Below are 54,882 nucleotides of genomic sequence, written 5' to 3'. Positions count from 1 at the left end.
AATCGGCGTGAAGAATTTTTCGATGATCGACCACGTGGCGAGCGCGGCTTAGCCCTTGATCGTGCACATCGTGGCGATGATCGGCCTAAAAATACCTTCGGTGGTGGCCGGCGCTCAAATAATCAAGGCTCGTTCGAACGCCGTGGCTTCGATAATCGTGGCCGCGATGATCGCCGTGGCTTTGATAACCGTGGCCGTGATGACCGCCGTGGCTTCGATGATCGCTCGGCACCTCGCCGCGATCAAGCACCACGTCGCGATCAAGCGCCACGCGAAAATATCGCTGATCGTGGGCCAATTACTGCGCGAAATAACCCAGCACCTACGCCAGCGCCAAGCACTGAACAATCGGCTCAACCAGCACGCCGCATGCGCGTCGTTCGGCGTTTGAAAAAGGCAGGCGGTGATGAACAAGCTTAAACAGGCCTATCTGCAATTAGCAGTTGAGCGCGATCGCACACGGCGACAAGCACAGCGCTACGCCGCTGAATCGCAACGTTGGCTTGAACGAATTGCGCTCGCAAAACGCTGTGATGAGCCAGAATTGGCCCGTCAAGCCCGCGAACGCGCATTGCAAACCGCCCAAGCCGAAATTCAACTGCGAACTGAATTAGCACGCCAAGACGTGCTATTCGATCAATTGGCAGCCAGTCTCCAAGCTTAATTCATCAGTAGCCCACAACCCCAAACACTGCTTGAGCTTCAAGCAGTGTTTGGCATTTAATAAACTATGCTAAAATTCAGCCAGCATTCAGCATCCTTAGAGGAAGGAGCAACCTATCCGACGCATATCTTGGTCTTCAGCTTATTGGTGGCCATTGCTCTTTTTCGCTCTAGCGATGGCTGGCGGCAGTTTATGGCTAGTCAATCCAGAAGATTTCTGGTGGCATCTCAAAATTGGCGATCTCATTCGTGAAACAGGCACGATTCCCGAGGTTGGGCTTTTTTCTGCAACCCAAGCCAACACACCATTTTTCTATCAAAGCTGGTTGGCTGAAGTTATGTTCTCGTGGACATATCAGCTTGGTGGATTGGTGGCAATTTTACAATTGCGCAATATGTTATTAATTGCGACCTACGGATTATTACTCTGGCACAGCCTGCGCCGAGCAAAAGGCAATGGTCGCGCCGCCATGCTTGGCTTGGTATTTATGGTGATCGTCGCATTCAATAATTGGAATGTTCGGCCCCAGATGTTTTCTTGGTTGCTTTTTGCCGCAACATTTGTGATTGTCAGCGAAGTTGCCACCGAACGCTGGTCGACCAAAGCCTTATGGCTCCTGCCAATCATTGAAGTAGCATGGGTCAACCTGCATGGCGCTTTTACGCTTGGGCCGATTCTTGTTGGCGCAGCAGCAGTTGGCGCAATCATCGATCGGCGGCGCGATCATCCTGAAGCGCCAATTTACGCGACAATGCGGGCACTTTGGCTGGCCTTTGCAGCAATGATTGCAGCAACCCTGATCAATCCGCAAGGCTGGGGCGTTTTAGTCTATGTCTGGAAACTGCTAACCGATCCATCGAGCCAAGAACTTATCAGCGAATGGGCTTCGCCTTTAGCCACCCTGAGCAACCCTGTTTCTCAGCTCTTGCTTTTAGTAGTCTTTATTGCTGTGATCATGATCTTGGTGGTTTGGAAAAAAATGCGGAGCGCTGATCTGTTGATCATCGGCACAATGATTGGATTAACCTTGACTGGCATTCGCTATCAACTGTGGTTTGGCATGGTAGCAGGCCCAATTATTGCCGAAGCCTTGGTCCAGCGCGGACGCTTGAAATTGATCAAGCGCAATCCTCCTGCACCCAAAGCTATTGCCTTGTTAACTATGGCGCTTGCTGTCGTTGGCTTGCTGGTTCAGCCAATCATTCGGATTTGGCTGCCAATGCCTGCTGCATTAAATGGCGCAAGCGGCGATTTGCCTCATGCCGAATTAGCCACCGCAGCAACGCCAATTGAAGCAGTAGCCTTTCTCCAAACGAACCCGCCAAGCCAAGCCTATTATCATGAAATGCGCTATAGCAGCTATTTAATTTGGAAGGCTGGCGAACAATTGCCGGTGTTTGTTGATACACGGGTTGAGTTATACCCAATTGCCCAATGGAATGAATATAAATGCATTATGGCAGGTGATGATTGGGAACGCCTTTTAGCCAAATATGCGATGGATACAATTATGGTTGATCGCGAAATCGGCAAAGATCTGGTGAGTGCTGTGCAAGCTAACGCCGCTTGGCAAGAGGTTTACGCCGATCAACAAAGCTTAATTTTCAAGCGCACAACCCAAGCTGCCCAACCATCCAATCAGCCAGTGAGCTGTCCTGCAACCAATTAGTATAAGGAAATCGCATGCAATCGTCTGATCAGCAGCCACGTTCGCTAAATCGTGCCAACTTAACTCCCGAAGAGCGCAAATTGCGCCGTTCGATTGCTTTGGCAATGCTTTTTTCGCCAACAATGTGTGTTTTGCCATTATTGGCTTTTACCGCAGGCCAAAGTAATTATGGTTTGGTGATTTGGGCCATCTGGTTGCTGATCACAATTGCTTTATTGGCGGTTATTTGGCGGGCAGCAAGCGGGCTGCGCAAAATCGCCGAACAACGGCTGCAAAACGAATCACCATCCAATAACTAAGCGCAAAACTGCATCTGCCTTGCTGCGTTTCAACGAATAGAGGTCGATGCAGTTTTCTTTTTAGCAAGAATTGGGTGGCTTATGCTAGGACAACAGGTCGGGCGCAGTTTGTTGGTCGTTGATGAAACTGATCAGCAGGTAGATTTGCTGCAACACTATCAGAACCGTTCAATTTTGTTAATGCTGATGCGCCATCTTGGCTGTGGCCTCTGCCGCCAACAGCTCTATCGTTTGCGCGACTATCAACAACGCTTTGCTCAAGCAGATTGCGAGATTGCGATTATTACAATGGGCGATGCAGCAATGGCCAAAGGCTTTCGCCAACTCAACCAACTGCCATTTGCCGTCTATTCCGATCCGAAGCAACAGGTCTACGAGGCGTTTGAAATTGGCCAAGGCTCGCTCTGGACGGTCGCCGGGCCACATGTTTTAGCGCGCCAAATGCTGCTGGCCTTCAAAGGCATTCCTTCATCAGTCAATCTCGCCGCTGAATCAATTCGCCGCCTTGGCGGAATCGTGCTGCTCAATCCACAAGCAGAAATTGCCTTTCATCACGTTGCCAACCCAATTCACCGCTACCCGCCTTGGGAAGACGTTTTGCACCTGTTGGAACAACCACAACAACGGGCTGCTTAAGCTGCATACATCCTTTTACAGCTCGCTACACGTAGAACAAGATAGTGAATATGTGGAGCACTAGGATTCGATTATGACAGCAATAGCAACAAATTCAATCGTCGATTTATGGATTTTAAATGAAGCAGGCGAACGGGTAGAGTTCGAAACGCTCTGGCACGAAAAGCCGGTTTTGGTCTTTTTTATGCGCAATATTGGCTGTGGCATTTGCCGCCAAACCTTATTAAAACTGCGTGATCATGCTGAAGCCTTCGAAAAGGCTGGTTGGCAAATTGCGGTGCTGATGATGGGCAACGCCGAATTAGTTTCGCGTTTCCGTTCGATGTATAACATTCCCTTCCCAATTTATATCGACCAAAGCTTGCAGGTGTACGATTATTTCGATATTGGCGAAGGTTCGTGGTTTGAAGTGCTCTCGCCACAAGTGCTGATTCGGCAAGCTCGGCTGTTAGTTGGCGGCATGGAGTTGTTGAATGGCTCTGGCTCAATGCGTCGACTCGGCGGCACAGTCGCGATCAATCGGGCAGGCGAAGTCGTCTATCACCATGTCGCCAACCCAATTTATCGCTACCCAGAATGGTCAAGCGTCTTGCAGGCTTTGCCAAAGGCTAGCTAAAGCCAAACCAAGCCATAGCTAATTAAGCCAGGTTGTTGCTGCAAACCAAGCTTTTGGGCTAGGCGATACGAAGCAAGATTTTTGCTCGAACATTCCCAATGGGCTTGCAGCCCACGCTCACGGCAGGCAGCAAGCATGGCGGTTGCCAAATGAAAGCCCAAGCCTTGTTTTTGGTAGGCTTCCAAGGTTTCGATGCCTAAACCACAGCGGTTAGCGCTCAGATATTCGGCAGTACACCAAGCAACAATTGTTTGGTCAACGCAAATTGCCAAGCCCAAGCCATGGCTCAGAAAACGCTCAAGGCTCGGCCACATCCAGCTAATTTCTTGGATAATTGGCTGAGCACTTGGCAGTTGCAAGAGTTCAGCATCAAGCTGGCGCAGCACAAATTGGCTCGCCAAAGGATTAGTGGCAAGTGCTTGCGCGTGATCGCTAAAGAAATAGCTGCTGCTTGGCTGGGCTTGGTAGGGGCTCAGCAAATCGCTCAATTCAAGCTGGCTATTGCGCAGCAAACGCAGCTTAATCACATGGCGAGCTGGCATGGCTGGGACAACTGTTTGCAGCCAGTGTTGCTTGAATTCAGCGTGATCGAGCGAACGATCGCCAGCCAAATACAGCACATTGTTAGCTTGATCCCAACAACTGCTCCACGTTGCGGAATGCCAATAGCTGCCTTGCGAATTGCCAGCAGCAAGCGCGGCATACACCAAGCCAAATTGGGGATCAGGCGGAAAACGACGATCGTTGGCAAGTTCGGCTAAGGGTCGTTGTTCAATCATCGCAACCTCATCTCGATTGATTAACCCTTAGCTTACCACCATTATGTCTTTGCGATTGAACTTTGCTCTTTGTTTCAGCAGAAGCAGCTAAATGGATTGCTACATCAACCCATGCTTGCCTGTTGGTTATTGGGCAACCGCTTGCTGAACCAAGGCTTTGGTTTCAACCCAATCGAGCGCATAATCGGCGACTTCTTGCCAGTTTGGCTGGCCCACAATGTAGTGGTTGCGCCCAGCAAATTGCTTAAAATCGGTCAAACTTGGGCTGTGGCGATATTTGCGATAATTACTGTAATTCAGCGAGGCTGGAATAATATGGTCGATTTCGCCAGCAATCAACAGCAGCGGCGCATGGTCGGCATTAAAATCAACCTTGCTCACGCTGGTCAACGATTGACGCAAATTCTTCAGCGATTCGGGCACAACTTGGCTTTGATAAATTGCTTGTTGTTCGGCCAAGGGCATGCCATTAACAAAAGTGTATTGAAAATGCGCGAATGGCATCGAGTAGGGCTTGCTTGCTGAACGCAATGGGTTGATCATCGGCAAGGCCGATTTGATAAACGACCATTTGGTGCTAATCACGCCCTGCGGCGGTGCAGAATCGATCGCCACGCCAGCCCTAATTAATTGGCGATTGGCCAAAATTTGGGTAATCAAGCCGCCCATCGAATGGCCGATGACAATTGGTTTTTCGGACAGATTTTGCACAAATTGCGCATGAAAATCAATACTTTCGCGCAAATCGTGCTTTGCCAAGCTAGGGTCGTTGGCGCGTTGCTGCAATTCTGCCACGCTCTGATCGCGGCCTGGCCAAGCAGGCGTTAAGACCGTATAGCCCTTGGCTTGGTAGTGGTCGACCCATGGTTGCCATGAGTGCTTGCTAACAAATAAACCGTGAATCAACACAATCGTTGGCTTTGCCATAAATATCCATCCATTTCGATAGGCGACATTGGTCGCAGCGCGATAACTGAATGGATTCTAGCTGAGCCTCAAGGGACAAAATGTCCTTTGCGCCTATGTTAAAGAACATAGAACAGAGAGCATAAAACATAAGCGCTTTGAGGTATTTGGCGATTGGCTATTGACTTCATCCCTCATCCCTCATACTTTCGCTGCGCCGCTGTGTTAATGAATTGATCCACGAAGGGCACGAAGGATCGGAACCGCGAAGCACACGAAGGCTATTGGCTATATGTACTGGTTAATTGGATTGGCAACGAGGAACATGCCCTCACCCCCAGCCCCTCTCCCACTAGACGCGGGCGAGGGGAGTCGACTCTTTTTTTGCATACATTGCGGCAGAACCACACGGTGAAAGCCCCTCGCCCGCGCACGGGAGAGGGGTTGGGGGTGAGGGGATCAGACACTGGTTAACGTGATGAACCAGTACAGCTATAGGCTATTGGCTATTGCCTTCTGACTTTTGACGTTACGCTGCCCCCTTGCCCCTAACCCCTGATCCCTCGGCTTCATCCCTCATCCTTCATCCCTCATCCTTTACAGTTAGTTACTGTGGTTGAGGCCAAGTGGCACGCCAATTTCTGCATAAATTGCTTGGCTCTCGGCGTTGGCTGGCAAAAAGGCCACAATCTGCGGAAAATCAAATTGAAAATAGCCCGCTGACATCAATAAGGGTCGCAACCATGCCCGCTTGGGCGTTGGCTGGGTATGCGGAATCAGCGCCTCAAGCACAATCGTTGGCGATTCAAAGCCGCCGCTTGGGGGCACAATTGGTTTATCAAGGCTGACTGTTGACCAGTGGCTGGCAAATTCGGGCAATTGCAACAACCGCGCAACCAATTGTTGATACCATGGCTCATATTGGCACAACAGATTGGCCTGTTTAAAGCCGTAGATCGTTTTGCGCAGCATATGCTGCCACGAAGGCCGATTCTGAATCAACTGCTGGTAGAGCGGCAAGGTGGGGTCGCATAACAGGCCCAAAACATTCAACTGGGTTGGATCAATCGCCGCCAGCATTGCGGGAGTTATGCCAAATAAATTGAGTAAATGCTGATTGAAATAGTGCATCTGCCAATCGCGATTGATCACAAACGCTGGCATGCTCAGCTGCTGCACAATTTCAATCGTAATTTCAAGAATTGGGCTGAGATCAGCGCCGGTCAGATAGGGCATAATTGGCGAGCTATCGGCGGCAATCAATAAGCGATTGCGCTCCTCGATTGTACAATTCAGATAATCGCCAATATCCATCACCACCTCGCGACGAGGCGGGCGAGTAATGCGGCCTTTGCGCATCTGTTTGTAGCTGCTATAAACCATATCTTCGAGTTCGGTGCGATTCCAGCTGCGCGGCCCCCATGGATCGTCGTGTTGCCAATGATTGTGCGGCACGTTGCCTTGCTGACGACGCACTAACAATTCTTCAACGACCCCAACAAACGCCAGACAATCGGGATGCACCAGTTGTTGCCCAAGCGCCATAGACACTCCCTGATTAAGCAAACTTGTCAAGCTCAAACAAGTACAGTATACTTCATTTAAACGTTTAAATAGATGAGGCCAACGATGGCAACGATTAAGGATGTTGCGCAATTAGCAGGGGTTTCATTTGCCACGGTATCGTATGTCTTGAACGACAGCATGCCGGTCAGCGAAGCCACGCGCAACAAAGTGCTAGCCGCAGTCACAAAGCTCGGCTATCAACCTCATCGTCAAGGCCGCAATCTACAACGTCAACGCACCTTAACCATCGGTGTGCTCCTACCACAAGCCAATCTTTTATGTGAAGTTGATTTAGCGACGTGGCTGCTCGAAGCAACCAATGCTGCGACGAGCGCCGGCTATAGTCTGCTACTGCAACCAGCAGATAGTCAAGCCCGCGGAGATTTGGCTGATGGTTGGATTAGCTTTGGTACGCCGCTCGACCCACAATTGCCCCAAGTATGGGCACTCGCGCCGCCGTTTGATCAACCAGCCGTCTTGTGTGATGCAGCCTTTGCAGCGCAGCGCGCGGTCGAAACCCTAACCCATTCGGGCATGCGGCGCATTGGCCTGATTACGCTACCGCGTAGCATTCCAGGCTCTGCACGTTGGTATCTTGGCTATCGGCGAGCGTTACGGCGAGCTGGCCTTGGCTTTGACCCAGGTTTAGTGGTTGAGCCAGCAGCGAATCGTTTTCACGATGGCGTAGCGGCCTACGAAACCCTTGCCGCCAGCGAAAACGACTACGATGGCTTGATTGTCTGTGGTCACCAATTAGCAACCGGGGTTGTGATGGTTGATCACGCCAAAGTGCCAGTGATTGTAAGCCATAGCAGCAGCCAACGCGGCATCTCTGGCTTTCGCTGGCCAACTGAGCTCTGGGCGCACACCTTGGTTCGCAAACTCCTACAACAGCTTGATGGAGCAGCCATTGCTCACCGCACATGGCTTAACCCAAGCTTGGTCATTGGTTCATTAGGTTTCAAGGAGGATCTCGATGGCTTCAATTACGTTTGATCACGTTGATAAAGTCTTTGGCGACGTGCATGTGCTCAAAGATCTCAACATTGATATTCCCGACCAAGAATTTTTGGTGCTGGTTGGCCCTTCAGGCTGTGGTAAATCAACCGCGTTGCGCTGTTTGGCTGGCCTCGAAGAAATTACCGGCGGCCAAATTATGATCGGGGATCGCGTGGTCAACAATGTTGCGCCCAAAGATCGCGATATTGCGATGGTGTTCCAAAGCTATGCGTTGTATCCCCACATGACCGTGTTTGATAACATGGCCTTTGGTTTGAAGCTGCGCAAAGTGCCCAAACCCGAAATTAAGCGCCGCGTCGAAGAAGCTGCCGAAATGATGGCGATCGGCCACTTGCTTGATCGCAAGCCACGCCAACTTTCTGGTGGTCAACGCCAGCGGGTTGCCTTGGGCCGTGCCATCGTCCGCGACCCAGCCGTCTTCTTGATGGACGAACCACTCTCGAACTTGGATGCTAAGTTGCGGGTGCAAACGCGGGCTGAAATCAGCAAGCTGCACCAACGGCTCAAAACCACCTTCATCTACGTGACCCACGACCAAACCGAAGCCATGACCATGGGTTCGCGGATTGCGGTGATGCGTGATGGCTTGTTGCAACAACTCGATAGCCCGCAAACCTTGTACGATCATCCAGTGAACAAATTTGTGGCAGGCTTCATTGGTTCGCCTTCGATGAACTTCATCAAAGGTACCTTGACCAAAGGCGATGGCCGCTTGTTCTTCGATGGTGGCAGCTTCGCAGTGCCAATTCCCAACAGCCGCCGCGCCCACATCGAATCGTATGTTGGCAAAGAAGTTGAGCTTGGCGTGCGCCCAGAAGACGTGCACGATGCAGCGCTCTTGCCACCAGGCATTAATGGCGATGCAGTCGTCGAAACCACCGTCGATGTGACCGAACCGATGGGGAGCGAAATCTACGCCTACCTGCAAAGCGGCCAACACTCGATCATTGGGCGTTTCGACCCACGGACTTCAGCCCGCCCAGGCCAGCCAATTCGCGCAGTCTACGATATGGAAAAAATGCATATCTTCGACATCGCCACCGAAAAAGCTTTAATCTAAACCTAGGCTTTGGCAAAGCCTAAAACATCAGCGCAGCATGCAGCATGCTGCGCTGATTTGCGTTTAAATTCACCCTTGACAAGCATTTTTCTGTTTACTATGATGGACTCAGCCAATTAATAGAGATGAATTAATTAGCTAGAGATTTATCGAGAGCATTTTCTCCCCACAGAATGAGGTAGAACAGAATGACCGCACCACTTGTAGAAGTGCAGTACGACGTACTGGCACAGGTTGCGCAACGCTTCCAAAAACAGGCCCAAGCAGTCCAAACCATGCACCAATCGCTCAAGCAAACTTTAGCGACGCTTCAAAATGGTGCTTGGCAAGGCCAAGCAGCCCAAGCATTCTTTAAAGAGTTTGAAACCGAAATTGCCCCAACACTTCAACGCTTAATTCAAGTTTTTGAGACCCAGCAATCAGTAACCATAGAAATTGGTAAACTCTTCAAAACCCACGAAGAGGAAGCAGCACGCTTATTTCACCACTCACAGGATGGGGTGCTGGCAAGTAAACAACGCGGCAAAGGGGTGTTTAGCACTCCCCCAGGCGGCGATCCAGCAGTTACCGAATTGCATGACTCTAGCCGCGATAGGACTGTCTTTGGCTTCTTCACTGATAAATATGAATACGAACCACGCTATAAAACTTTTAAAGGCAACATTACTACCGATGGCATTAGTGCAGGCGATGTTACTCAAGGCTATCTTGGTGATTGTTACTTTATGGCGGCACTAGCCTCTGTGGCTCAGCAAAACCCCGATTTGATCAAAAATGCTATTGCTGATAATGGCGATGGTACTTATACGGTTACCTTTTATGAAGATGGCAAACCAGTTAAAGTAACTGTTGATTCTGATTTTCCAGTCAAAGAAGATTCGAGCGGTAATAGCACCAATAATCTAGCATATGCCCAGCATGGCAGTACTCCTGATGAATTATGGCCAATGATCTTAGAAAAAGCCTATGCCCAACATACAGAAAATAGCTATGAAGAGATTGAAGGTGGCTGGCCTGGCGATGCCGTTGAATTATTAACGGGCAAGGCTCCAACTGAAATCAGCACTACAGCCTCAACTCCTGAGCAGACTAAAACTGTCTTACAAGACCTAAATACCCGCCTTAGCAACGGTGATAGCGTTACAGTTGCGACCCGCACTGAAGGTTGGTTTGAAGATACAACAACTTGGCCCGACAATGTTGTTGCAAATCACGCTTATTCGGTGGAAAAAGTTGATGTCGAAAAGGGCTTAATCTATTTGCGAAATCCTTGGGGCACGGGTAGTGCTCCGCAACCAATGAGCCTAGAGGATTTCAATAAATATTATAATCATACAGTGACTAATCCACTTAAATAGTATTTTTCTTGAGGGCAAAGCGTATGCTTTACAAACGAATATTGAGTATTTTTTTGATCTTTCTTATGACTGGGTGCAGTAATGCCCAACAGGAGCAAGCAACCATGACCGCCCAAGCAACGCGTTTCATCCAGATTCAAAACGTTAACCATGGGGTCGTGCAAACCCTCAACCATCAATTTGCAGTTGGTTTACTTGGGGTTAGCAATAGTACCTATACCGATACCAATGGAGTCCAGCAAGAAGGCCTCGTAGCCAGAATTAGTATTGCCGATCGGTTGCAAACTGATCCTGAGTATCGCGCACCAAACATTCTAGTCCACGAGGGCAGCATTTTCGAGGCCGATGGCCGCTATGAGGTAATTGAACTGCATAAAGGTTCATCGAATGGCATGCCTGGATCGAATAGCAGTTATATGGTCTTTGGTAAATTAGCCGATTAATTTCAGCATGCGAGATCATATGTGCACTATGGGAAAGGTTTTAATTCAAGCTTTTTTGGTTAGGTGGCTTCTTTTTGACTGGGTGCAGTACTACCCAACAGGAGCAAGCAACCATGACCGCTCAAGCAACACGCTTTATTCAGAAAATGTCAGTCAAGCATGGCACAATGCATCATACCGAAGATCAATTTGGCATTGGCCTAGAGTTTGTTGAAAATAGCGAATATACCGACGAGCAAGGCCAAACCCAACAAGGCTTATTTGCTCGCATTTCGGTCGCCGATGAAACCCAACGCGATCCAGCGTATCGCGCACCAAACATTCTAGTCCACGAGTGCAGTGTTTTCGAGGCTGGCGGACGCTACGAGGTAATGAACTGCATCAAGGTTCATCAAATGGCATGCCTGGCTCGAATAGCAGTTATATGGTCTTTGGTAAATTAGCCGATTAATTTCAGCCCTATCAACGGTATAATGAGAACTGGTGGATGTAATAATCCATCAGTTTTTATTTTAGTGGAATCGGATCTATGCCTAACCAAGCCTTCGTCGCAGCGCTCCAAGCGCAACTCGCCAATTTAAACCACGATGATGAAGCGCGCGCACGGCTGTTGCCAACCTTCGATAATGGCAACCCGAGCCGTAATTTATTGCCTCCAGCCAACATCCAGCCACGCCATGGCGCTGTTCTGGCCTTGCTTTATCCAGAGGCAGAGCACTTGTTTGTGCCATTAACGGTGCGTAGCGGCAATCTGCGTAGCCACACCGGCGAGATCTCGTTGCCAGGCGGCTCGATAGACCCAAGCGATGCCAGCCCTGAGGCCGCCGCCCTGCGCGAAGCCCACGAAGAAATTGGCTTAGACATCGATCAGCCCACAATCATTGGGCGGCTCAGCGAGTTGTATGTACCAGTCAGTAATTTTCTGATCACGCCAATTGTCGCATGGCTTGATCATGCGCCCGATTTAGCGCCAAATCCCAGTGAGGTTGCCGCTGTGCTGCATTTGCCATTACAGCAACTTTGGGCCGCCGATGCGGTGCAAACCGAGCAACGCATGATCCGCGGCGTAGCCTTGCAAGTGCCACATTACCCCTATGGCGAGCACAAAATTTGGGGCGCAACCTCAATTATTCTGACCCAATTAGCCTTACGCGCTCAAGCTGCGCTGCAACAAATAGTATAATGGCGGCCTAATCACTTAGCGTTGAGAGCCAATGAAACGGATTCTTGTTTGTACAGCCCAAGTGCCTTTTGCCCGTGGTGGGGCCGAATTGCTCGCCGAAGGGCTGGTAAACGCCTTACGTCAAGCAGGCCACGAAGCCGATTTGGTGGCCTTGCCCTTCACCCGCACGCCGCATCGCGAGTTGCTGAATAGCGCGTTGGCTTGGCGCATGCTCGATCTAAGCCACGTCGAAGATCGGCCTGTCGATCAAGTTATCTGTACCAAATTCCCCTCATATGCGGTTGCTCACCCCAAAAAAGTTGTTTGGTTGGTGCATCAGCATCGTCAACTCTACGATTGGCGTGGCACAAACTGGAGCGATTGGGGCAGCCAACCTGATGATGATCAACTGGCACGAACATTAACCAAGCTTGATCACCAAGCCTTAGCTGAAGCCAAACGTCGTTTTAGCATTTCCAAGATTGTTAGCCAACGCTTGCAACGCTTCAACGACCTCGCCAGTACGCCGCTCTATCCACCATCGATTTATAGCGGGCGCTTGCGCCAAGGCAGCTACAAACCCTATATTTTGAGCATTTCGCGGCTTGATCAGGCCAAACGGCTCGATTTATTGCTGCATGCGCTGGCCTACACCGAACAACCAGTCAAGGCGATTATCGGTGGCCGTGGCCCAGCGATGGCCGAACTCCAAGCCCTGAGCAAGCAATTGGGGCTAGAACAACGGGTCGAGTTTCGCGGCTGGATGGATGATCAAACATTAATTGATTTGTATGCTGATGCCCGCGCCGTGTTTTATGCCCCCATCGACGAGGATTTTGGCTTTGCTACGATCGAAGCGCTTGAGGCTGCCAAACCAGTGCTGACAGCCCAAGATTCTGGCACCGTTTTAGAGTTTATCCACGATGGACTAACCGGATTTGTCGCTCCCGCAGAGCCACGGGCCATGGCTGCGCGGCTCGATGCACTTTGGCAATCGCCCGACTTGGCAGCCAACCTTGGTAGCAATGGCCCAGCAATGGTTGCCAATATTCGCTGGGAGCATGTCGTCAAGCAGCTCGTTTTAACTTAATTATTCTTTGTAGGTACGGCCTTTCCAGGTTACGCCGCGCCCCGACCAAATGCGCCATGCCGCTTCTGCCGCCAACAGCATATAGCAGACAATCCCCAAGGGAAAAAGCAGCGCATGGCGACGCGACAAGCCATATAATTGCTGCATAAAACGGCCCCAACTCCAAAATGCAAAGCCATTTAACAACACAGCCATGCCACTCAATACGAGTTTTGGCCAGAATGTCCAGCGGCGCAGCCAAGCCCACATGCTCAGCAAACCCAAGCCAAATGGCACAACTCCAACCAAAATCTGGCGAAAACCAGCCCACGAAGAGCGTGCGCCGCCATTGCGCAAGCCAGCAATCGCATTCTTAACCAAGCCCTCGCGTACCTCGCTGCCATTGGTGTACATGCGCACTCGCAGCAACTCGCCAGCATACACCGCCTTCATCACACCGCCGGCTCGCACAATTGCTTGGGCTAATTCAACATCCTCAAGTACCCGATCGCGCACTGCTGCATGGCCGCCAGCGCGCAGGTAGGCGCTGCGCCGCACCAAAATAAACTGGCCATTCGCTAAAACAACGCCAGAGCCAGGCGTATTAACTTTGCTCACCGGATAGGCCGCCTGAATAATTGAGAAAAACGCTGGTAGCAAGGTTTTTTCCCAAAAACTGCCAAGCTCCGAAAAAGGCAAAAATGTCAGCAAATCGAGCTTTTCTGCTTCAGCATAGGCCAACGCTTGGCTCAACATCGCAGGCTGTGGCTTGGTATCAGCATCAAGAAACAACAACCAGTCGCTCGAACTGGCCTCGGCCAATTGCCAACAAGCCCAGCATTTACCAGTCCAGCCAGCGGGCAAGCTTTGGCCGTGCAACAAGCGCACTCGTTGATCGTGGGCCGCAACTTCGGCTACAATCGCGCTAGTTTGGTCGGTCGAATGATCATCAAGAATGGTCAGTTGCCAATCGCTGCTGGTTTGCAGCGCCATACCACGCAATACATGGCCGATATTGTGCGCTTCATTACGAGCTGGCACCAATACATCGATGCTTGGCAGCGGCTCAAGTGCTGGGCGTGGCTCAATTTGGGGAATCTTTTTGAGCAACAGCGCATCACGCACCAATAAAATCAACGAAGCCAAGCCTAAGCCAAGCCCAATCACAACAGGAAGCATAGATCGATGAATCCTCAAACTGCAAAACAATCGTCACACTATATCACGCAGCCAGCACGCCAATGGATGGATCAGACCTTGCCTTGGCTGATTGTCGGCCTACTCTTGCCAATCTATTGGCTGATGAGCAGCCCAAGTATAAGCACAGCTTATGGCAGCAGCGACAGCGGCGAATTAGCAACCGCACTCTGGTTTGGCGCAGTGCCGCATCCACCAGGCTCGCCAACCTACCTCCTGATTGGGGAAGTTGCGCTCCACTGGTTTGGCGGCGAGCCAGCCCAGCGCTTAGCACTATTGAGTGGATTAGTAACGGCCTTGAGTGCAGGCATCGCAGCCGCATGTGTTGGATTAAGCGCCAGCGAACAACCACGCTCGATCCGCTGGAGCGCAATGCTGGCCGCAGGTTTGGGCTTTGGCTTGAGCCAACGAATTTGGCAACAAGCATTAGTGGTAGAAGTGTATGCGTTGGCCAATTTGTTTCAGCTGCTTTTGCTGTGGCTCAGCCTGCGTTGGCAGTGCTGGCAACAAACGCGTACGCTGGCGGCGCTTGGCTTCGTATGCGGCTTGGGGTTGGGTGTGCAACTACCAGTTGCTGCGTGGTTGGTCGGCTTTGGTTTGTGGTGGTTTAAGGCCAAATGGCCGATTAAATGGCAGCAAATTGGGCTATTTTTGCTCATGCTGCTGCTTGGCGTGAGTAGCTATCTCGTATTGCCATGGCGTGGCGCGGCGGTTCCGCAAGCAAGTTGGGGCGATTGGCGCAGTTTTGCTGGCGCAATCAGCCACATCAGCGCTAGTGAATACCGCTATTTAGTTGGCGCAGTGCCACTGAGCGAGCAACTTCAACGCTGCATTTTAGCATTTCGTGATTTACTGGCCAGCTATTGGTGGATCGTCGGGCCGCTGTTAATTGGCTGTGGCTGGCAAAAAATTACGCTAGCACAACGCTGGATGCTGATTGGTTGGGCTGGGATAACACTGCTTTGGGCTATCAGTTATGGCGGCGCTGATGCCCAAATCTATCTTTTGCCAATCCATGGCTTGGCTGGTTGGCTGCTTGGTTTGGGCGTAGTGTGGTTGGCACAAAAGCCAAGGCTGGCAGGTTGGATTTGGCTCGCGCCAATGTTGATGTTAATCTGCTTGCCCTTGGGTTGGCACTATTCGCTGCGGGGCCAAACCCAAAGCCGCGATCAAGCAATCGTGCTGCTGCAACAACAGCCAGCGAATGGCCAATTGCTAAGCAACGACGATCAAACAACATTTAGTGCCTGGTATGTGCAAGCGGTGTTGGGAGTGCGGCCTGATGCACAGATTATTGATCAGCGCCTACAACAACAGTTGTGGTATCAGCGACGGGAAGGGTTATCAACTCGCTAGGATCTTTAATAATATCAACGATCACCAAGGTCAGGTCGTCTGCTTGGCGGGCAGCACCACGGAAGCGATCAACATCTGCGCAATAGGCATCAATCAAGCTAGCGGTATTTTCTGCTTCCAACTCGCGCACGGCGGTACACCAGCGATCAAAACTATACAACTCGCGTTGCTCGTTCATGGTCTCAATTACGCCATCGGTATAAACTACCAAGCGATCTTTGGCTTGCAATTGGATGGTTTGCTCGGCATAGGGGAAGTTGCGAATTGAGCGCAGCGGCGTGCCAAAGGCCTCTAATTCCTGAATCGTGCCATTGCGCCGCAAGAGTGGAAACGGGTGTCCTGCATTGGCAAATCGCAATTGATGATTGCGCAAATTGAGCACCCCATACCAAACCGTCATCATCTGATTAACTGCATCGTCGGCGTGCAAAATTGCATTGACATGGCGCAACACATGGCCGGGGTTGCGCGAACGCCGCGCCTCGCTGCGAATAATCGAGCGGGTCATGGCCATAACCATCGCCGCAGCAACACTCTTGCCAGTTGCATCACCGACAATAATTGCAATTTCATCATCGTTCAAACGAATCAGATCATACAAATCACCGCTCGTTTCAAGTGCTGGCTGCACCGAAGCGCCAATATCGAGGCATTCGCTATAGTGTTGGGGCTTGGGGTAGAGGTCTTGTTGCAAATTACGCGCAATCGCCAACTCTTGGCGAATCAGCGTATCTTGCATCAATTGTTGACGGGCTTCTTGGAGCGAGATCATCGAATTATCAAGCGTGCGTTGGTAGAGCCAAGCAATTAAAGTAATCATGATTAAGAATCCAGTGATTGGAATAATTGCAGAAACACCGTTTCGAGGTATAAAAACAGCTAAAATAAAAATAATGTTAACAATAGTTTGAATAATAGAAAATTTTGAATTTACAATAAAAGCTGAGATTAATATCGAGAGGCTAAGAACATAACTAAATGTAATCGCTGTATCAAACGAATCTGAAAGAAGATTAATAAGCATTGTCAATGCAATAAGTACATTAATAAAGATCGATATTATTTTAGCTGATAAATCTATCTTACCTTTCTTTCGAAGCGTATCTGTATAAATTAGTATACCTATACTCGATAATATATACAACACTGAATATATATACTTAATATCTAATGTCTTGAATAGTAATAAAAATATATATGCTAAGAGAAAGTAATGAATATAAATTATTGTTTTATTGATGTAACGAAGAAACACTGCTTTTCGTTGCAGTGTACTTTGAATTTCAAGATCTCGGTTTTGTGCAGATAAATGTTGTTGGGCCATAGTATAGTACTGAGTCACAACCGTTGTGATTGTGACTCAATAGAAAGGGTTTCAATCGATAAGGATTAACCCCAGAATGCTGCGCCTCGGTGGAAACTCGTATCTTTATAATTAGTTGCAGATGTTTCGACTTGTTTCAGCTCATCATCAGTTAAATCAAAGCCATGGTTTTTAAGCGTTGCAGCAATGTCGCTGCTATCCAACAGTTCTTGACGGAAGGCTTCGTCCGAGGTGGCTTGATCGATCAGGCGTTGAAATTCATCGCTATGCTTTGAACTCATACGGTTCCTCCAGGGTAGGATGTTGGATGACCATCATTATATGAAGATCTTGGATATTAGCAATAGGTTATCAGTTCAAGCCATTCTTACAGTTCAAGCGAAGCCGTAGCTACATCAAGCAATGTATCTTTGGGTACAATCATCTGTTGGTTATGTTGCGTATATTAGTGCTTGAGTGTTGCGAGAATATAATTAATCAGGTCGCGGTCGCGATCATCAAGGCCATAGAGTAGGCGTTGCTGGTCGCGTTCGCCAGCCCAAATTTGCTCAACTGGGTTGCTCAGTTGCCAACCAAGGCTCTCAAGGTCGGCCAAGGTCAAACGTAGTTCGGCCCGTGGTAGCGCAGGATCATGAGTTGCTGCTACAATAGCATCAAGCAAACTTGTAAAATCTTCAAGATCCATTCCGCCGCCAGCATCACTCTGTTTGGCAACCAGCATTTGAATGCTCAGCAATAACTCACCAATTTGGTCTTGCTCATGGCGCTCTAAGCGATCATACAAGGCTTGAATTTGGGCTTGATCGTTATTCAACACCGCTTCGCGCAAATCGAGTGGAAGTTGGTCGATCAATTGCTCAAGGGTTGGCGCTTCTGCATAGGTATCAAGCGCTTGCTCAATCTGAAACTGCTGAAATTGCTCAAGCTGTTGACTAACGAGGGTTTGTTGTGCGACCGGCATCGCGGCAAAAGCTGCTTCAAACGCCACGCTATCGCCGCTTTCTAGCGCTTGCAGCACAGCTGGGGGTAAACTGGCAAGCAAGCCACGTAGTTCGGTGGTATCCATAACTGCCTCCTTTGCAGCTATCGTATCACAGAAGTTTGGGGGACATTCATGGGTCGTTTTGTTCGTTGGCTGGTGTTTCGCCTCTTACGTTTGTACTACCCACGCATCGCCGTCGAAGGCTTAGAACAGTTGCCCCGTGGGCGGGTGATGTTCGTGCTCAACCACCCCAATGGCTTGCTCGACCCATTGTTGTTAATGTTGATTCTCGGCCAGCCGGTCGCGTTTTTGGCCAAAAATACCTTTTTCAACAATCCAATTGGCCGTTGGATGATGCAAGCGTTTGGAGCTTTGCCAATTTATCGCCAAAGCGATGCAGCTGAGGGCAGCAATACCCGCGATTTGAATGAACAAACCTTTGCCCGCTGCCGTCAATTACTCGCCGATCAACACCATTTAGCCTTGTTTCCCGAAGGCACATCACACTCAGAAGCCTATCTGTTGCCGTTGCGTTCAGGTGCCGCCCGAATTGCCTTAGGCGCAGAGGCCGAGCACAATTGGCAACTCGATTTGAAGATTGTGCCAATTGGCTTGTGGTATGAAGATAAGCATATTTTTCGTTCTTCAGTACTCTTATTAGTTGGCAAACCAATTAACGTTAATCAATTTCAGCATGCCGAGGCCGAGCGCGAACAAGCAGTTGCTAGTTTGACCACACGCATGGCTGAGCATTTGGGCGGCGTGGTGTTCCAAGCTGGCAATGCCGAGCTATTACGTGGCCTACCAGTGATGGTCGGCTGGACGGTCGATCGCTTACGACGCAAGCGCCCAAGTGGCCGCGAAGCCTATACCTCGCTCACCCCAACCGAACGGGTGCAATTAGCAACCCTAGCGGCCAAAGCGCAACGCTACGCCCGCACTTTGCGGCTTTTGGGCATCGCCGACCCGTGGGCACCACAATTGCCCTTGGCCACCCGTTGGCGCTTTTGGCGCAAATTTTTGTGGACATTGCTGGCTTTTATTCCGGCAGCATGTGGCATTTTGCTCAGCTACCCAATGTATCGGCTCAGCGGCATCATCGCCACCAGAATGACCAAAGAGCTAGAAGTGTTGAGCACAATTAAATTGATTGCAGGCATGGTTTTGCAACCAATTGGCTGGATTGTAACCAGCCTAATCATTGGCTTGTTGACAACTTGGCAAGCTGGCTTGATTGTGTTGCTACTAGCCCCGTTATTTGGCTTTATTGCCCTGCGCTGGAGCGAACGCTGGCGCGCTGTGCGCGAGGCAACCGCCGCTTCGTGGCTACGCCTCACCCAACCAGACCTCACCAGCCAATTATTGCAACGCCGCCGCGATTTGGGCGAGCAAATTTCGAACACAATTTTGAGCTTAAACGATTAAGCAATAGAGCGCAGGATGAGCTTCATCCTGCGCTCCTGCATTTAAATCAATTCAACTGCCTGCGGATTGCGATCAAAAAACAGTTTTAAGCCATGCACACTCATCGCCAAATTGCCCCACAACACCAAATTGAGCGCTGGCGAAACAGGCTCTTTGGTCGGCAAAGCTCGTTCAACAATCGCCTCAACTGGCAATTCAGCAGCATGCAGATTATCACGTACATCGCGCACGATCTTGACCAAACGCTCGTGCATTTCTTCGATTGCCAAGGCTGGCGGCGCAACCGTCGGGCCAAAGTGCGAAGGCAACAATTGGCGAATCGGATAGTTGGCTAAAGTTTGGAAGGCTTGCAGCTGATCGGCCAAATTGAAGGCTGGTGGCGGGGTTACGGGCATATTGAGATTATAGCTACTCATCAAAATCCCAATTGAATCGCCAGCCCACAGCGTGCCCGAATGAGCTTCCCAAAAGGCGAGATGATCGGGCGAGTGGCCAGGCGTTGGCACAGCTTCGAGCACAATCTCTTTGCCGAGATTTAGGCTCAAATGCTCGGCAGCTACAATCCGTTCGGCGGCAATTGGCTGCATCGTGCCATAAACCTGCCACATTGGGCCAACGGCCCGCTCCACGCTGCGCATCAGCTTGCTTGGCTCGGCCAAATGCGCAGCTGTCAGCGAGTGCAAATAGACCTTGGCATTGGGCAAATGTTGAGCCAAAATCCCCGCCCCACCACTGTGATCCATGTGGACATGAGTTAAGAGGATATGTTCAACTGCGTCGGGGTCGATTCCAAGTTGTTGCAAACCAGCTAAGGTTGCTTCGGCGGTTAATGATGTACCAGTTTCGATTAGAGCAACCTGATCGCCTTGTACCACATAGGTAGCGCCAAAACCATCGGTTGTCAGCAGGCCATTATCGATCATGGCAATCTGATCGCTCAGTTGCGTCAGCGGAACTTGCATCATTGCACTCCGTTTCGATTACAAAATCAATGTATGGCTATTTTACCTGATTCAGTTGAGAATAGCATCTTGGCGATAAATGTAATTAACTGATAGGCAAAGCAAGATACAATTTGACATGGTTCGGACGGTCAGGCTATAATAGATAAGCTACAGCGCGTCCATGGCGGCGTGCTATCAATTTTGTCTTATCTATACAGAAGCGCGAGCACGCGCTTTTGTTTCGTCTGACACCGGAGGATTCGCACAATGCCAAAACGAACTTGGCAACCAAAACGCATCAAGCGCCGCCGTGTTCACGGTTTCTTGGAGCGCATGCAAACTCGCACAGGCCGCGCCGTTGTAAAAGCCCGTCGTCAACGTGGTCGCTGGAAGTTAACTGTGAGCGACAAACGCCGACCAGCAGGCCCAGGCGGTCATCGCTAAACAATGCAACGTTCACAGCGCCTTCGCTCGCCACGCGATTTTCGCCGTGTTCGCGAAGGCGGTCGTACATGGTCACATCCACTCTTGGTGTTGAGCGTCGCGCCAGCGCGGGCCAATCGCGTTCGGTGTGGGATTGTGGTTCGCAAAGCGCTGGGCACAGCCGTCGAACGCAATCGTTACAAACGCCGAGTGCGCGAAGCTATCCGTTTGATCTACGATCAGATTCGCCCAGGATGGGATGTTATTTTTATTGTACGAGCGGGATTTCGCACAGCGGCCTGGGAGCAGATTCAGCAGGCCGTTTCGCGTTTACTGCAACAAGCGCAGCTATGGCATGATCGTGAACAACCATCACAGGAAGATCGCCATGGGTAAGATATTATTGGCACTTATTCGCTTGTACCAGCGTTTTTCGCGATATACACCACCAAGTTGTATCTATACGCCAACCTGTTCCCACTATGGCTATCAAGCTATCGCGAAATATGGGGCATTCAAAGGTACATGGTTGACACTGAAACGGATCGCCCGTTGCCATCCATGGGCACAGGGTGGTGAAGACCCTGTTCCATAAGTTGGCACAGGGTTTTTTGCTATGACAACGTAGGAATATACGGCTATGAATTTTCTAGGTCCAATCTTTTTACCATTTCTCGAATGGCTGTTTCATCTGTTTGGCAACTTGGGGTGGGCAATCATCTCTTTTACGATTTTAGTTCGTTTAGGCATGTTGCCGCTGACGCTGAAGCAATTACGTTCGCAACGCAAAATTATGGTCATCCAACCAAAATTGCGCGAATTGCAACGTAAATATGGCAAAGATCGCGAAAAACTGACCCAAGAAACCATGAAGCTCTATCGTGAGCATGGAGCCAGCCCCGTTGGTGGTTGTCTGCCGCTCTTGATCTCATTGCCAATTTTGTTTGGGGTTTGGCAAGCGATTCAATTATTTGGCACGAAAGTTGAAGCCACTGCCGAACAAGTGCAGTTTTTGTGGTTGCCCCGCCTAACCCCGTTGGTTGACGGTGCAGGCCAAGCGATTGCTGGGAGTGCCAAAGACCCCTACTATATTTTGCCACTCTTGGCAATTGGCTTTCAATTCATCACAACCTTGATGGCGATGCAACGCAACCCAGACCCACAGCAAGCCTCAATGAACAAAGTGATGATGTTTATGCCATTTATCTTTGGCTTTATCTACTTCCAATTCCCAGCAGGCGCAACCCTGTATTCGGTCACTGGTTCGTTGATTCAAATGGTGCAACAATATTTCACCTCAGGCTTTGGCTTGCTTTCGAAATATTTGCCATTTTTGCCCGAAAAAACCGGCTTCTTGCACCAACCATTGCCAGAATCGGCTACAATCACGATTGAAGAACCAGAAAGCCCAAGTGATCAGCCCCAACGCCGCGATTTTTGGACTGCGCTTGGCAAATTAGAACCGGTTACTGATGTCAGCGCCGCTGGTGCTGCCGCCGAAAGTGGTAGCAGCGACATCGTAACTGAACAAGCAATTGAAGATGTTAAGGCGCAGCTTGGCAAGCCGAAAAAACGGCGCTAGTCTCGGCTTATAATTCGGAGGAACGTGTAGGACATGGCGTTGCAAAAAGTTGAAGTACGCGCAGCAAGCGTGGCCGAGGCCGTGGCTCAAGCCCTCGCCCAACTCGGCAAAGATGAAGATGAAGCTCTGATCGAGGTTTTAGCGCAAACCGCTGATTCAGCCCTTGTCCGCGTCAGCGTCGATGATGATGAGGATGAGTTGCTGGCTGAGTATGGCGATGATGACGATGAGGAACAACCAAAACGTCGTCGCCGCCGCGTCGCTAGCACCGATGAGCAAACCGTGGCGCTCGCCCGTCAGTTGCTTGAGGCCTTGCTCACTCGCATGAACATCGATGCCTTTGTAACGCCGGTTGTACAGAAGGCCAAAGGCTCCGATGAAGAAGAAGATACGCTGACCTTGCATATCGAGGGTGTCGATGAAGAAACCACCGGCCTGATGATTGGCCGCCGTGGCGAAACCTTGCGCTCATTGCAATATCTGCTGAATGTCTTAATTCATCGCCAAACTGGGCGCTGGTCGCAAGTGGTAATCGATATTGGCCAATATCGCCAACGTCGCCAAGATTCACTTGAGGGCTTGGCGTTGCGCATGGCCGAACGCGTGCGCCAATCAGGCCGCCCAATGCCGCTTGAGCCAATGAGTTCATTCGAACGCCGCATCATCCATATGGCGCTGCGCGAAGATCCGTCAGTCTATACCGAAAGCGCTGGCGAAGGTGAGCATCGAAAAATCGTTATTTATCCAAAACGCTAATCAATGGCGATTAGCGCTGTGGTTGCGCGGGTGTTGTTCTCAGCACCCGCCAATCAATATCCAAGGAGTCGATGATGATTCCCTTAACTAACTTGCCTGCCACAGTCAGCATCCGCGAAGTTGGCCCCCGCGATGGCTTGCAAAACGAGGATCGCATCCTCACCACCGAGCAAAAAATCCTGCTGATCAATGCCCTCAATAATTCTGGCTTGCGCCAAATCGAAGTTGGTTCATTCGTCAACCCGCGTTATGTGCCCCAAATGGCCGATACCGCCGAGGTTTTTGCGCGCATCGAACGCCGCCCCGATGTGATTTATAGCGCAATTGCGCCAAATTTACGCGGAGCACAACGCGCCATCGAAGCGCGCGCCGATTCGGTGCAAATCTTTTTGAGCGCATCCGAAAGCCATAATCAAAGCAATGTGCGCATGAGCATCAACGAATCGCTGGCTGCTGCCGCCGATATTGCCCTTGCACTCAAAGAAGCCCAGATTGAGTTCGAAGCTGTGCTTTCGGTGGTCTTTGGCTGCCCCTTCGAAAACGATGTGCCCATCGAGCGCGTCGTGAGCATGACTGAACGGCTGCTCGAGCTTGGCGCAAGCCAAATTACGCTTGGCGATACAACCGGCATGGCCCATCCGCGCTTAGTCCAAGCAGTTGTGCTAGCCTTACGAGAGCGCTTCCCACATGCACCTTTGCGTTTGCACCCACATAGTGCGCGCGGAGCTGGCTTAGCCAACGTATTGGCTGCACTCGAAGTTGGAATCGATCGGATTGATGCAAGCATTGGTGGGATTGGCGGCTGCCCATTTGCTCCAGGCGCGCCAGGCAATATCAGCACCGAAGATACCGTACACATGTTGCATGAAATGGGTATCGACACAGGCCTCGATATTCCAAAGCTCGTTTCGTGTGCCAAACTGATCGAAAGCTTGCTTGGCCACGAAGTGCCTGGGCAAGTTATCAAAGGCGGCATTTGTGGCCATATTCCTGGCGGCAAAATGCGCCCATGGAACGAAGCCGAAGTGCTCGACGCACAAACCAGCCGCACCGTTTAAGCATTATTAGCCCATCCAGTACGCCATATGGTTTGCTTGGATGGGTTTTTGCTTGCCAAAAATAAGCTTCTCCCTCGCTTGGCTTCCCCTGCTCTACCCCAATAGTCATAAACAACCCTGCTACGAAGCCTTATAGCAGCTTGCAAAAAGGCCTATACCAGGGCGGACTGATAGACCATACCCGTCCTAGGTTATCGGATCTATGCTGCTTGCAAGCAAATGATTAATGGATTAAGGGATTGCCGCTATGTTTCAGCCATCAGCCAAGCACACCAATCAAACACTCGTCGGGCAAGCCCCTGAACTTTCAGTCATCATTCCCTGTTTCAACGAACAAAAACGGATCATCCCCAGCATCGACTCAATTGTTCATTACCTCAACGAGCGAAACCGTTCGTGGGAGTTAATCATCAGCGACGATGGCTCAACCGATCAAACAATTAGTCTGATCGAAGCTCAAAAATATCCCAATCTGACGATCATCAAAAGCTCAAGCAACCATGGCAAAGGCCATGCAGTGCGAGCTGGCATTATTGCAGCCAAAGGTAACTTTATTCTGTTTACTGATGCAGATAATGCTACGCCAATCACTGAGTTAAATAAATTGTTGCCCTCATTAGAGCAAGGCAACTACGATTTGGCGATTGGCTCGCGGGCCAAACAACTGCTGCAAACCAAAGAACGGCGTTTGAGCCGCTGCGTGATGAGCGCTGGGCTGCGGCTGATTGTTGAACATGGCTTGAAACTGAATATTCACGATAGCCAATGTGGCTTCAAGCTGTTTCATCGGGCGGTAGCCAAACATCTGGCCCAAGTCCAAACGATCAATGGCTTTGCCTTCGATTTAGAGCTTTTGGTGATTGCCGATATTTTTGGTTATCAAACCAATGAAATTTCAGTCGAATGGGTTGATGTTGCTGGCTCAAAAGTCCATCCAATTCGTGATGCCTATCAGTTTCTCCGCGACATTATGATCATTCAAATTAACCATTGGCGTGGGCGCTACCCAAGCTCAAGCCAAAAAAAAACAAAAGCTAAATCACAGCAATCAGGCCAGTGGTTTGCCTAAAAAACCTCTATTTTGCTGCTTGAAGCGTTGATTAACGAAGCATTTGCTGCTCCTCAGCCCCTGGCCACGTAGCCGAGGGGCTTCGCGTTGCAATGAGCAGCTTTAGCATAGGCGATGGTTCTAATCCTAAGCACAAGAACTAGTTGAATAGCTTGGGTTTGATAGTCCTTTCTGTTTCCCCCCTTGACACTTTAGTAGCGCTCGAATGGGTGACTATTCGCTTATTGGTTCCGGCTATGAAGCAATCTATAGTTAAGCTAACGGTATTTTTATACGAAAGCCTCATTTTATGGGCGTACTTCAACGTTCTGGTTTTACAATCAGCCACATTCCACTCCTGCAGCGGCTCAAACAATTAACCAAGTTTTGGCTGTTCGGCAGTATGCTCTTAGTTAATCTGGCGAATTATGGCGTTGCGAGCGTGCTTGGTCATGGGCTAGTTCCAGCAGCCTATGCCCAAATTAACGTCATTATGACCCTGTTCGCCATTGCAACCTTGGCCAGTGGTTTTTTGCAAATTCAAGCTGCTCGGGCCAGCCTTAGCCTCAACAACTACGCCAAACTGCGCCAACTGCGCCAGCTAGCCTGGATCATCGGGGCGGTTAATGGTCTGCTCTGCGCAGGATTGGCGGGATTTTGGCAAAAGCTGTTTGGTACAAGTCCAACGCCATTGTTGCTGCTGGGCTTTGGCTTGATCAGCTACTATCCGCTTGGCGTTGAACGGGGAATTATGCAAAGCCAAGCGGCTTTTGGGCGGCTTGCAAGTAATTTGCTGCTAGAAACGATGATGCGGCTCGCTGGAGCAATCAGCGTGCTCGAATTGGGCTTGGGCGTAACGGCGGTCAGTTTAGTTTTTGCTGGTTCGTTGCTCGCGGCGTGGGGTTTGAGCTACGCCAAACCAGCCATACCCGAGAGCGTTGGTTCGACCAGTCAACTTCAGCCATTATGGCCACTTGGCTTGCGCATGCTAGGCCAAGGCTTGATGCTCCATAGTGATATGCTTTTGGTAACGCTGTGGTTTTCGCAGCATATTGCTGGCCAATATGCTGCCTTAGCCTTGATTGGCAGGTTTGGCTTCTTTGTAAGCAGTACGGTTGCAAGCTTGGGTTTTGCCAAGCTTTTACGCGCCGATCAGGCTAAAACTGAACAGCGCCAGGCATTTTGGCAAAGCTTGGCGCTGATCATTGGCATTGGATTCATCTTCAGCCTTGGCTGCTGGGCAATGCCGCAACTGCTGGTTAAGGGGCTATTTGGTTCAGCCTATCTGCCGATTGCTGGGGTGCTTTGGCGTTACGCAGCGATTGCTAGTGGCTATGCCGTGGTAAATTTCCTCGTTGCTTATCAAGCGGCTCAACAGCGCCAGATTGGAGTTTGGCTGACGCTGGGGGCTGGCATTGGCCAAATTTTGTGGCTCATTGAAGCGCATCAAACGATTAACCATGTGTTGAATGCTCAAGCCTACGTCATGCTGGGTTTGTTGGCGGCAGTTTGCCTGAGCGAATGGTTTAATCGAACAAAAAACCACGCTTGATCGATGTAATCAAGCGTGGTTTTGATTGCAGCTAATGAGCTTATTTGACGGTTAGCGTACCCTTCATGCCGCTCGCGAAGTGGCCTGGGTAGGCACAAATATAGCTATACGTGCCAGGTTCCAAGGTTGCACTGACGCTTGCAGTTTCGCCGCCATTGATCGTCTTGGTTGTACCCAGTACCAAATCGGCACTTGGCGTAAAATCAGGGGCATTAGCAACGGCTGAATCAACAGCCTTTTGCTCTTCACCTGGTTTGACGATTACAAGATTGTGTGGCAAAGTCCCTGCGTTATTAAAGCTAACAGTTACCTCACCAGCATTCGCGCTCAATTCGGTTTCGGCAAACGTCATGCTCGCTGCATCGCCGCTATTGACGGTCAGGCCAGCGCCACCGCCAGCAGGAGCAGCCCCGCCGCCACCAGCAGCCACAACCTTGAACGTGCCCTTCATACCAGCTGCATAGTGGCCAGGATAGGTACAAACATAGCTGTAGGTACCTGGCTCAGCAATATTGAAGGTGGCTGTATCATTGGCCCCGCCATCGATGGTTTTGGTGTGGGCCAAGGCGTTAGCAGCTTCAAAATTGGTAGCATTTGCTGCATCGGCCACGGTTTTATCTTCTTCGCCGGGGTTGACCAACACCCAGTTATGAGGCACAACACCCTTGTTATTGAAGGTTACTTTAATTTCACCGGTACCTGCGGTTAACTCGGTTTTGGCAAAGGCCAAGGTGGCACCATCGGCACTATCAATGGTCAAATCATTGCTCACTGAGCCAGCAACCACGACATCGGGGACACTTTTAAACACCCCTACGTTGTCGTCAGCAGTACCACCGCAAGCAACCAATGTGCCTGCTAATAAAACGCCCGCAAGCGGACGTGTCCAGCGCCGAATAGGCATCGATTTCCTCCATAAAAGCATCTGTTCGTTGGCAATCTTATGCAGTGAATTATAGCATAATGGGTTGGGCTTGGTCTCACAGAATCGGCCTTGTTTTGAATAGGCCAATTGGTGGTCAATTGCTCACCAAATGCTCACAAAGATTTACCAAAAGTTCCTTGACGCACTCACAGGCACTGTTATAATACACACCAAGAGGCTGCTGTACACGGAAAGGCCCACCCACAATGCGAATTGAATTCGACAATTGGGTTAACGATAGCACGACAGAGGCATCAGCCTGTGTCGTTTTTTGTACCAACGCTACGGCGTGGGAACGGCTCACGGCGTTTTTCGCTATATAAGGAGGATCGTCCAATGTACTCCGATATGATTAGCAAGATCGACAAAGCCAAACGGTACGCCCAAGAACCAGAACGGATTGCAATTCAACAGTTTAGCGCTACCTTCCGTGGTGGCAATAACCACGAAGTCCAGCTGTTGGCAAGCGGTGAATGGCACTGTGATTGTGAATTTTTTGCCCATTGGAACACCTGCTCACACGTGATGGCATTGCAACGGATCTTAGAGCCAATGTTAAATGATGACGCTCGCCGCGCTGGCTCACCATTTACCTTCGATGAAATTGCCGAGGCTGTTGGCTAAAGGGTTTGCTCCAGGGTCAAGGTTGCGCCACGTTACGAGTAGCTACTTGTCAACGTGGCGTAGCTGTTTAAGCGAGAAGGGTCGTGCGCCTATATCACCGCCAGCAACGGCTATGGTATAATCGCGACGCAAGGAGGTATTATGTCGGATCGTCCAACACCAGCCCGCACGCGCTTTGCGCCAAGTCCGACGGGCTATCTGCATATCGGTAGTTTACGTACCGTGTTATTTAGCTGGTTGTGGGCACGCCACACCGGCGGTCAATTTTTATTACGGATTGAAGATACTGATCGCAAGCGCTTTGTTGAAGGCGCAGAAGAACAATTAACCAGTTCGATGCAAGCGATCGGCCTCATGTGGGATGAAGGTCCAATTGTTGGCGGTCCTCACGCACCTTATAAACAATCCGAACGCTTGGATATTTATCAGGCTCACGCTGCAAGCTTAATTGAAAAAGGCGTGGCCTATCGTTCGTATGCCACCGCCGAAGAAATTGCCGCCCTCAACGCCGAACGCGAGGCGCGTGGCGAGCCCAAGCTGTTGGTGTTTCGCAATTTGCCCGGCATCGACGACGCAGCTCGTGAAGCAGCTGGCGAGCCATACAACGTACGGCTTAGCCTCAAAACCACTGGTAAAACGATCGTCCATGATCTGGTTCGCGGCCAAATTGAGTTTGATAATGCGGCCTTGAAAATGCCCGATCCTGTGCTGTTGAAAACCGATGGCTTCCCAACCTATGCCCTCGCCGCCATGGTCGATGATCACTTGATGGGGATCACCCACGTGCTGCGGGCTGATGAATGGCTGCCAACCTGGCCCATTCACCACCAAATCTACGAAGCCTTTGGCTGGGAGCAACCGGTTTGGGTGCATGTGCCCCAAGTTTTGGGCAGCGATGGCAAGAAGCTTTCCAAACGCCATGGCGATACCTCGGTTACCGAGTATATTGAGCTTGGCTTTTTGCCCGAAGCAATCGTCAACTATTTGGCCTTAATTGGCTGGTCATACGACGATAAAACTGAGTTTATGACCCTTGAAGAGTTGATCGAGCGCTTTGACCTGAATCGGATTCGCCCATCGGGCGGGGTGTTTGACCGCGATAAGCTTTTGCACTTCAATGGGGTCTATTTGCGCAATTTGGCTGCTGCCGATTTGTCGCAACGCATCGCCCCATATCTGAGCAAGGCTGGCTTGATTAGTGCTGAACCAACTGCGGCAGAATTGGCCAAAGTAGCCGAATATTTGCCATTGGTTCAAGAACGGATTAAGCTACTCAGTGAAGCGCCAGAATTGCTTGATTTCTTCTTTGTCGATCCACAGGGCTACGACCCAGCCTTGCTGGTGCCAAAGAAGGGCGACCCAGCCCAAACCGTCGAAGTGCTTGGTCAAGTCAAGGCCAGTTTGGAAGCTCTCGAAACGTGGGATAGCCCAAGCCTCGACAAGCTTTTGCACGATTTTGTCAATCAACTTGGGCTGAAAATTCCCCAAGTGTTTATGCCTATTCGGGTTGCGCTCACTGGGCGAACCACCTCACCAGGCCTGTTTGAAACCATGGCGGTGTTGGGTAAGGCCGTGACGCTCGCGCGAATCAGCACTGCTGCTGCGGCGCTTTCCTCTGCCTCTGTATAGTTCGATTAGTCAGGAGGATGTTCAATGACGCTTGACGAAGCCAAAACCGAATTGACCAACTTGGTCTTGGGAGCTTCACCCGATGCTGTGTTACGCTATAAAAAACGGGGCAGCGACGAGTTGGCGATTCGGGTCTATGCCCCAGCCGACCACGAGGATGCCATTCGTGAAGCAACCCGCGAACGTTCAATCGCCTTGTTAACCGAACACGATTTGGATGTTCAGATTTTGATTTACGATATTTCAACCTCGTTGCCAACCGAAGAAGGCGCAGAGTAACCTGCAAATAGCTCAGCCAGCGGCCTCTAGCAGCAATGCTAGGGGCTGCTTTTGATTAAAGGGTTGTCTTTATGGATTCCTATCAACCAAGCAGCGATGAACGCCAAGCCATGCGCGCATTTTTGCAACGCGCCGAGGTGCGCATCTCGACGATGCATCGAATTGCAGGCGTATTTTTGAATGGCGCAGGCTTATTGATTTTATTGCCAGTCTTTTTTCGCGATGCAATTAGCGACATCAACAACATTGTGCTCACCCAGATTTCCCAGCTATTTACGCTGTGGCAGAATGGCCAATTTTCGTGGTCGGCAGTCGCCGATTTAGGCCTCTACACGCTGCTGTTTATTCCGTTTATCGCAACCTTGGGCATTCCACTATATGCGTTTTTGCTGTTGCTGAAAGATATTGTCTATTTTTATTTTGCCAACCAAAGCCCTGGCTTTACCCATAAATTGTTTAACCCGCGCTTTATTCTTTCGGGCTTGGCGTTTTCCACCGACGAAGCACCAGCAGTCAAACGCGCCGTGATTCAGCATCAATATAATTCCGATTTGCTGGAGTTTATTTTGCCGTTTGAGCGCCACGAGGCAGCGTTTTATGATCATGTTTATTTGCAAAGCGAGGGCTTGATCGTGCCGCCCAGCCGTGATGCAGCTCAACTGGCCAGCCAAGGGGTCAACCAAAGCCAAATCAGCCAGCAAGCAATCGATCGCTTTAACACGGCCTTGGGTTTATCGGGCTTTTTGGATCGCACGCTGATTGAAGAAGTAGCACGAACGGAAATCTCGGTGGTGCGTTATGCCTTATGTCTACGGCGCTTGGTCTTGCGTTATATCAAAGCCTTGTTGATGTTTGTCTGGACAACGCTGCTCTCGTTTATTTTGGTTTCGTTCCTTGAGCACTTGCAACCGCTGGCGATTCTGGCCGTGGGCTATGTGGTTTGGTCGGCGCTTACGCCATTGGTCGTGCGCATGCCCACCAATTGGATCTGGCAGGCCTTGCGCGAGGATGTCAATCTCAAAGGGGTGGCGCGTGATGAAGAAATAACCCGTTTTGAGCACTTTGTCGTCAAGGTCTGTCGTTTGACGCTCGCAATCGCCATATTGACCTTGCTCAGCGAAATTGGGCGGCTGATCGTCCATGTTTAGGAATAGTATGCCCTCACCCCCTAGCCCCCTCTCCCACTCAACGCGGGCGAGGGGGAGCCAACGATGGTTTCCCAGTGATCTAGGTGAAAAAGCCCCGCGCACGGGCGAGGGGTTGGGGTGAGGGGATCTTAATTGCCTACCTTTGAAAGCCAGCCCCCTCTCCCACGAAAACGCGGGCGAGGGGGAGCCGACCGTTTTTCACGACACAGTGCAGCAACATCGCAGCGTTAAAGCCCCGCGCCACGGGAGCGGGATTGGGGTGAGGGGATCTTATTGCCTAAATCTGGCCACCCACACCTTTAAACTTCTCAACAAACGCCGAGATTTTCTGAAAAACCCGCTGCTTCTTGATGATGTACTGTGGATTGAGCGGACTCATTTTTGGCAGGGTCGCGTTGAGATCAGTACCGTTCTCACTGGCGTATTCCCGTCTCAATGAGGCAAGGATATAGCGCTTAGCCGCAGCTTCATTCAAATCCTCCGACTGAATCAAGTCGTCAGCTTCACGAGCTTGCTCCACCTGGGCGAAGCTAAAGAACTCGTCAATAATTGTGGCTTTATCGACAATCGCATCGAGGTTGGTTTGGTTGATAAAATCAATAATTAGGCTTTCTTTGGCCCGATTGCCAAGGCTTGCTCGAATCAAGCGGCGCACGTCTTCGATTAACTCGCCTTTACTTTTATTCTTTTTATGTTGCTCAAAAATTAGCTCAAGGATGTAATCAAGCGTAATCTCCTGCGATTTCAGCAGTTCCACTTCAAATACGACATCGTTCCAATCAATCGTCGTCTTTTCCTGATCTTCGGCAAGCTTGGCGCGGCGCAGCCAATCACGAATATCGTTATAGGTTGATCGGTAATCCTGAAGCATCCGTTCGCTCGGCAGATGGATGGCTTGCAGTTCGGCCATGTCAGCATCACTTAACGAATGCTCCTTCTTGAAGTCTTTAAGCGCCTGCGGATCGCTGCGATCAATCAGTTGCAAGGCCTTGAGGTTGGCAAACTCATCGTAGTTTTGCAGCACGTTCTCGACGCGCAAATATTCACTAAATAACTTGACGAAGTTCTTTTTGTCTTTTTCGAGAACGATCGCATCAGGCTCAGGAAAACGCTGTTCTAACTCTCTGACCAACTCGATAAAACCACGCCGTTTGTCATCAGTCAGTACATCGGTGAAGCCGTGCATGTATTCGTCGTAGCTTTTTTCAAGCACCACGTTTTGGGTGTTTTTATCGCCAAACAAGGTAATCGCATCAATCGTTGCTTGCTCGAGATCGCGAAAGGTGATGATATTGCCGAAGGCTTTGGTCGCATCGTAGATGCGGTTGGTGCGTGAATAAGCCTGCATCAAGCCGTGATAGCGCAGGTTTTTATCGACAAACAGGGTGTTGAGTGTTGGCGCATCAAAGCCGGTTAAAAACATCCCGACCACAATCAGCAGGTCGATTTCTCTGGCGATAACCCGCTTGGCGAGGTCGCGGTAATAGTTTTGGAAGCCATGACTATCAACGCTGAAATTGGTCTTAAACAATGCGTTGTAGTCGGCGATGGCACTGGTTAGAAACTCTTTGGCGCTGGGTTTCATCGCCTCTACATCAAAAGTCTCGTCACGAATTTCGCCAACGGCATCTTGTTCTTCATTGGCAGCAAATGAGAAGATCGTGGCGATTTTGAGCGGCGGTTTTTTTGAATCAGCAGTTTTCTGTAGCTCCTCAAACATTTTGTAATAGGCTTGGGCGGCCTCGATGCTGCTGACGGCAAACATGGCATTAAATCCCTTGCTGCCTGCTTGCAGCCGATGCGTTTTTTGGTGAAAGTTGTCCAGAATATAGCGCGAGATCTTCCGAATACGATCTTGTTGCAGTAGTGCCTGATTGTAGTCGGCGGCGTTGAGTTTTAGCTCATCGGTTTCGGTTTCGAGCGCCTTAAACCGCGGACGAGTATCATTGTAATCGACCTTGAACTTGAGCACCTTTTCATCGCGAATGGCATCGGTGATGATATAGGCATGCAATTGATGGCCAAACACGCTGGCGGTGGTGGTGTTGCCTATGGCATTACCCTTGCGAATCAAAATTCCGTCTTTGATAATATCGTCAAAAATCGGTGTGCCCGTAAAACCAAACTGGTAGAATTTTTTGAATTTTTTCTTGAGGTTTTTCTGGGCTTCGCCAAATTGGCTACGGTGACATTCATCAAAAATAAAAACTACCTGCTTATGGTAAATAGCTAAATCGCTTTCCGCCTTGATCAGGTTGTTGAGCTTTTGAATGGTGGTAACGATGATTTTGTTGTCGTCTTGCTCTAGATTGCGCTTGAGTCCGGCGGTGCTATCAGAGCCGTTGACACTCTCCGGCGAAAAACGCTGATACTCTTTCATGGTTTGGTAGTCGAGGTCTTTGCGATCGACCACAAAAAACACTTTGTCGATGAAGCTCAGTTCGGTCGCTAGCCGGGCCGCTTTAAAACTGGTCAAGGTCTTCCCAGAACCAGTGGTATGCCAGATGTAACCGCCGCTTTCATTGCTACTCCAATTTTTTGTCTGATAGGAACTATTGATTTTGCGCAGAATCCGTTCTGTGGCGGCAATCTGATACGGACGCATGATCAGCAACGTATTGTTTGCGTCAAACACGGCATACTTCAACACAACATTCAGCAGGGTGTTTTTCTGCAAAAAGGTGGCGGTAAAATCTTTGAGGTCTTTGATTGGGCTGTTATCGGCTTTGGCCCAGTTCATGGTGAAATCAAAACTGTTTTTATTGCGGGTCACGGTATTGGCAAAGTAGCGGGTGTCGGTGCCGTTAGAAATCACGAATACTTGGATGTATTTGAAGAGCGAGTGTTCGCTATTGAAGCTTTCTTTGCTATAGCGGTGGATTTGATTGAAGGCTTCGCGAATCGCCACGCCGCGTTTTTTCAACTCGACATGCACCAAGGGCAAGCCATTGACCAAAATCGTCACATCGTAGCGATTGGCGTAGCTGCCAGTTTGTTCAAATTGTTTGATGACTTGGACTTTATTGCGGGCCAAGGTCTGCTTATCGAGCAGGTAGATATTTTGAATCCGGCCATCGTCAAAGACAAAATCATAAATGTAGTCGTCATGAATTTTGCGCGTTTTTTCAATAATACCATCGCTGGGTTTATCGAGGTAGGTTTCAACAAAGCGCAGCCACTCATCCTCTGAAAACTGCACGTTATTCAGCGTTTGCAATTGCTCGCGCACATTGGTCAACATGGCTTGGCGAGTGGTTAATTCAGGCAGGTACTCATAGCCCTGCGCTTCTAAATCCTGAATAAACTCATGCTCCAAGGCCTTTTCATTTTGGTAGGTTTCTGCGAGCCGTAATTGCTTGACGTAGTGATCAAGCACGATAAAGTTATTTGATTCAACGATCGTTCGATAATCTGTCATTGCATTTCCTTTAATTTAGCCAATGTTCTTTTTGAAACGATACATGTCCTGAAGATTCGTGATCAAATAGGTTAATACCCGTTTATCGTCGTCGGTAAGTGCCATGACTTCTTCGCCAGCATGCTTGGAGTGGCTCGAAATATTGATAATCCGTTTCTCATATGGATTCGGGCGGCCATCATCGGTGGTTGGCAATAAGTCAACCCAGTCGTTGTAGCCCAGAAAGGTCGCGGTTTTTTCTAAGATGTTGCGCAGGAAGTTGAAATGATATTTATGCACCTGCCCAGTGCTCACAGCTTTTTCGAGTTCAGTCATCAGGTAAAGGTGATAGGAAAAGGGCGAATCGTTGGAATGTGCAACCAATTGATAGGTTGCATCAGCTTGTTTTTCCAAGCGATATTTTTCAAATCCTTTCTGCCTAGACAACTCATTGAATAAAACATTGTAAAAAAGCGGATTATGGGTGGTGATGATGAATTTTACATCCGACTTATTGGCTTTGATCAGTTGAGCCAGATCAACCGCCAATTGAATGAGATGGTTTTCATCTAACGAACTAACTGGATCATCAACAAAGACATACTCTAGGTGGTCAAACTGATTGGTTTCACGATCAGCGGGTTCGGCCACATTGCGGATGCTGATAACCTGATCCAGCAGCGTATAAAAAACACTCCAGATAAAATTGCTTTCTTCGCCTTTGGAAATTTTCAGGTTGCCTGAGCGCTCGTCATCGCCACGCTCCAGCGAGAATGTCACCGCCGAATAGGTTTCGTTGAAGCGTGGGGTTAACTTGTCATTGACGTAGCGTTGAAAATTGCTAATGATGGTGCGATCGTGGCCTTGCTCCTGAAGAATCCAATCGGTAAAGGTATTGGGCTGAATCTTCAGTTTGGGTTCTGCATCCAGTGCCAAATCGTTATCCCAGTAGAATAAATCTTCGGTAAAGGCATTGTAATACAGAATTTTGCTGCGTGCTGATTCAGTTTCAGCTTCGCCATTGGCTTGTTTGGGGGCAATCAACCGCCTAAATGCCTGTGATAAGCGGGTTTTGCCAACTCCATTAAAGGCATAGATCAGCTGCACCTTTTTGTTGGCCGCCTTGAGTTGCTGGGCGATTTCGACGAGGGTCTTGCTCATTATTAAACCTCAGCTGGTTTTGGAAAGCTGAACAGTAGATCGCGGTAGTATGCGTATTGTTGCTGGCGCAAGGCGATTTCGCGCGGCAAGCCTTCGCTAATCGAGTTGGTCAGGCTATCGAATTTGTCCAAGATGGCAACGATGCGTTCCTGTTCTGCGAGAGAGGGAACAGGGATTTGGATTTTAGCGAGATTATCAACACTCACGCGCCGTACTTTCGTGCCAGTGATGTACTGTCGTTTTTGTTTTTGAAATTGTTCTGTTTGAAAGAAGTAAGAAACATATTTTGGATTCAAGCTATGTCTATAAATGCAAGCATCGCTGCTTACTGCAATTTCTTCACTCCCTAGCCAAGCAACAGCTTTACATACATCTTCATCATTCTCACTGGTTGTAGCTATAACTAAATCGCCTGATTTAGCTTTACGAGCTTTCTTAAAAAATTCTTTTGATACATACGTTTTAGTCTTATTCGTGTATGTGCCATAGTGTGTATAGATTTGTCCGTAGTGAATGCAACCAACACCCGTTTCCGTAAAATCTTTTTTCTGTAATCCGCCGCCGCGAATAAATTCGCCAATCTCTCCCAATGTGCTCCTCTGCACTTCGCCATCTTCAAAACTCAACAATTGCTCACGATAATATGTATATTGTTTTTTACGGGCGGTCAGCTCGGCGGTCAGCTCGGCGGTCAGCTCGGCAAAGCCGTCCAAAATCGTAACGATTTTGGACTGGATTTGCAGCGATTTTTTTGGATTTTCAGGGCATGGAATGGGAATTTTTTTATTTGCATAATTACTAATCCATTGCCGTTTATGATCGCCGTCAACTAATTCACTTGGCAATGTGTTTAGCCAATAATAAATGTATTTAGATAAGGTTCTAGACTCATCTGCTGATGAAATCATTTTCATCGCTGATGATTTAGGTTTGAAATCAAAATCAACCCATTTATGTGCTGTTGTAAAATCATCAAAAATGATCACAGGGTTATCTGATGCTTGATAAATTCCATCTATTTCATCGGTATAACCAAGGATGAATGTTTTACCAGCTGTTAATACCGGAATTTCAAAGTCATCGCTATAATTGGTTGATTGAACAAGGTATTTCGTTGGTTGTTCATATTTTGTTACCTCGCCCAACGGCAACCACTCCACCTCAACTCCATCCAGCAGTTTTTCTAAATAGCTCATGCCTCCACCTCCTCGCCTTCAAGCTCAGCAACAATTGCATCAATTTCTTTACGGAGTTGATCAATTCTGGCGACTGTCGTTTTCAAATTGGCATTGAGCTGCGCAATATCCACCACTTCGCGGTTATCTTTGGCTTCGACATAGCTGCTGACCGACAAATTGTAGTCGTTGGCAACGATGGTTGCATAGGCTATCGATTGGGCGAAGTGATCGATATTATCCTTGCTATCGAAAGCCTGCATAATCTGGTCGATGTGCGCGTCGGTGAGCGTGTTGTTATTCGTTTCTTTTTTATATAAGCTGCTAGCATCGATAAATTGGGTGGTGGTATCGGTTTTATGTTTGGATAAGACCAGAATCGTCACCGCAATCGTCGTGCCGAAGAACAAATTGGGCGCGAGCGCAATCACCGTTTCCACGAAGTTATTATCAATCAAATATTGGCGGATTTTCTGCTCGGCCCCGCCACGGTAAAAAATGCCAGGGAAGCAGACAATCGCGGCACGGCCTTTACTCGAAAGATAACTGAGCGCATGCAAAACAAAAGCAAAATCGGCTTTGGATTTGGGTGCTAAGACCGCAGCTGGCGCAAAACGGTCATCATTGATCAACGTCGGATCATCGGAGCCTATCCATTTGACCGAATAGGGCGGGTTGGAAACGATCGCATCAAAGGGCTTATCGCCAAGAAAATGCGGATTGATCAAGGTATTGCCGAGCTGGATATTGAACTTATCGTAATTGATATTGTGCAAAAACATGTTCATGCGAGCAAGGTTATAGGTTGTATGGTTGATCTCTTGGCCCCAAAAGCCCTCTTGAATAATATGCTCGTCGAAGTGCTTTTTGGCTTGCAGCAACAGTGAGCCAGAACCAGCGGCGGGGTCGTAAATTTTATTAACGCTCGTTTGCTGGTGCATGGCTAGCTTGGCGATTAGTTTGGAGACATACTGTGGCGTGAAAAACTCGCCGCCAGATTTACCAGCATTGGCGGCATAGTTGGAGATCAGATACTCATAGGCATCGCCAAACAGATCGATGTTGCTGTTTTGAAAATCACCGAAGTCCAGCCCAGCAACACCTTTGATCACGGCGGCCAAACGCTCATTTTTCTCCTTGACGGTATTACCAAGGCGATTGCTAGTGGTATTAAAATCGGCAAACAGCCCTTTGATAGCGTCCTCAGAATCATAGCCGATGGCAGAACGTTCAATCGCGTCGAAGATCGCCGCAAGATCGGCATTTAAGCTATCGTTCTTATGCGCAGTTTTGGCAACATTCTCAAACAGTTGGTGTGGGTAGATGAAGTAGCCTTTGGTTTTAATCGCATCTTCGATGATATCGGGAGTGAGCAGCTGCTCATCAAGCTCGGCGTAATTGACACTCTCATCGCCACCTTCCATGTGGCTGGCGAAGTTTTCGCTCATAAAACGGTAAAACAGCGTGCCGAGCACATATTGCTTAAAATCCCAGCCATCGACAGCGCCGCGGACATCATTGGCAATCTGCCAGATTTGGCGTTGGAGTGCGGCGCGTTGTTGGGTGCTTGTCATGATGGTTTCCTGTCTAATTCGACTTGATTGCGATATTTGCGATCCCCTCACCCCAACCCCTCTCCCATCGGATGGGAGAGGGGCTTTAACGCTGTGGTTCGGCCACAAATTCCGTTGCTCCCCCTCGCCCGCGTTTAGTGGGAGAGGGGGCTAGGGGGTGAGGGCATGCTTTAACTTCGTGGTTTTTCGCGAAACACTGGTCGGTTCCCCCTCGCCCGCGTTCAGTGGGAGAGGGGGCTAGGGGGTGAGAGCATCCTTTCACCCCGTGATTCTCCCGCAATACGTCGGTAAAAACGCATGAACCCCGCACCCGCGTTCAGTAGGAGCGGGTGCGGGGGCACGGGCATTGCGTTAGTTAATTTGCGTTTTTGGGCTGAGCCAAGCGGCCTAGCAACAAGCCAAATTCAAACAAGAAATACATTGGCACTGCCAAAAATGCGAGGTTGGCAGGGTCGCCGGTTGGAGTCAGAATTGCTGCCGCCACCACGGTGATCAGCACCACATAGCGGCGATAGCGGCCAAGTTTGCGGGGGTTGAGAATACCAATTTTGGTCAGCGTAAACATGATCATTGGCAACTCAAACACAATCCCATTGATCAGCAATAAGCGGGTCAGAATCGAGAGAAAATCATCAAGCCGCGGCTTATTTTCAATCAAATTACCAGTATTCTCAGTGCCAAAATTGATCAAAAATTTAATGGCAGCAGGTGCGGTAACAAACCAGCCAAAAGCAATGCCGCCTACAAAACATAAAATCACCAATGGCATGCCAATAAAAATCCATTTGCGTTCGGTGCGGGTTAGGCCGGGCGCTAAGAAGGCCAGCAGTTGATAGATGATAATCGGCATCGCAGCAGCAATGCCCAAGGTGAGCGCGGTGCTGAGGTAGGTCGTAAAGGTTTCGGTGACTTCGGTGGTTTGTACGCCCTGCTCGCCAGCAAAGCTCAAAATCAAATATTTGATAAAGCCAGTGCTATTGACGATATAAAAACCACCAAGCATGCCAATTAAAACTGCAATCGAAACTTTGGTAAGGCGTGAACGCAACTCGCGCAAGTGGTCGAGCAAGGTCATGGTGCCATCAACAACAGGTGTAGCTTTAGCCATTGGTTTGCTCCTCGGCGGCTGAGGCACGCAATGCCTGATCAAGCGGTTGGTCAAGCAAATCGTCATCGAGCATCATACGGGCTTGGTTGGCAATCTCTGGACGGGCCAAGGGAGGTTTGGGAGTTGGGTCAATCACGTTGGCAGCGGCAGTGGTTTTGGGGTCGAGGCCAAGGTCGACGATCATTGCCCGATCGTCATCGGAGAGAATCGAGCGCCCAAGCTCCTGAATTTGGCGGCGCGGATCGAGGTCGCGCAACTGGCGGGCCATCTTCTCGACCGATTCATAATCGTCGCCCAACTCATTGCGGGCCTGATTGCGCAGATCGTTGATCATCTTGCGGCCTTTGCTGATCCACTGGCCAATTTGAAACAGCATTTCAGGCAAGCGTTCAGGGCCGACGACCACGAGGGCAATCACCAAGATGATCACAAATTCAAACGGGCCAATCCCAAAAATTGTCATAAGCGTCTGACCACTAGCTAAAGGCTTTGGGGATACGCTTTAAGCAAGTATTAACCTCAAGCCCAACAAATAACAAATGGACAATGCCGCAAGGTTTGAGCCTTGGGTGGCATTGTCCACTGTTCGCATACAAATTACTCTTGGATGTGTGCTTTGATAAATGCTTCGGCATCGCCGACGGTGCGCAATTTTTCAGCTTCTTCGTCGGTAATTTCCACGCCGAATTCTTCTTCGAGCGACATGACCAACTCGACCAAATCGAGTGAATCGGCGTTGAGGTCATCCAAGAAGGTTGCGCTTGGGACAATTTTTTCTTCTTCCACGCCCAATTGTTCAGCAACCAATTTCTTCAAGCGTTCGTTTAAGTCTGCCATTGGTAGAATCTCCGTATAGAAAATATGTCCGAGGCTAGCAAAAATGCTTCCTGCGTTATTCCTCGGATTCAGGTTTATTGACCACGGTACTGAGCACGCCATTGACAAATCGGCCAGAATTATCGCTGCCGAAGTGTTTTGCAAGCTCGACCGCTTCATTAATCACGGCTTTAACCGGAGCTTTATCCGCTGCCGCATCGTAAAGAATTTCAAACAAGGCGATGCGCAGCACCGCAATATCCACGCCTGGCATTTGGTGGACAGGCCAAGATGGGGCAATTTTGGCAATTAAATCATCAATCTCTTGACGATTGCTCCATGCACCATTGACAATACGGGCAAAAAAATCACGACCTTCTGCGCTGAACATTTCATCATCGCTGATGCGTGCAACAACCGAATCAAGGTCGTGGGTGGTTTGATCAAGTTCAAAGAGTGCCTGAAGTGCCGCAGCACGCACTCGGTGGCGAAGGCTACCCACGGTTCTGCTCGACATCCTGAATATAGACGTTAACGGCGCGGACGGGCATCCCGACCATTTCGTTTAACGCTTCGGTTACTGCCGATTGAACACGAGCACCGAGATCAAGCAAGTTGATATCGGGTTGGGCGATCAGGTAGCAATCGGCACTGACACTATCATCGACAACCCGAATTGCCACGCCATCGGCGTTGGCAGTTCCGCTCCCCAGCATGCTGCCCATGCGTTGTTGGCCGGGCACGCTGCCCAAACGCGCAACGCCAGCAACATCTTGGGCCGTCAGCGAGACAATCGCTGAAAGCACATCGGGAGCAATTGTCACAGTTCCAAATGGTTGATTCACGGTTTTCTCCACGACTGCCCTAGGCTGTCGCTTCTTTGGCAGTCTGTTGATTTAAAATATCAGCCAAGGTGTGCGTGGCAACATCACCGCTCACAAAAGCTGGTTCGTTCATCATGCGCAGTTGAAATGGCAAGGTGGTTGTAATGCCACTAATCACACACTCGCTTAATGCCCGCCGCATCCGTTCAATGGCCTCAAGCCGCGTTTCGCCCCATACGATCACTTTGGCTAACATCGAGTCGTAGTTGGTAGGGGTACGATAGCCTGAATACAGATGCGAATCGACCCGCACACCTGGGCCACCTGGTGGTAAATAGAGATCGACAGTACCGCCAGCAGGCATAAAATCACGGTCAGCATCTTCGGCATTAATCCGACATTCAATCGCATGCCCGCGTATTTTAATGTCATCCTGAGCGAGCGTCAAGCGTTCGCCAGAAGCAATCCGAATTTGCCACTTAACTAAATCCAAGCCGGTCAGCCATTCGGTCACTGGATGCTCAACCTGCAAGCGGGTATTCATTTCCATAAAATAGAAATTTCCCTGATGATCGAGCAAAAATTCCATGGTTCCGGCGTTGTAGTAGCCAATCTCGCGCACGCCGTGCAAGGCGGCTTCGCCCATTTTTTGACGCAATTCTGGGGTCAAAGCTGGCGATGGGCCTTCTTCAACCACTTTTTGGTGGCGACGTTGCAACGAGCAATCGCGCTCGCCAAGGTGAATTGCATTGCCATGCTGGTCGGCCAAGATTTGAATTTCAACGTGGCGCACGACGGGCAAGTATTTTTCCATATACAAATCGCCACGCCCAAAAGCGGCTTCGGCCTCGGCCCGCGCCGTATTGAAGGCTCTGGTCAATTCGTCTGGCTGGTTGACGACGCGCATCCCACGCCCGCCACCGCCAGCGACAGCCTTCAAGAGCACCGGGTAGCCAATGCTATCTGCAAGGCCTTGGGCTTCTTCAACGCTGGTCAAGGGGTTTTCGGTGCCTGGAATCAAGGGCAGGCCAGCAAGTTTCATGGCTTGTTTGGCAAGGGCTTTATCGCCCATGCGCTGAATCGAATCTGCCGAAGGGCCAATGAAGGTCAGGCCACATTCGCGGCAACTCTCGGCAAAATAGGGGTTTTCCGAAAGAAAGCCATAGCCAGGGTGAATCGCATCGCAATCGCTAATCAGCGCGGCGCTAATCAAAGCTGGCGCGTTCAGGTAGGATTTAGCGGGGGCTGGCGGGCCGATACAAATTGCTTCATCGGCCATGCGCACTGCCAGCGAATCACGATCGGCCTCGGAATAGGCGGCAACCGCTTTGATGCCTAGTTCATGGCAGGCGCGAATGATCCGCACGGCAATTTCGCCACGATTGGCAACGAGAATTTTGCGTAACATGGTGGTTCCTCAGCTAAAGCGTTCAAGCAAACGTCCCAACGCTGCTCTCTAATACATGGTCATGCCGCCATCGACGGCCAAGGTTTGGCCTGTGATGTAGCCAGCAGCATCGGAAGCCAAGAAAACCACCGCATTGGCGATTTCGGCAGGTTGGCCCATGCGCGCCAAGGGAATCCGATCCAAGGCTTTGTTGATCAAGTCTTCGGACATGGCGTTGCGGGTCATATCGGTTTCAATGAAGCCTGGGCATATCGCATTGGCGGTAATGCCGCGCGAAGCCATTTCTTGGGCCACCGATTTGCTAAAACCGATCAGGCCTGCTTTGGCGGCGGCATAATTGGATTGGCCAGCATTGCCCGTCAAGCCAATCACTGAGCTAATCGTGATTACGCGGCCCCATTTATTTTTCATCATCGGGCGCAGCACAGCCTTGGTGAGCAACATCACGCCGCGCAAGTTGGTTTGCAACACATCATCAATTTCGCTCTCTTTCATGCGCAACAACAAGTTATCACGGGTAATGCCAGCATTGTTGACCAGAATATCGACCCGCCCAAAGGCTTCGGTTGTTGCTTTGAGCAAGGTTTCGTGGCTGGCAGGGTCGGCTACATCTGCTTGCACAGCAAGCGCTTTGCCACCTTTGGCCGTAATCGACTCAACGACCTCGGCGGCTGCTGCTTCGCTGCCACGATAATTGACCACCACGGCGGCTCCGCTTGCAGCCAACGCCTCGGCAATCGAACGCCCGATGCCACGTGAAGCTCCAGTCACAATTGCGACACGACCTGTTAAATCTAGTTGCATGCTTGCTCCTTCAATACTAAACCATGCGCCAACCGCCATCGACTGGCAGCACTTGGCCGGTAATATAGCCTGCCTCTGGATTGGCCAGCATAAAAATCGCTGGCGTAATTTCGGCAGGCGCACCCAAGCGTTTGAGCGGCACAATATTGGTGGCCCATGGGATATAACTTGGGTCAAAACTCGACATATGTGGCCGCGAAATCAGGCCCGGCGCAACGCTATTGACCGTAATGCCCCACGGCGCAACCTCGCGAGCCAGCGATTTAGAAAAGCCAATAATTCCGCCAAGCGCGGCAGCATAATTGGCTTGGGTCAGGCCGCCAGCCAAAGGCTGATAGCCAGTAATTGTAATAATCCGCCCATAACGGGCTTTTTGCATAGGCCGCAACACGGCGCGGGTAATGCGGGTTACGCCACGCAGCATCGTCTCCAGCACATCGTTCCATTGCTCCAGCGTCATCTCAGCAACCGGCGCGTTGTTAACCGCTGAATGCGCGGTGATCAGCATATCGAGCCGCTCCCAGCGCCGCACCGCAACCTCAACCAAGCTGTTCATGGCTTCAGCATCGCGCACATCGGCCTTGATCGCAATCAGGCGTTGTTCGTCGGCAATCGTGGCACACATTTCTTCGGCCAGCTCATCGCGTTGGCGATAGCAAAAAACCACCCGTGCGCCGCGTTGAATGAGCCCTGAGACAACTTCACGCCCAATCGCGCCAGTACCACCTGTGACAATCGCTACTTGATCGTTGATACTCATTCTGCACCCCTATGGCATGACCCAGCCGCCGTCAATCGTCAGCACATGGCCAATAATATACGATGCAGCAGGCGAGGCCAGAAAGGCCACCGCTGGCGCAACTTCTTCAACTTTGCCAAAGCGTTTGAGCGGAATCACATCAAGCGCCCATGTCCGCAGCCATTGCGGAATATGGTCGATAAAGTCGGTGTCGATATAGCCAGGTGCTACCACATTCACCACAATTCCATCGGCGGTTACTTCGCGCGCTACAGCCTTGGAAAAACCAACCAAGCCCATCTTGGCAGCAGCATAGTTGGTTTGGCCAACATTGCCCGCCAAACCCGCCAACGAGGCAATGCTGACGATTCGGCCATAGCTGTTGGCCCGCATCGCTGGCAACACTGCTTGGGTACATAAAAATGCCGAGGTCAGATCAGCTTTGATCACATCGTCCCATTCCTCGTCTTTCAACCGCTGAAATAGGTTGTCGCGGGTAATGCCCGCATTGTTGATCAAAATGTGAATCATGCCCCATTCGGTTAAGGTTTGGGTCACCATGGTTTCAACTGCCTGCTGATCGGTCACATCTGCTTGAATTGCCATGGCCGTGCCACCAGCAGCTTGGATTTCGCCAACCACGGCTTCGGCTTTAGCGGCACTTGATTGATAATTGACAACGACTTTAACGCCCCAACTGGCTAGCTCCAAGGCAATCGCTCGGCCAATTCCGCGCGATGCTCCGGTAACAATCGCCACATGGTCTTTCATTCCCCGCATAGCAGCTGCCTCACCCACTTACATTATGCTTTCAAGGGTAGGTTTTCAAGGATACGCTCCATGCCCTCACCCCCAGCCCCTCTCCCACTGCGGCGGGAGAGGGGAGTTCTAGGCTTCATGCCAGGATGGTTCCCCCTCGCTCGCTGGGCGGGAGAGGGGGTTAGGGGGGTGAGGGCATGCCAATCGACGATTCATTCTACCCTTGAAAGCTTATACTACTGGGCGTTATTGTACTCGCCAATCGTAGCTATGTCATCAAAGCTGGCAAGATTCAGGCGTTGTAAGCTTGGATCGATGCGCTTAACCAAGCCAGTCAGCACGCTGCCAGCGCCAATTTCAATCACAGTTTGCACACCCAAGGCCGCCATTTGTTCGATTGAGGCAATCCAGCGGACTGGAGCCGTAATTTGGGCCACTAGCTCGGCCCGAATCTCGGCGGCACTGCTGATTGCTTGGGCGGTGCTATTGGCAATTACTGGCACTTGGGCAGCAACAATCGCCGCTGCCTCAATTGCCGGCGCTAAGCCAGCAGCGGTTGCTTCCATCAAGGGTGAGTGAAACGCAGCACTCACATTCAAAGGCATGATTTTTTTGGCCCCAGCAGCTTTGGCTTGTTCGCTTGCTGCCGCGACCGCCGCACTCGCTCCGCTAATCACCAATTGGCCGTGGGCGTTTTGGTTAGCCACAACGCATGGGCCAAGCTCGCTCACGTTAGCACACACAGCTTCGAGCGGCGCAAGATCCAGCCCAATGACGGCAGCCATCGCACCTTCGCTGGCTTGGGCCATCAATTCGCCACGTTGGCGCACCAAACGCAGCGCGGTAGCAAAATCAAGGGCTTTGGCGGCAACCAAGGCGCTATATTCGCCCAACGAATGGCCTGCAACTACGCTTGGTTTCAGCGCGATGCCTGCCTCGGCCAGCGCCGCCAACAAGGCCACGCTCACGGTCAGCAAGGCTGGTTGGGTATTTTCAGTTGCGCTTAAATCAGCTTCTGGCCCATCAAAGCACAACGCTGCCAAATCAAAGCCCAGCACTGCATTGGCTTCAGCAAAAATTGCCCGGGCCGCCGCCGATTGTTCGTAGACCTCACGACCCATGCCCACTTTCTGCGAGCCTTGGCCAGGAAAAAGCAATCCGATTGTCATTGGGTATCTTTCTGTATATGCTGGAGGTCGGGGGTTGGGGGCTGGGGATCGGAACGCTCTTCGCGGTTTCAAAACTGATCCCCAACACCCAATTCCCGCTCCCAAATACCTATGCTCTATGCTCTATGCTCTATGTTCTACTTCCCGCCCCACACCAACACGCCTGAAGCCCAAGTTAGGCCGCCGCCAAATGCGGTCAGCAAAATGGTATCGCCTGGCTGCATGCGGCCAGCATCGGCGGCTTCGGCCAAGGCTACGGGCAAGGTGGCGGCTGAGGTATTGCCATATTCTTGAATATTGACAAATACCTGCTCCATTGGCACGTTGAGCCGCTTAGCAACCGCCTCGATAATGCGCAGATTCGCTTGATGTGGCACGACCAATTGCACATCGGCGGGTGTTTTGCCAACTTGCTGCAACACATGCAACGAACTATCAACCATCGAGCGCACCGCATACTTGAACACTTCAGCGCCATTCATCTGAATATATTGTTCAGACTGATCAAGCCGCTCGTGAGTTGCAGGGTAGAGCGTGGCTCCAGCCTTGATCCACAATAATTCGGCGGTATCGGGAATCGCGCCCAACTTGTAGGCTTGCAAGCCATGTTCTTGCTCGGTTGCTTCGAGAATCACCGCACCAGCAGCATCGCCGAAAATCACGCAGGTATTACGATCTTGCCAATTTAGGAATGGCGAGATGGTTTCTGCTCCGCAGAGTAATACTTTACGCAAACCGCCGCCGCGAATCATGGCGGTGACTGCGCTGAGTGCATATAAAAAGCCACAGCAAGCGGCGTTCATATCCATCACGCCAGCGTTGATTGCGCCCAATTTGGTTTGAACTAAGGCGGCGGTTGAGGGCAAGAGCAAATCGGGCGAGGTGGTAGCAACCACAATTAAATCAAGCTCTTCTGGCTGCACGCCAGCTTTAGCGAGCGCAATCCGCGCGGCGCGGGTGGCCATATCTGAGGTTGCTTGGCCTTCGGCCACAATATGGCGGCGCTGAATGCCAGTGCGCGATTGAATCCATTCGGCATTGGTATCGACAATGTGTTCAAGCTCTTCGTTGGTAAGCACGCGTTCGGGAGCGTAGCGCCCCCAGCCAGTAATTGCTGCATTCATTGCAAAACACTCCCGTGGTGAAGCCGTTTCATGCTGCACTGCACAATAAACCGCCTAAAATGCGAAAGGGACGAGAACCATGTTCTCGACCCTTTCGCTGCTTTGCTGCCAAACATGGCTTATGCTTCAGCATTGTCCTTCTTGAGGTATTGGCGACCTTTGTAGGTACCGCAATTCAAGCAAACGCGGTGTGGACGGCGATAGCCGCCACAGTTTGGACAAGCCGACAATGAAGGTGCGGTCAAAGCAAGGTGTTGGCGGCGGTGCCCGCGTTGTTCGCGGGTAATTTTACGTCGTGGCAATGCGCCCATGAGAAACTAGGCTCCTTTCAGCAATTGTTTGAGCGCGGCTAAACGCTCATCGATCACTTGATCGTCCAGATCGTCGGCTGCTGGGTTATCGTTGCGGTTTTGGCCATCCAACGACAATCCACGACAATCTGGGCGACAAATCGGCGCGATTGGTAAGTTGATGAGCGTGTATTCACGGGCAGCATCGCCAAGGTCAAGCAAATGGTTGCCGTTAATTTTGAACACATCAGGCTCTTCTGGTTCTGGCAACGGTGCGCCCGTCGTTGCATGAACCGTCGCAAAATATTCTTCAGCGAAATCGAACTCAACAGGTTGGCTGAAATCGCTTAAGCATCGCACACATTCTACGGTGACGTTGCCGCTCATGGCGGCATCAACTAAGACCCCATTTTTGGTGCGGGTCATTTTAACATCGCCTTCGGTAATCCTCAGGCTCGTACCATCACCCAAATCAAGCTGTTCGTTTTCATATGTATACTGGCGGGTCGCCCCAACGTATTCTTGCAACAGTTGGGATACATTGAATTGGAGTTCGGATGACATACAGTGACCTCCTGCTGGAATTCAACCCGCAAGCGACGTGACATTATAGGCGCGAGAACGCGCTCTGTCAAACTACGCCCAGTTCATCGAGGCCATTTTGAATAATTGTCAGCGATTTGCCGATATGTTCTTCAAGGTTGAGCAACACTTGACGCGCATATTCATCGGCATCAGAGCGCACTTTGGCAGCTTCTGATTCTGCTTCGGCAATCATTCTGGTGCGTTCGCGCTGGGCAATTTCAAGCATGCCCTGTTCCGAAAGCGTTAACGCAATTTTCTTTTTGGTTGCCTCGATCAGTTGGTCGCGTTCGCGCACAATCTGGCGTGCTTGGCGTAATTCATTGGGAACCGCAACCCGCATCCGGTCGATAATGTCGAACACTTGCTTCTCGTCGATCATTAATCGGCTGGTTAAGGGCACACGGCCACCACTCGCTAAAACCTCTTCCAACTCGTTAATCAGGCGCTCAAACTCGGCCTCAGCATATTCTGGGGGGCGCTGGTGTTGCCCGACTGGCTCCACGCTGGTTGCTTCCTGATGTTCACTGGGCTGTTCTCCCCATTGGGCTTGTTCGCTCATGTGCGTGACTCCTCATGCTTTTGATAGGCTTGCTTGAGCGCAAGGGCAATATGGGCGGGCACAAACGAGCTAACATCGCCGCCATAGGCCGCAATTTCGCGCACCGCGCTTGAGCTAAGCAACGTAAAGCGTTGGTCAGCCATCAAACAGACCGTATCAAGCGTGGGAGCCAAGTGATGATTGATATGCGCCATTTGGAATTCGTGCTCGAAGTCGGTCGAGGCCCGCAAGCCACGAACCAACACCGTCGCATTGATGCCAAGCGCATATTCCACAACTAAACTCGAAAAAGCATCCACCCGCACATTTGGCAGGTGCGCTACCGATTCGCGAATCATGGCAATCCGTTGCTCGGTGGTAAAGAGCAACTTTTTGTACGGACGATCAGCTACCGCTAAGACCAACTCATCAAACAACCGTGATGCGCGCTCGGTAACATCAAGATGTCCGTTGGTAATCGGGTCGAAGCTTGCAGGGTAGACAGCAATAGTCACAGGTGATTACTCCGATTGCGGCGGTAACGCGCTCAATTCATACATTGAGAAACAGGAATCGCCGATACGCCGATGCTTGAGTAAACTCAGTGGCCCAAGTTGGGGCGGCATCACCAGCTTTGGCCAATGGCCTAAAACTAATACGCCATTTGGATCTAAAATGCCTCGTTCAGCAACCCGCACCACAAGGTCGGGAATGCCTTCCATAGCATATGGCGGATCGAGCAGGATTATAGCATATTTTGTTTTTTCGTCGATGATTTGCAGAAATTTATCGACGGAAAGGTTCCAAACTTTGGCTCGCTCAGCCAGTTTGGTTGTTTTTAGGTTCTCTTTGGTTACCGCCGCCACATGGCTACGAGCCTCGACAAAATCGGCCCATTCAGCCCCGCGCGATAAGCACTCGATGCCCAACGATCCCGTGCCCGCAAATAAATCTAAGGCGCGACCTTCAAAGGCATCAAAGCCCTCTAAAATACCAAATAACGATTCTTTGACCCGATCAAGCATCGGGCGCGTGCCAATATCTGGCGGGCCTTTTAATTGTCGCCCCTTGGCACTGCCAGTAATCACCCGCATTGACGTAACCCCGTAAATAAAGGATGAGGGATGAATTATGAAGGATGAAAATCCAGAGCGAATCATGAGTAAGCCAATTTTTAGGCTAGATTAATGACAATAAACCCAATAACCTATAACTATTGGTTTATACCTTTCATAATTCATAATTCATCCTTCATAATTTTAAAAGACTTCTGCGCCGAATTCGGCTAGCTCGTCGGCAATCGATTCAATATCGTGGATGGTGCGCATTTTTTTGATCAGCCCAGTATATTTTTGGCGATTGGCATCGTGGGCCATCACCGCTCGCTCAACATATTGGGTCAAATACAGTTTCAAGGCCGCTAATTGGCCTTCATCCAAGCGCTCGCCGTTCATATAGGCATCGACGGCAGCTTCTAACACCCCAGTTTGTTCTTCCATCCAAAAGCGCGGTGGCACTGCCACCTTAAATGGATAGGGATATTCGCGGTTGGGCACAAATACTAAATTGCCAATTTGCTCGGCATCTTCAGGCCATTGCTCTGTCATTTTCGAATAATCCTTTGGTAGATTTAGTTCTGAATATCGTTCAAGCTCGCCAACGGCACAATTGGGTCGATTTGCTGCACGCTATTGCTTTCAGCGGCATCAATTGCCCGCATAATCAAGCGCCAATCGGCCAATGCACTTGCCAACGTGGCCACAATTGGCTCATCGTCAACAATCGCCGCGTAAAAATTACGAAACTCGCTTTCGTAACCACGCAAATCGCGAGCTTGGTAGTGTTCTATTGTACCATCAGCCCGATATAATGTCGTCTGATCGCCACGAATCGTAATACTACCGCTCGTGCCATGCACAACCGTCCAATCGAACGAGGGATTTTCGGTTTTCACCGCGCCCGAAAAACATAGCGAGCCAAGCACACCCGAGGCAAAACGCAAATTCAAAACCATGGTGTCAGGGCCGCGCAGCACTGGATGCACATCCTTGATGAAGGCATGAGCGCTTTCGATTGGCCCGCCAATTTCGCGCAACAAGGCTGCTTGATGCACGCCAGCATCGGCCAACACCGCGCCGCGATATTGATGATCGTGCCGCCATGGCGTTGCGCCAAAACCTTGGGTTGGATCGCTCCAAAAGGTTGCGCGCACATCAATCAACACCACATCGCCAATCGCTCCTGCATCCATCCAAGCCCGCGCTTGCTTCAGATCATCGCGATAATGAAAATTCTCGGCAATTAGAATTTTGACTGGAGCATGCTTGCACGCAGCAACCAGCGCTTCAGCCTGGGGCAAATTCGCCGCCAACGGTTTTTCGCAAATTACATGTTTGCCCGCTGCCACTGCCGCCTGAATTGCTTCGGCGTTACGTTGAATTGGCAACGAAATTAACACTGCATCGATCGACGAGTCAGCAAAGAAATCCACCCACGAATCAGTGATCGTTAGGTGGACATCCAGCAGGCCTGCCAACGCCTCAGCATTTGCCCGATTATGGTCGCAAATGCTAACAATTTGGAATAAATTCGGTAATGCTTTGAGCGCTGGCAGATGCAAATGCTTGACCGCTAAACCAGCGCCAAGCACTCCTAACCTGATTGTTTTCATTAATGGCGAGCCTCGCGCTGGAAGCGGCGGCGTTGCATAAGGGTTGGGCGACGGCGAATTTTAAACGGCGATGGGGGAGTTAATGGATCATCAGCTGCCAAGCGAGCGCGGCGCTTGGGCCGTTCAAAGCGATAATAATCGAAGCCAACTAAGCCAACCCCAATCACGGCAGCAACCGCGATAACCACCGAACCAACCAGGCCTTCAGCGTTGCGAGTATAGACCAAACCGCTCACAAAGGCAGTTGCGAGGGTTAGCCAGCCCAACGCACCTTGCCAGCGCTTGCGAAAAACAAACAACACAAGAACAGCAAACACCGCTAAAAAGCCAAAAACGAACCAATCAACACGAGTCATAGCGTGCTCCTCTAAGTCAAAGCATGGCGGTTAATACTGTAGCACACAATGGGCCATGCCTGCCGAACCAATCCGATCGATTATGGTTAATCATGGGCCAAATTTGCATGTTTGACAAGCAGGCTTTAGATCTATTATTCTATACCTTGTATAACAAAGTATCCTTTATCGCAAGGTAGCCTATGTTTGAACGTGAACTTCTTAAAGGTAGCCTCGGTTTGATGCTGATGGCACTCATTGAGCAAGGCCCAATGTATGGCTACCTGATCGCCAAGGAAATTCGCTCCCTCACCGACGATGTGATCGACCTGAAAGAGGGATCGCTCTATCCTGCACTTCATCGGTTGGAAAAGGAAGGGATGATAGAAGGCTTCTGGCAACGCCGTGAAGACGGTGTTGACCGACGCTACTATCGGATAACGGCAGCTGGTCAAGCTGTCTTAGACGAACGTCGCGCCCAATGGAGTCGATTTAGTGCCGCAGTTTCAAAGGTGGTCTCCGATGCACCGTCCCAATGATAGCTATTTTGCTGAACTTGAACATGAATTAGCAGCGCTCAGTGTGGCCGAACGTGAAGCCATTCTGCGCGAGCTTCGTTCGCACTACGACGATGCAGCTGCCGATCCCAGTGCTGATGATCAGACATTACGCTTAGGTTTGCCGTTTCAGGCCGATCAAATTGGACGCAAGCTCAAGCGTATTCATCGCTCGGCCAAACGCGAGGCCGCCAAACATCGCACGATGATGATCATCGCAACCGTAATTGCCAGCATTGCAATTGTGCTCTCGTTTATTTTTCCATGGATCGATGGCAATCTCTTGGCCTTCATCCTTGGTGGCACAGCCGTGGTCTGCTCAATTCTCTCAGTTGTAGGAATTTGGCTGCCAAAACAAACGGTCGGCCAATGGCTTTTTTGGAGTGGCAGCACTGGTTTGACCTTAATCGGCCTACCATCGGTGATTAGTTTCAGCAGTTTCTATTTGATCTTCGGCCCTTTGTTGTTGTGGACAGGAACCCGACTACAACGGACGTATTAAGCCGCTAATGTGGCTGCCCCGTTCGAGCGGGGTTTCTTTAGTGTGCCTAAAACAAGGAGTAGCTCTGTGTTACACGAACAACAAACCCCCATCACCCCCTTAGTTATCAACGGCCCATGGACGCGCGAAGCCCGCGAACGTGCCATTGCTGAAGAAGTAAAATTAGCCTATATCGAATATTTTCGCAAAGCTGTTAAAACCCGCAATTGGTTGCCATGGGACGATTTGCCCTTGCGCGAGATGGAACAATATGGCCATCTGCTCAGCGAAGATACGGTGACCTTGGTCGAAAGTTTCCTCGGCGTTGAAGATTACGTTGGCGATTATGTCGAGGATACCATCAACATTGTGCATGGCAAACGCGAACGGCGCAATATTCAACTGCAATGGGGCGCTGAAGAATCAAAACATGCAGAAGCATGGGAATTGGTGCTGTTGCACTCAGGCCGCCGCACCAAAGAACAATTAGAAACCTATCGCGATAAAGTGGCTGAGCATCGCTGGACGATGTATGAAAATCACCCTGGCTTTGACACGCCCTTGGGCGTTGCCGCCTATGCCATGGTGCAAGAACGCGCCACCTATTTCAATTATGAAGAATTGCGCAAACGAATTCGCAGCGAATATGGCTTGCCTGAGCAAAGCACCGACGAAGAACGCAAACGCGGTAAGCAAATTGGCGCAGCTGCAGCCTTCAAAATTGTTGGCGTTGATGAAATTGCCCACCACGGCATGTTTTTGCGCGTGATCGATATTTACAAGCGCTATTTGCCCTATGAAACGCTCGATATGGTGTTTCGGGTGCTGAATGGCTTCAACATGCCAGCGCTGCATATTTTGCCCAATGCAGAGGAACTGAAAGCCTCGTTGGAACGCACCAAACTCTACACGCCACTCAAGCATGGCCGCTTTGTCGCCAACCCCGTGCTCGATGCGATGGGCTTCAACAACAAACGCGCGCTCGAACGGGCCGTGCAACATGCCAAGCTTTTGCCAACCGGTCTTGGCCCTGAACACGTCGCAATTGGCCGCGATGGCGAGTTTGTAATTTCAATGCAGCCAGATGCAGAAGTCGAAGCTGCCTAGGATTTTGCTTAAATCCAAAAGCGCAGGGAGCATTGAATCCCTGCGCTTTGGTGTTTAACCCAGCATTCACCGAACAACAAATGGTTAAGAAGAACGTTAAGAATTGGAGATTGATGATTGTTGGGTGTTGGTATAGGCCGCCAAATCTTGTTCTTCAATCACTGGCATAAAGCGCGTCATCTCGACCATCTTGAAGATTTTTTGATGATGGGGGCTGACATGGAGACAAAAGACTTTATAGCCATTCTTGCGTGCAGCCACCACAAACTTCAGCAGCACCGAAATGCCAGCTGAGTTGATAAAAGCCACATCAGCAAAATCTAAAACCGTGATTGGTTTCATTTGAGTACAAGCATGCTCGATCGTTGCCGCCGAAACGGCATCGACGCTGTTGGTCAAAATATGCAACAGCACGACATCATCCCACTCTTCTCGGCGAATTACCGATTGTACGTCGCTCATAATAGATCTCCTAGGTTGGTCAACGCGGCCAACTCTCCCTTGATCATAGTTGAGCAAGCGATTTTTGGCAACCAAGCTGCATGAAATTTTGATGACAGATTGGGTTTGGGGATCGGTTGTTGGGGGTCGGGGATCAGGGATTAGGTTTAGTGGCGTTTGGCTTTTGGCTATCGGAGATCCATTGCAACCTCAACAGTTGTTCCGCTAACCAGACGATGGCTATAGGCTGTTGGCTATGGGCTAGCGGAGATTGATTAGAACTATCGATAATTGCTCTGCTAGCCCCAGCCCCTGACCCC

General features: G+C 50.2%; 63 protein-coding genes (1 of these 63 only partly in view). 30 read left to right on the top strand and 33 right to left on the bottom strand.

Annotated features, from left to right (window positions below; translation table 11 throughout):
• The 6 genes from C5S61_RS27075 to C5S61_RS08830 all read left to right on the top strand — a co-directional run.
• A protein-coding gene (locus C5S61_RS27075; protein ID WP_205701377.1) for a pseudouridine synthase crosses the window boundary here: on the top strand, positions 1-420 show its 3' portion. The gene continues 1,968 nt to the left of window position 1, outside the view; 420 of the gene's 2,388 nt are visible here — the last part of the coding sequence; its start codon lies beyond the left edge, outside the window; the stop codon is at positions 418-420.
• The gene (locus C5S61_RS08850) at positions 407-664 is read left to right on the top strand and encodes a hypothetical protein (protein WP_110514699.1); all 258 of its coding nucleotides are present in this window, start codon (positions 407-409) and stop codon (positions 662-664) included. The genes C5S61_RS27075 and C5S61_RS08850 overlap by 14 nt, the downstream gene beginning before the upstream one ends.
• Before the next feature lie 154 nt (positions 665-818).
• Complete coding sequence (locus C5S61_RS08845) at positions 819-2,333, top strand: hypothetical protein (RefSeq protein WP_124033412.1); 1,515 nt, start codon at positions 819-821, stop codon at positions 2,331-2,333.
• Between the two features lie 14 nt (positions 2,334-2,347).
• Positions 2,348-2,632 (top strand): hypothetical protein, encoded by a 285-nt coding sequence (locus tag C5S61_RS08840; protein ID WP_110514697.1) that lies wholly within the window; start codon positions 2,348-2,350, stop codon positions 2,630-2,632.
• An 81-nt stretch (positions 2,633-2,713) separates the two neighbouring features.
• The gene (locus C5S61_RS08835; RefSeq protein WP_110514696.1) at positions 2,714-3,268 is read left to right on the top strand and encodes an AhpC/TSA family protein; all 555 of its coding nucleotides are present in this window, start codon (positions 2,714-2,716) and stop codon (positions 3,266-3,268) included.
• 73 nt (positions 3,269-3,341) lie between these two features.
• The gene (locus C5S61_RS08830) at positions 3,342-3,884 is read left to right on the top strand and encodes a redoxin domain-containing protein (RefSeq protein ID WP_110514695.1); all 543 of its coding nucleotides are present in this window, start codon (positions 3,342-3,344) and stop codon (positions 3,882-3,884) included.
• Here C5S61_RS08830 and C5S61_RS08825 read toward each other — a convergent pair.
• From C5S61_RS08825 to C5S61_RS08815, 3 genes are all read right to left on the bottom strand, one after another.
• Positions 3,881-4,663: a GNAT family N-acetyltransferase gene (locus C5S61_RS08825; RefSeq protein WP_110514694.1), complete on the bottom strand. Its 783-nt coding sequence runs from the start codon at positions 4,661-4,663 to the stop codon at positions 3,881-3,883. The genes C5S61_RS08830 and C5S61_RS08825 overlap by 4 nt on opposite strands.
• Before the next feature lie 126 nt (positions 4,664-4,789).
• The gene (locus tag C5S61_RS08820) at positions 4,790-5,590 is read right to left on the bottom strand and encodes an alpha/beta hydrolase (RefSeq protein ID WP_110514693.1); all 801 of its coding nucleotides are present in this window, start codon (positions 5,588-5,590) and stop codon (positions 4,790-4,792) included.
• 582 nt (positions 5,591-6,172) lie between these two features.
• Positions 6,173-7,114, bottom strand: a complete 942-nt coding sequence (locus tag C5S61_RS08815) for a PAS domain-containing protein (RefSeq protein ID WP_110514692.1) — start codon at positions 7,112-7,114, stop codon at positions 6,173-6,175.
• 84 nt (positions 7,115-7,198) lie between these two features.
• On the opposite strand from C5S61_RS08815, the gene C5S61_RS08810 reads away from it, so the two are divergent.
• The 7 genes from C5S61_RS08810 (at position 7,199) to C5S61_RS08780 (ending at position 13,268) form a co-directional block, all read left to right on the top strand.
• Positions 7,199-8,131 carry a LacI family DNA-binding transcriptional regulator gene (locus C5S61_RS08810; protein ID WP_164689297.1) on the top strand — a complete coding sequence of 311 codons (933 nt, stop codon included), beginning with the start codon at positions 7,199-7,201 and terminating at the stop codon, positions 8,129-8,131.
• Entirely contained in the window at positions 8,112-9,215 is a 1,104-nt protein-coding gene (locus C5S61_RS08805; protein ID WP_110514690.1) for an ABC transporter ATP-binding protein, read from the top strand. Before C5S61_RS08810 ends, C5S61_RS08805 begins: the two co-directional genes overlap by 20 nt.
• A gap of 188 nt (positions 9,216-9,403) precedes the next feature.
• On the top strand, positions 9,404-10,573 hold the full coding sequence (locus C5S61_RS08800; protein ID WP_110514689.1) for a WXG100 family type VII secretion target: 1,170 nt from the start codon (positions 9,404-9,406) through the stop codon (positions 10,571-10,573).
• Positions 10,574-10,638: 65 nt separating this feature from the next.
• Complete coding sequence (locus C5S61_RS08795; protein WP_124033411.1) at positions 10,639-11,016, top strand: hypothetical protein; 378 nt, start codon at positions 10,639-10,641, stop codon at positions 11,014-11,016.
• A 113-nt stretch (positions 11,017-11,129) separates the two neighbouring features.
• Complete coding sequence (locus tag C5S61_RS08790) at positions 11,130-11,459, top strand: hypothetical protein (protein ID WP_110514687.1); 330 nt, start codon at positions 11,130-11,132, stop codon at positions 11,457-11,459.
• 86 nt (positions 11,460-11,545) lie between these two features.
• Entirely contained in the window at positions 11,546-12,199 is a 654-nt protein-coding gene (locus C5S61_RS08785) for an NUDIX hydrolase (protein WP_110514686.1), read from the top strand.
• Between the two features lie 31 nt (positions 12,200-12,230).
• Positions 12,231-13,268, top strand: a complete 1,038-nt coding sequence (locus C5S61_RS08780; RefSeq protein WP_110514685.1) for a glycosyltransferase family 4 protein — start codon at positions 12,231-12,233, stop codon at positions 13,266-13,268.
• Here the strand turns inward: C5S61_RS08780 and C5S61_RS08775 are convergent, their stop codons facing one another.
• Positions 13,269-14,426 carry a glycosyltransferase gene (locus C5S61_RS08775; RefSeq protein ID WP_110514684.1) on the bottom strand — a complete coding sequence of 386 codons (1,158 nt, stop codon included), beginning with the start codon at positions 14,424-14,426 and terminating at the stop codon, positions 13,269-13,271. It lies immediately after the preceding gene.
• A gap of 6 nt (positions 14,427-14,432) precedes the next feature.
• On the opposite strand from C5S61_RS08775, the gene C5S61_RS08770 reads away from it, so the two are divergent.
• The gene (locus C5S61_RS08770; RefSeq protein WP_110514683.1) at positions 14,433-15,800 is read left to right on the top strand and encodes a protein O-mannosyl-transferase family; all 1,368 of its coding nucleotides are present in this window, start codon (positions 14,433-14,435) and stop codon (positions 15,798-15,800) included.
• Here C5S61_RS08770 and C5S61_RS26815 read toward each other — a convergent pair.
• The 3 genes from C5S61_RS26815 to C5S61_RS08755 form a co-directional block, all read right to left on the bottom strand.
• Positions 15,736-16,620 (bottom strand): PP2C family protein-serine/threonine phosphatase, encoded by an 885-nt coding sequence (locus C5S61_RS26815; protein ID WP_164689296.1) that lies wholly within the window; start codon positions 16,618-16,620, stop codon positions 15,736-15,738. The genes C5S61_RS08770 and C5S61_RS26815 overlap by 65 nt on opposite strands.
• Before the next feature lie 569 nt (positions 16,621-17,189).
• The gene (locus C5S61_RS08760; protein WP_110514681.1) at positions 17,190-17,405 is read right to left on the bottom strand and encodes an Os1348 family NHLP clan protein; all 216 of its coding nucleotides are present in this window, start codon (positions 17,403-17,405) and stop codon (positions 17,190-17,192) included.
• A gap of 164 nt (positions 17,406-17,569) precedes the next feature.
• Entirely contained in the window at positions 17,570-18,190 is a 621-nt protein-coding gene (locus C5S61_RS08755) for a hypothetical protein (RefSeq protein ID WP_110514680.1), read from the bottom strand.
• Positions 18,191-18,238: 48 nt separating this feature from the next.
• Between C5S61_RS08755 and C5S61_RS08750 the strand changes: the two genes are divergently transcribed.
• A complete protein-coding gene (locus tag C5S61_RS08750; protein ID WP_110514679.1) occupies positions 18,239-19,531 on the top strand; it encodes a 1-acyl-sn-glycerol-3-phosphate acyltransferase in 1,293 nt (430 codons plus the stop codon).
• A 41-nt stretch (positions 19,532-19,572) separates the two neighbouring features.
• On the opposite strand, the gene C5S61_RS08745 is transcribed toward C5S61_RS08750, so the two are convergent.
• The gene (locus tag C5S61_RS08745) at positions 19,573-20,496 is read right to left on the bottom strand and encodes an MBL fold metallo-hydrolase (RefSeq protein ID WP_205701376.1); all 924 of its coding nucleotides are present in this window, start codon (positions 20,494-20,496) and stop codon (positions 19,573-19,575) included.
• Positions 20,497-20,742: 246 nt separating this feature from the next.
• Between C5S61_RS08745 and rpmH the strand changes: the two genes are divergently transcribed.
• From rpmH to C5S61_RS08705, 8 genes are all read left to right on the top strand, one after another.
• Positions 20,743-20,919, top strand: a complete 177-nt coding sequence (gene rpmH / locus C5S61_RS08740) for a 50S ribosomal protein L34 (protein ID WP_110514678.1) — start codon at positions 20,743-20,745, stop codon at positions 20,917-20,919.
• Between the two features lie 3 nt (positions 20,920-20,922).
• Positions 20,923-21,294 (top strand): ribonuclease P protein component, encoded by a 372-nt coding sequence (gene rnpA, locus C5S61_RS08735; protein ID WP_054537005.1) that lies wholly within the window; start codon positions 20,923-20,925, stop codon positions 21,292-21,294.
• A complete protein-coding gene (yidD, locus tag C5S61_RS08730) occupies positions 21,287-21,493 on the top strand; it encodes a membrane protein insertion efficiency factor YidD (protein ID WP_012188321.1) in 207 nt (68 codons plus the stop codon). Before rnpA ends, yidD begins: the two co-directional genes overlap by 8 nt.
• A gap of 45 nt (positions 21,494-21,538) precedes the next feature.
• Positions 21,539-22,480, top strand: coding sequence for a YidC/Oxa1 family membrane protein insertase (locus tag C5S61_RS08725; RefSeq protein ID WP_110514677.1), 942 nt, complete (start codon positions 21,539-21,541; stop codon positions 22,478-22,480).
• A gap of 33 nt (positions 22,481-22,513) precedes the next feature.
• A complete protein-coding gene (gene jag, locus C5S61_RS08720) occupies positions 22,514-23,236 on the top strand; it encodes an RNA-binding cell elongation regulator Jag/EloR (protein WP_110514676.1) in 723 nt (240 codons plus the stop codon).
• 74 nt (positions 23,237-23,310) lie between these two features.
• On the top strand, positions 23,311-24,294 hold the full coding sequence (locus C5S61_RS08715) for a hydroxymethylglutaryl-CoA lyase (protein ID WP_110514675.1): 984 nt from the start codon (positions 23,311-23,313) through the stop codon (positions 24,292-24,294).
• A 247-nt stretch (positions 24,295-24,541) separates the two neighbouring features.
• Entirely contained in the window at positions 24,542-25,363 is an 822-nt protein-coding gene (locus C5S61_RS08710) for a dolichyl-phosphate beta-glucosyltransferase (protein ID WP_110514674.1), read from the top strand.
• A 289-nt stretch (positions 25,364-25,652) separates the two neighbouring features.
• On the top strand, positions 25,653-26,894 hold the full coding sequence (locus C5S61_RS08705) for an MATE family efflux transporter (protein ID WP_110514673.1): 1,242 nt from the start codon (positions 25,653-25,655) through the stop codon (positions 26,892-26,894).
• A gap of 40 nt (positions 26,895-26,934) precedes the next feature.
• On the opposite strand, the gene C5S61_RS08700 is transcribed toward C5S61_RS08705, so the two are convergent.
• Positions 26,935-27,798 carry a plastocyanin/azurin family copper-binding protein gene (locus C5S61_RS08700; protein WP_164689295.1) on the bottom strand — a complete coding sequence of 288 codons (864 nt, stop codon included), beginning with the start codon at positions 27,796-27,798 and terminating at the stop codon, positions 26,935-26,937.
• Between the two features lie 357 nt (positions 27,799-28,155).
• On the opposite strand from C5S61_RS08700, the gene C5S61_RS08695 reads away from it, so the two are divergent.
• The 4 genes from C5S61_RS08695 to C5S61_RS08680 all read left to right on the top strand — a co-directional run bounded on the left by C5S61_RS08695 (position 28,156) and on the right by C5S61_RS08680 (position 31,499).
• On the top strand, positions 28,156-28,443 hold the full coding sequence (locus C5S61_RS08695) for a hypothetical protein (RefSeq protein ID WP_054537011.1): 288 nt from the start codon (positions 28,156-28,158) through the stop codon (positions 28,441-28,443).
• Positions 28,444-28,584: 141 nt separating this feature from the next.
• The gene (gltX, locus tag C5S61_RS08690; RefSeq protein WP_110514671.1) at positions 28,585-30,072 is read left to right on the top strand and encodes a glutamate--tRNA ligase; all 1,488 of its coding nucleotides are present in this window, start codon (positions 28,585-28,587) and stop codon (positions 30,070-30,072) included.
• 24 nt (positions 30,073-30,096) lie between these two features.
• On the top strand, positions 30,097-30,351 hold the full coding sequence (locus C5S61_RS08685; RefSeq protein WP_110514670.1) for a hypothetical protein: 255 nt from the start codon (positions 30,097-30,099) through the stop codon (positions 30,349-30,351).
• 71 nt (positions 30,352-30,422) lie between these two features.
• The gene (locus C5S61_RS08680; RefSeq protein ID WP_110514669.1) at positions 30,423-31,499 is read left to right on the top strand and encodes a hypothetical protein; all 1,077 of its coding nucleotides are present in this window, start codon (positions 30,423-30,425) and stop codon (positions 31,497-31,499) included.
• A gap of 277 nt (positions 31,500-31,776) precedes the next feature.
• Here C5S61_RS08680 and C5S61_RS08675 read toward each other — a convergent pair whose 3' ends face one another.
• From C5S61_RS08675 to C5S61_RS08565, 23 genes are all read right to left on the bottom strand, one after another.
• The gene (locus tag C5S61_RS08675; RefSeq protein ID WP_110514668.1) at positions 31,777-34,917 is read right to left on the bottom strand and encodes a type I restriction endonuclease subunit R; all 3,141 of its coding nucleotides are present in this window, start codon (positions 34,915-34,917) and stop codon (positions 31,777-31,779) included.
• A 15-nt stretch (positions 34,918-34,932) separates the two neighbouring features.
• Positions 34,933-36,057 (bottom strand): AAA family ATPase, encoded by a 1,125-nt coding sequence (locus C5S61_RS08670; protein WP_110514667.1) that lies wholly within the window; start codon positions 36,055-36,057, stop codon positions 34,933-34,935.
• Positions 36,058-36,059: 2 nt separating this feature from the next.
• On the bottom strand, positions 36,060-37,253 hold the full coding sequence (locus tag C5S61_RS08665; protein ID WP_110514666.1) for a restriction endonuclease subunit S: 1,194 nt from the start codon (positions 37,251-37,253) through the stop codon (positions 36,060-36,062).
• On the bottom strand, positions 37,250-38,806 hold the full coding sequence (locus C5S61_RS08660) for a type I restriction-modification system subunit M (protein ID WP_110514665.1): 1,557 nt from the start codon (positions 38,804-38,806) through the stop codon (positions 37,250-37,252). The genes C5S61_RS08665 and C5S61_RS08660 overlap by 4 nt, the downstream gene beginning before the upstream one ends.
• Before the next feature lie 355 nt (positions 38,807-39,161).
• Positions 39,162-39,914: a twin-arginine translocase subunit TatC gene (tatC, locus tag C5S61_RS08655; protein WP_110514664.1), complete on the bottom strand. Its 753-nt coding sequence runs from the start codon at positions 39,912-39,914 to the stop codon at positions 39,162-39,164.
• Complete coding sequence (gene tatB, locus C5S61_RS08650; protein WP_110514663.1) at positions 39,907-40,377, bottom strand: Sec-independent protein translocase protein TatB; 471 nt, start codon at positions 40,375-40,377, stop codon at positions 39,907-39,909. The genes tatC and tatB overlap by 8 nt, the downstream gene beginning before the upstream one ends.
• Positions 40,378-40,511: 134 nt before the next feature.
• The gene (locus C5S61_RS08645) at positions 40,512-40,751 is read right to left on the bottom strand and encodes an acyl carrier protein (RefSeq protein WP_054537017.1); all 240 of its coding nucleotides are present in this window, start codon (positions 40,749-40,751) and stop codon (positions 40,512-40,514) included.
• Between the two features lie 55 nt (positions 40,752-40,806).
• A complete protein-coding gene (gene nusB, locus C5S61_RS08640; protein WP_054537018.1) occupies positions 40,807-41,247 on the bottom strand; it encodes a transcription antitermination factor NusB in 441 nt (146 codons plus the stop codon).
• The gene (locus C5S61_RS08635; protein WP_164689294.1) at positions 41,225-41,575 is read right to left on the bottom strand and encodes an Asp23/Gls24 family envelope stress response protein; all 351 of its coding nucleotides are present in this window, start codon (positions 41,573-41,575) and stop codon (positions 41,225-41,227) included. Before C5S61_RS08635 ends, nusB begins: the two co-directional genes overlap by 23 nt.
• A gap of 19 nt (positions 41,576-41,594) precedes the next feature.
• Positions 41,595-42,962, bottom strand: coding sequence for an acetyl-CoA carboxylase biotin carboxylase subunit (accC, locus tag C5S61_RS08630; protein WP_110514661.1), 1,368 nt, complete (start codon positions 42,960-42,962; stop codon positions 41,595-41,597).
• Positions 42,963-43,010: 48 nt separating this feature from the next.
• Entirely contained in the window at positions 43,011-43,766 is a 756-nt protein-coding gene (fabG, locus tag C5S61_RS08625; RefSeq protein ID WP_110514660.1) for a 3-oxoacyl-[acyl-carrier-protein] reductase, read from the bottom strand.
• Between the two features lie 16 nt (positions 43,767-43,782).
• Positions 43,783-44,526 carry an SDR family oxidoreductase gene (locus tag C5S61_RS08620; RefSeq protein WP_054537022.1) on the bottom strand — a complete coding sequence of 248 codons (744 nt, stop codon included), beginning with the start codon at positions 44,524-44,526 and terminating at the stop codon, positions 43,783-43,785.
• Between the two features lie 9 nt (positions 44,527-44,535).
• Positions 44,536-45,285 carry a 3-oxoacyl-ACP reductase family protein gene (locus tag C5S61_RS08615; RefSeq protein ID WP_110514725.1) on the bottom strand — a complete coding sequence of 250 codons (750 nt, stop codon included), beginning with the start codon at positions 45,283-45,285 and terminating at the stop codon, positions 44,536-44,538.
• Positions 45,286-45,500: 215 nt separating this feature from the next.
• A complete protein-coding gene (fabD, locus tag C5S61_RS08610) occupies positions 45,501-46,433 on the bottom strand; it encodes an ACP S-malonyltransferase (RefSeq protein WP_110514659.1) in 933 nt (310 codons plus the stop codon).
• A gap of 137 nt (positions 46,434-46,570) precedes the next feature.
• Positions 46,571-47,557 (bottom strand): beta-ketoacyl-ACP synthase III, encoded by a 987-nt coding sequence (locus tag C5S61_RS08605; RefSeq protein ID WP_110514658.1) that lies wholly within the window; start codon positions 47,555-47,557, stop codon positions 46,571-46,573.
• 119 nt (positions 47,558-47,676) lie between these two features.
• On the bottom strand, positions 47,677-47,868 hold the full coding sequence (rpmF, locus tag C5S61_RS08600) for a 50S ribosomal protein L32 (RefSeq protein WP_012188299.1): 192 nt from the start codon (positions 47,866-47,868) through the stop codon (positions 47,677-47,679).
• A gap of 6 nt (positions 47,869-47,874) precedes the next feature.
• Positions 47,875-48,411, bottom strand: coding sequence for a YceD family protein (locus tag C5S61_RS08595; protein ID WP_110514657.1), 537 nt, complete (start codon positions 48,409-48,411; stop codon positions 47,875-47,877).
• 67 nt (positions 48,412-48,478) lie between these two features.
• Positions 48,479-48,991: a hypothetical protein gene (locus C5S61_RS08590; protein ID WP_201783534.1), complete on the bottom strand. Its 513-nt coding sequence runs from the start codon at positions 48,989-48,991 to the stop codon at positions 48,479-48,481.
• Positions 48,988-49,485 carry a pantetheine-phosphate adenylyltransferase gene (gene coaD, locus C5S61_RS08585; protein ID WP_054537027.1) on the bottom strand — a complete coding sequence of 166 codons (498 nt, stop codon included), beginning with the start codon at positions 49,483-49,485 and terminating at the stop codon, positions 48,988-48,990. Before coaD ends, C5S61_RS08590 begins: the two co-directional genes overlap by 4 nt.
• Positions 49,486-49,491: 6 nt before the next feature.
• On the bottom strand, positions 49,492-50,064 hold the full coding sequence (gene rsmD, locus C5S61_RS08580) for a 16S rRNA (guanine(966)-N(2))-methyltransferase RsmD (protein ID WP_110514656.1): 573 nt from the start codon (positions 50,062-50,064) through the stop codon (positions 49,492-49,494).
• A gap of 165 nt (positions 50,065-50,229) precedes the next feature.
• Positions 50,230-50,577, bottom strand: coding sequence for a hypothetical protein (locus C5S61_RS08575; RefSeq protein ID WP_054537029.1), 348 nt, complete (start codon positions 50,575-50,577; stop codon positions 50,230-50,232).
• 23 nt (positions 50,578-50,600) lie between these two features.
• Positions 50,601-51,641 (bottom strand): Gfo/Idh/MocA family protein, encoded by a 1,041-nt coding sequence (locus C5S61_RS08570; RefSeq protein ID WP_110514655.1) that lies wholly within the window; start codon positions 51,639-51,641, stop codon positions 50,601-50,603.
• On the bottom strand, positions 51,641-51,997 hold the full coding sequence (locus tag C5S61_RS08565) for a hypothetical protein (RefSeq protein ID WP_110514654.1): 357 nt from the start codon (positions 51,995-51,997) through the stop codon (positions 51,641-51,643). Before C5S61_RS08565 ends, C5S61_RS08570 begins: the two co-directional genes overlap by 1 nt.
• 182 nt (positions 51,998-52,179) lie before the next feature.
• Here C5S61_RS08565 and C5S61_RS08560 point away from each other — a divergent pair, with 182 nt between their 5' ends.
• The 3 genes from C5S61_RS08560 (at position 52,180) to C5S61_RS08550 (ending at position 54,121) form a co-directional block, all read left to right on the top strand.
• On the top strand, positions 52,180-52,515 hold the full coding sequence (locus C5S61_RS08560; RefSeq protein ID WP_110514653.1) for a PadR family transcriptional regulator: 336 nt from the start codon (positions 52,180-52,182) through the stop codon (positions 52,513-52,515).
• Entirely contained in the window at positions 52,499-53,035 is a 537-nt protein-coding gene (locus tag C5S61_RS08555) for an HAAS signaling domain-containing protein (protein WP_110514652.1), read from the top strand. Before C5S61_RS08560 ends, C5S61_RS08555 begins: the two co-directional genes overlap by 17 nt.
• Positions 53,036-53,101: 66 nt before the next feature.
• The gene (locus C5S61_RS08550) at positions 53,102-54,121 is read left to right on the top strand and encodes a ferritin family protein (RefSeq protein ID WP_110514651.1); all 1,020 of its coding nucleotides are present in this window, start codon (positions 53,102-53,104) and stop codon (positions 54,119-54,121) included.
• A 96-nt stretch (positions 54,122-54,217) separates the two neighbouring features.
• Here C5S61_RS08550 and C5S61_RS08545 read toward each other — a convergent pair whose 3' ends face one another.
• The gene (locus C5S61_RS08545; protein ID WP_110514650.1) at positions 54,218-54,583 is read right to left on the bottom strand and encodes an STAS domain-containing protein; all 366 of its coding nucleotides are present in this window, start codon (positions 54,581-54,583) and stop codon (positions 54,218-54,220) included.
• Between the last annotated feature and the right edge of the window lie 299 nt (positions 54,584-54,882).

It is taken from the genome of Herpetosiphon llansteffanensis, from assembly GCF_003205875.1.
Lineage (GTDB): Bacteria > Chloroflexota > Chloroflexia > Chloroflexales > Herpetosiphonaceae > Herpetosiphon > Herpetosiphon llansteffanensis.
The sequence above is the reverse complement of the archived record's forward strand: the minus strand, read 5'-3'. Positions and strand labels throughout refer to the sequence as shown.

Excerpts from the sequence above, each read along its gene's own strand:
- C5S61_RS08830 (WP_110514695.1), top strand. The coding sequence starts at position 3,342 with ATGACAGCAATAGCAACAAATTCAATCGTCGATTTATGGATTTTAAAT.
- gltX (WP_110514671.1), top strand. The coding sequence starts at position 28,585 with ATGTCGGATCGTCCAACACCAGCCCGCACGCGCTTTGCGCCAAGTCCG.
- rpmH (WP_110514678.1), top strand. The coding sequence starts at position 20,743 with ATGCCAAAACGAACTTGGCAACCAAAACGCATCAAGCGCCGCCGTGTT.
- C5S61_RS08750 (WP_110514679.1), top strand. The coding sequence starts at position 18,239 with ATGGGTCGTTTTGTTCGTTGGCTGGTGTTTCGCCTCTTACGTTTGTAC.
- C5S61_RS08545 (WP_110514650.1), bottom strand. The coding sequence starts at position 54,583 with ATGAGCGACGTACAATCGGTAATTCGCCGAGAAGAGTGGGATGATGTC.
- C5S61_RS08760 (WP_110514681.1), bottom strand. The coding sequence starts at position 17,405 with ATGAGTTCAAAGCATAGCGATGAATTTCAACGCCTGATCGATCAAGCC.
- C5S61_RS08570 (WP_110514655.1), bottom strand. The coding sequence starts at position 51,641 with ATGAAAACAATCAGGTTAGGAGTGCTTGGCGCTGGTTTAGCGGTCAAG.
- C5S61_RS08800 (WP_110514689.1), top strand. The coding sequence starts at position 9,404 with ATGACCGCACCACTTGTAGAAGTGCAGTACGACGTACTGGCACAGGTT.
- C5S61_RS08595 (WP_110514657.1), bottom strand. The coding sequence starts at position 48,411 with ATGTCATCCGAACTCCAATTCAATGTATCCCAACTGTTGCAAGAATAC.
- C5S61_RS08590 (WP_201783534.1), bottom strand. The coding sequence starts at position 48,991 with ATGAGCGAACAAGCCCAATGGGGAGAACAGCCCAGTGAACATCAGGAA.
- nusB (WP_054537018.1), bottom strand. The coding sequence starts at position 41,247 with ATGTCGAGCAGAACCGTGGGTAGCCTTCGCCACCGAGTGCGTGCTGCG.
- C5S61_RS08665 (WP_110514666.1), bottom strand. The coding sequence starts at position 37,253 with ATGAGCTATTTAGAAAAACTGCTGGATGGAGTTGAGGTGGAGTGGTTG.
- tatC (WP_110514664.1), bottom strand. The coding sequence starts at position 39,914 with ATGGCTAAAGCTACACCTGTTGTTGATGGCACCATGACCTTGCTCGAC.
- C5S61_RS08620 (WP_054537022.1), bottom strand. The coding sequence starts at position 44,526 with ATGAGTATCAACGATCAAGTAGCGATTGTCACAGGTGGTACTGGCGCG.
- C5S61_RS08795 (WP_124033411.1), top strand. The coding sequence starts at position 10,639 with ATGACTGGGTGCAGTAATGCCCAACAGGAGCAAGCAACCATGACCGCC.
- C5S61_RS08785 (WP_110514686.1), top strand. The coding sequence starts at position 11,546 with ATGCCTAACCAAGCCTTCGTCGCAGCGCTCCAAGCGCAACTCGCCAAT.
- C5S61_RS08825 (WP_110514694.1), bottom strand. The coding sequence starts at position 4,663 with ATGATTGAACAACGACCCTTAGCCGAACTTGCCAACGATCGTCGTTTT.
- C5S61_RS08615 (WP_110514725.1), bottom strand. The coding sequence starts at position 45,285 with ATGCGGGGAATGAAAGACCATGTGGCGATTGTTACCGGAGCATCGCGC.
- yidD (WP_012188321.1), top strand. The coding sequence starts at position 21,287 with ATGGGTAAGATATTATTGGCACTTATTCGCTTGTACCAGCGTTTTTCG.
- C5S61_RS08790 (WP_110514687.1), top strand. The coding sequence starts at position 11,130 with ATGACCGCTCAAGCAACACGCTTTATTCAGAAAATGTCAGTCAAGCAT.
- C5S61_RS08840 (WP_110514697.1), top strand. The coding sequence starts at position 2,348 with ATGCAATCGTCTGATCAGCAGCCACGTTCGCTAAATCGTGCCAACTTA.
- C5S61_RS08575 (WP_054537029.1), bottom strand. The coding sequence starts at position 50,577 with ATGACAGAGCAATGGCCTGAAGATGCCGAGCAAATTGGCAATTTAGTA.
- C5S61_RS08835 (WP_110514696.1), top strand. The coding sequence starts at position 2,714 with ATGCTAGGACAACAGGTCGGGCGCAGTTTGTTGGTCGTTGATGAAACT.
- C5S61_RS08605 (WP_110514658.1), bottom strand. The coding sequence starts at position 47,557 with ATGAATGCAGCAATTACTGGCTGGGGGCGCTACGCTCCCGAACGCGTG.
- C5S61_RS08815 (WP_110514692.1), bottom strand. The coding sequence starts at position 7,114 with ATGGCGCTTGGGCAACAACTGGTGCATCCCGATTGTCTGGCGTTTGTT.
- C5S61_RS08675 (WP_110514668.1), bottom strand. The coding sequence starts at position 34,917 with ATGACAGATTATCGAACGATCGTTGAATCAAATAACTTTATCGTGCTT.
- C5S61_RS08715 (WP_110514675.1), top strand. The coding sequence starts at position 23,311 with ATGATTCCCTTAACTAACTTGCCTGCCACAGTCAGCATCCGCGAAGTT.
- C5S61_RS08705 (WP_110514673.1), top strand. The coding sequence starts at position 25,653 with ATGGGCGTACTTCAACGTTCTGGTTTTACAATCAGCCACATTCCACTC.
- C5S61_RS08710 (WP_110514674.1), top strand. The coding sequence starts at position 24,542 with ATGTTTCAGCCATCAGCCAAGCACACCAATCAAACACTCGTCGGGCAA.
- tatB (WP_110514663.1), bottom strand. The coding sequence starts at position 40,377 with ATGACAATTTTTGGGATTGGCCCGTTTGAATTTGTGATCATCTTGGTG.
- rsmD (WP_110514656.1), bottom strand. The coding sequence starts at position 50,064 with ATGCGGGTGATTACTGGCAGTGCCAAGGGGCGACAATTAAAAGGCCCG.
- C5S61_RS08755 (WP_110514680.1), bottom strand. The coding sequence starts at position 18,190 with ATGGATACCACCGAACTACGTGGCTTGCTTGCCAGTTTACCCCCAGCT.
- C5S61_RS08565 (WP_110514654.1), bottom strand. The coding sequence starts at position 51,997 with ATGACTCGTGTTGATTGGTTCGTTTTTGGCTTTTTAGCGGTGTTTGCT.
- fabG (WP_110514660.1), bottom strand. The coding sequence starts at position 43,766 with ATGCAACTAGATTTAACAGGTCGTGTCGCAATTGTGACTGGAGCTTCA.
- fabD (WP_110514659.1), bottom strand. The coding sequence starts at position 46,433 with ATGACAATCGGATTGCTTTTTCCTGGCCAAGGCTCGCAGAAAGTGGGC.
- C5S61_RS08660 (WP_110514665.1), bottom strand. The coding sequence starts at position 38,806 with ATGACAAGCACCCAACAACGCGCCGCACTCCAACGCCAAATCTGGCAG.
- C5S61_RS26815 (WP_164689296.1), bottom strand. The coding sequence starts at position 16,620 with ATGATTACTTTAATTGCTTGGCTCTACCAACGCACGCTTGATAATTCG.
- C5S61_RS08850 (WP_110514699.1), top strand. The coding sequence starts at position 407 with ATGAACAAGCTTAAACAGGCCTATCTGCAATTAGCAGTTGAGCGCGAT.
- C5S61_RS08670 (WP_110514667.1), bottom strand. The coding sequence starts at position 36,057 with ATGAGCAAGACCCTCGTCGAAATCGCCCAGCAACTCAAGGCGGCCAAC.
- C5S61_RS08820 (WP_110514693.1), bottom strand. The coding sequence starts at position 5,590 with ATGGCAAAGCCAACGATTGTGTTGATTCACGGTTTATTTGTTAGCAAG.
- C5S61_RS08805 (WP_110514690.1), top strand. The coding sequence starts at position 8,112 with ATGGCTTCAATTACGTTTGATCACGTTGATAAAGTCTTTGGCGACGTG.
- C5S61_RS08695 (WP_054537011.1), top strand. The coding sequence starts at position 28,156 with ATGTACTCCGATATGATTAGCAAGATCGACAAAGCCAAACGGTACGCC.
- C5S61_RS08725 (WP_110514677.1), top strand. The coding sequence starts at position 21,539 with ATGAATTTTCTAGGTCCAATCTTTTTACCATTTCTCGAATGGCTGTTT.
- C5S61_RS08780 (WP_110514685.1), top strand. The coding sequence starts at position 12,231 with ATGAAACGGATTCTTGTTTGTACAGCCCAAGTGCCTTTTGCCCGTGGT.
- C5S61_RS08685 (WP_110514670.1), top strand. The coding sequence starts at position 30,097 with ATGACGCTTGACGAAGCCAAAACCGAATTGACCAACTTGGTCTTGGGA.
- accC (WP_110514661.1), bottom strand. The coding sequence starts at position 42,962 with ATGTTACGCAAAATTCTCGTTGCCAATCGTGGCGAAATTGCCGTGCGG.
- jag (WP_110514676.1), top strand. The coding sequence starts at position 22,514 with ATGGCGTTGCAAAAAGTTGAAGTACGCGCAGCAAGCGTGGCCGAGGCC.
- rnpA (WP_054537005.1), top strand. The coding sequence starts at position 20,923 with ATGCAACGTTCACAGCGCCTTCGCTCGCCACGCGATTTTCGCCGTGTT.
- C5S61_RS08700 (WP_164689295.1), bottom strand. The coding sequence starts at position 27,798 with ATGCCTATTCGGCGCTGGACACGTCCGCTTGCGGGCGTTTTATTAGCA.
- C5S61_RS08810 (WP_164689297.1), top strand. The coding sequence starts at position 7,199 with ATGGCAACGATTAAGGATGTTGCGCAATTAGCAGGGGTTTCATTTGCC.
- C5S61_RS08555 (WP_110514652.1), top strand. The coding sequence starts at position 52,499 with ATGCACCGTCCCAATGATAGCTATTTTGCTGAACTTGAACATGAATTA.
- C5S61_RS08775 (WP_110514684.1), bottom strand. The coding sequence starts at position 14,426 with ATGCTTCCTGTTGTGATTGGGCTTGGCTTAGGCTTGGCTTCGTTGATT.
- C5S61_RS08745 (WP_205701376.1), bottom strand. The coding sequence starts at position 20,496 with ATGATGCAAGTTCCGCTGACGCAACTGAGCGATCAGATTGCCATGATC.
- C5S61_RS08645 (WP_054537017.1), bottom strand. The coding sequence starts at position 40,751 with ATGGCAGACTTAAACGAACGCTTGAAGAAATTGGTTGCTGAACAATTG.
- C5S61_RS08770 (WP_110514683.1), top strand. The coding sequence starts at position 14,433 with ATGAATCCTCAAACTGCAAAACAATCGTCACACTATATCACGCAGCCA.
- C5S61_RS08560 (WP_110514653.1), top strand. The coding sequence starts at position 52,180 with ATGTTTGAACGTGAACTTCTTAAAGGTAGCCTCGGTTTGATGCTGATG.
- C5S61_RS08680 (WP_110514669.1), top strand. The coding sequence starts at position 30,423 with ATGGATTCCTATCAACCAAGCAGCGATGAACGCCAAGCCATGCGCGCA.
- rpmF (WP_012188299.1), bottom strand. The coding sequence starts at position 47,868 with ATGGGCGCATTGCCACGACGTAAAATTACCCGCGAACAACGCGGGCAC.